The 54,825-nt window shown below is 72.0% G+C and carries 56 protein-coding genes and 1 tRNA gene (2 of these 57 running past the window's edge); 28 read left to right on the top strand and 29 right to left on the bottom strand.

Annotated elements, in window-relative coordinates; all coding sequences use genetic code 11:
* The 5 genes from ACIG47_RS05330 to ACIG47_RS05350 all read left to right on the top strand — a co-directional run.
* Positions 1-415, top strand: partial view of an ABC transporter substrate-binding protein gene (locus ACIG47_RS05330; RefSeq protein ID WP_397429924.1) — the 3' portion only. The gene continues 887 nt to the left of window position 1, outside the view; only the last 415 of its 1,302 coding nucleotides appear in the window; its start codon lies off the left edge, out of view; the stop codon is at positions 413-415.
* Complete coding sequence (locus ACIG47_RS05335) at positions 412-1,287, top strand: carbohydrate ABC transporter permease (protein WP_397429925.1); 876 nt, start codon at positions 412-414, stop codon at positions 1,285-1,287. The genes ACIG47_RS05330 and ACIG47_RS05335 overlap by 4 nt, the downstream gene beginning before the upstream one ends.
* A gap of 13 nt (positions 1,288-1,300) precedes the next feature.
* Positions 1,301-2,107 (top strand): carbohydrate ABC transporter permease, encoded by an 807-nt coding sequence (locus ACIG47_RS05340; protein WP_397409767.1) that lies wholly within the window; start codon positions 1,301-1,303, stop codon positions 2,105-2,107.
* Between the two features lie 91 nt (positions 2,108-2,198).
* Positions 2,199-5,288, top strand: a complete 3,090-nt coding sequence (locus tag ACIG47_RS05345; RefSeq protein WP_397429926.1) for a glycoside hydrolase family 38 C-terminal domain-containing protein — start codon at positions 2,199-2,201, stop codon at positions 5,286-5,288.
* Between the two features lie 55 nt (positions 5,289-5,343).
* Positions 5,344-6,744, top strand: a complete 1,401-nt coding sequence (locus tag ACIG47_RS05350) for a glycoside hydrolase family 76 protein (RefSeq protein WP_397429927.1) — start codon at positions 5,344-5,346, stop codon at positions 6,742-6,744.
* A gap of 45 nt (positions 6,745-6,789) precedes the next feature.
* Here ACIG47_RS05350 and ACIG47_RS05355 read toward each other — a convergent pair whose 3' ends face one another.
* Together ACIG47_RS05355 and ACIG47_RS05360 are read right to left on the bottom strand one after the other, a co-directional pair.
* Positions 6,790-7,884, bottom strand: coding sequence for a LacI family DNA-binding transcriptional regulator (locus tag ACIG47_RS05355; RefSeq protein WP_397429928.1), 1,095 nt, complete (start codon positions 7,882-7,884; stop codon positions 6,790-6,792).
* Between the two features lie 78 nt (positions 7,885-7,962).
* Positions 7,963-8,616, bottom strand: coding sequence for a TetR/AcrR family transcriptional regulator (locus ACIG47_RS05360; protein WP_397429929.1), 654 nt, complete (start codon positions 8,614-8,616; stop codon positions 7,963-7,965).
* Positions 8,617-8,709: 93 nt separating this feature from the next.
* Here ACIG47_RS05360 and ACIG47_RS05365 point away from each other — a divergent pair, with 93 nt between their 5' ends.
* The gene (locus ACIG47_RS05365; protein ID WP_397429930.1) at positions 8,710-9,441 is read left to right on the top strand and encodes an SDR family NAD(P)-dependent oxidoreductase; all 732 of its coding nucleotides are present in this window, start codon (positions 8,710-8,712) and stop codon (positions 9,439-9,441) included.
* Positions 9,442-9,477: 36 nt separating this feature from the next.
* Here the strand turns inward: ACIG47_RS05365 and ACIG47_RS05370 are convergent, their stop codons facing one another.
* The 3 genes from ACIG47_RS05370 to ACIG47_RS05380 all read right to left on the bottom strand — a co-directional run bounded on the left by ACIG47_RS05370 (position 9,478) and on the right by ACIG47_RS05380 (position 11,137).
* Entirely contained in the window at positions 9,478-9,708 is a 231-nt protein-coding gene (locus ACIG47_RS05370) for a hypothetical protein (protein WP_397429931.1), read from the bottom strand.
* A gap of 83 nt (positions 9,709-9,791) precedes the next feature.
* Positions 9,792-10,136, bottom strand: coding sequence for a divalent-cation tolerance protein CutA (gene cutA / locus ACIG47_RS05375; RefSeq protein WP_397429932.1), 345 nt, complete (start codon positions 10,134-10,136; stop codon positions 9,792-9,794).
* A gap of 68 nt (positions 10,137-10,204) precedes the next feature.
* Positions 10,205-11,137: an alpha/beta hydrolase family protein gene (locus tag ACIG47_RS05380; RefSeq protein ID WP_397429933.1), complete on the bottom strand. Its 933-nt coding sequence runs from the start codon at positions 11,135-11,137 to the stop codon at positions 10,205-10,207.
* Positions 11,138-11,246: 109 nt separating this feature from the next.
* Between ACIG47_RS05380 and ACIG47_RS05385 the strand changes: the two genes are divergently transcribed.
* Both ACIG47_RS05385 and ACIG47_RS05390 read left to right on the top strand, forming a co-directional pair.
* Entirely contained in the window at positions 11,247-11,837 is a 591-nt protein-coding gene (locus tag ACIG47_RS05385) for a TetR/AcrR family transcriptional regulator (protein ID WP_397429934.1), read from the top strand.
* A 182-nt stretch (positions 11,838-12,019) separates the two neighbouring features.
* Positions 12,020-13,291, top strand: a complete 1,272-nt coding sequence (locus ACIG47_RS05390; RefSeq protein WP_397429935.1) for a hemolysin family protein — start codon at positions 12,020-12,022, stop codon at positions 13,289-13,291.
* 72 nt (positions 13,292-13,363) lie between these two features.
* On the opposite strand, the gene ACIG47_RS05395 is transcribed toward ACIG47_RS05390, so the two are convergent.
* Both ACIG47_RS05395 and ACIG47_RS05400 read right to left on the bottom strand, forming a co-directional pair.
* Positions 13,364-13,612 carry a zf-HC2 domain-containing protein gene (locus ACIG47_RS05395; protein WP_397409789.1) on the bottom strand — a complete coding sequence of 83 codons (249 nt, stop codon included), beginning with the start codon at positions 13,610-13,612 and terminating at the stop codon, positions 13,364-13,366.
* 130 nt (positions 13,613-13,742) lie between these two features.
* Positions 13,743-14,639, bottom strand: coding sequence for an alpha/beta hydrolase family esterase (locus tag ACIG47_RS05400; protein ID WP_397429936.1), 897 nt, complete (start codon positions 14,637-14,639; stop codon positions 13,743-13,745).
* A 54-nt stretch (positions 14,640-14,693) separates the two neighbouring features.
* Here ACIG47_RS05400 and ACIG47_RS05405 point away from each other — a divergent pair, with 54 nt between their 5' ends.
* Positions 14,694-15,035 carry a MerR family transcriptional regulator gene (locus tag ACIG47_RS05405; protein WP_397429937.1) on the top strand — a complete coding sequence of 114 codons (342 nt, stop codon included), beginning with the start codon at positions 14,694-14,696 and terminating at the stop codon, positions 15,033-15,035.
* 9 nt (positions 15,036-15,044) lie between these two features.
* On the opposite strand, the gene ACIG47_RS05410 is transcribed toward ACIG47_RS05405, so the two are convergent.
* The 3 genes from ACIG47_RS05410 to ACIG47_RS05420 all read right to left on the bottom strand — a co-directional run bounded on the left by ACIG47_RS05410 (position 15,045) and on the right by ACIG47_RS05420 (position 17,925).
* Positions 15,045-15,641 (bottom strand): pyridoxamine 5'-phosphate oxidase family protein, encoded by a 597-nt coding sequence (locus ACIG47_RS05410; RefSeq protein ID WP_397429938.1) that lies wholly within the window; start codon positions 15,639-15,641, stop codon positions 15,045-15,047.
* Positions 15,642-15,668: 27 nt separating this feature from the next.
* Positions 15,669-17,417, bottom strand: a complete 1,749-nt coding sequence (gene argS / locus ACIG47_RS05415; RefSeq protein ID WP_397429939.1) for an arginine--tRNA ligase — start codon at positions 17,415-17,417, stop codon at positions 15,669-15,671.
* A gap of 124 nt (positions 17,418-17,541) precedes the next feature.
* Positions 17,542-17,925, bottom strand: a complete 384-nt coding sequence (locus ACIG47_RS05420) for a hypothetical protein (RefSeq protein WP_397409803.1) — start codon at positions 17,923-17,925, stop codon at positions 17,542-17,544.
* A gap of 516 nt (positions 17,926-18,441) precedes the next feature.
* Here ACIG47_RS05420 and ACIG47_RS05425 point away from each other — a divergent pair.
* The 3 genes from ACIG47_RS05425 to ACIG47_RS05435 all read left to right on the top strand — a co-directional run bounded on the left by ACIG47_RS05425 (position 18,442) and on the right by ACIG47_RS05435 (position 20,523).
* Entirely contained in the window at positions 18,442-19,485 is a 1,044-nt protein-coding gene (locus tag ACIG47_RS05425) for a glycosyltransferase family 2 protein (protein ID WP_397429940.1), read from the top strand.
* Positions 19,482-19,646, top strand: coding sequence for a hypothetical protein (locus tag ACIG47_RS05430; RefSeq protein ID WP_397409807.1), 165 nt, complete (start codon positions 19,482-19,484; stop codon positions 19,644-19,646). The genes ACIG47_RS05425 and ACIG47_RS05430 overlap by 4 nt, the downstream gene beginning before the upstream one ends.
* A 142-nt stretch (positions 19,647-19,788) precedes the next feature.
* Positions 19,789-20,523, top strand: a complete 735-nt coding sequence (locus ACIG47_RS05435) for a response regulator transcription factor (protein ID WP_397429941.1) — start codon at positions 19,789-19,791, stop codon at positions 20,521-20,523.
* Between the two features lie 13 nt (positions 20,524-20,536).
* Here ACIG47_RS05435 and ACIG47_RS05440 read toward each other — a convergent pair whose 3' ends face one another.
* From ACIG47_RS05440 to ACIG47_RS05450, 3 genes are read right to left on the bottom strand one after another with little or no spacing between them, the layout of a single operon-like run.
* Complete coding sequence (locus ACIG47_RS05440) at positions 20,537-20,914, bottom strand: GNAT family N-acetyltransferase (protein WP_397429942.1); 378 nt, start codon at positions 20,912-20,914, stop codon at positions 20,537-20,539.
* 51 nt (positions 20,915-20,965) lie between these two features.
* Positions 20,966-21,862, bottom strand: coding sequence for a VOC family protein (locus ACIG47_RS05445; protein WP_397429943.1), 897 nt, complete (start codon positions 21,860-21,862; stop codon positions 20,966-20,968).
* A gap of 25 nt (positions 21,863-21,887) precedes the next feature.
* A complete protein-coding gene (locus ACIG47_RS05450) occupies positions 21,888-22,397 on the bottom strand; it encodes a MarR family winged helix-turn-helix transcriptional regulator (protein ID WP_397409815.1) in 510 nt (169 codons plus the stop codon).
* Positions 22,398-22,486: 89 nt separating this feature from the next.
* Here ACIG47_RS05450 and ACIG47_RS05455 point away from each other — a divergent pair, with 89 nt between their 5' ends.
* The 3 genes from ACIG47_RS05455 to ACIG47_RS05465 are packed head-to-tail and all read left to right on the top strand — an operon-like array spanning position 22,487 to position 25,236.
* The gene (locus ACIG47_RS05455) at positions 22,487-23,557 is read left to right on the top strand and encodes an LLM class flavin-dependent oxidoreductase (RefSeq protein ID WP_397429944.1); all 1,071 of its coding nucleotides are present in this window, start codon (positions 22,487-22,489) and stop codon (positions 23,555-23,557) included.
* Positions 23,554-24,201, top strand: coding sequence for an NADPH-dependent F420 reductase (locus tag ACIG47_RS05460; RefSeq protein WP_397429945.1), 648 nt, complete (start codon positions 23,554-23,556; stop codon positions 24,199-24,201). The genes ACIG47_RS05455 and ACIG47_RS05460 overlap by 4 nt, the downstream gene beginning before the upstream one ends.
* A gap of 48 nt (positions 24,202-24,249) precedes the next feature.
* Entirely contained in the window at positions 24,250-25,236 is a 987-nt protein-coding gene (locus tag ACIG47_RS05465; RefSeq protein WP_397429946.1) for a pirin family protein, read from the top strand.
* Here ACIG47_RS05465 and ACIG47_RS05470 read toward each other — a convergent pair.
* Complete coding sequence (locus ACIG47_RS05470; RefSeq protein ID WP_397429947.1) at positions 25,233-27,143, bottom strand: S9 family peptidase; 1,911 nt, start codon at positions 27,141-27,143, stop codon at positions 25,233-25,235. The genes ACIG47_RS05465 and ACIG47_RS05470 overlap by 4 nt on opposite strands.
* Before the next feature lie 119 nt (positions 27,144-27,262).
* Positions 27,263-27,997 carry a MerR family transcriptional regulator gene (locus tag ACIG47_RS05475; RefSeq protein ID WP_397429948.1) on the bottom strand — a complete coding sequence of 245 codons (735 nt, stop codon included), beginning with the start codon at positions 27,995-27,997 and terminating at the stop codon, positions 27,263-27,265.
* A 174-nt stretch (positions 27,998-28,171) separates the two neighbouring features.
* On the opposite strand from ACIG47_RS05475, the gene ACIG47_RS05480 reads away from it, so the two are divergent.
* Both ACIG47_RS05480 and ACIG47_RS05485 read left to right on the top strand, forming a co-directional pair.
* Entirely contained in the window at positions 28,172-29,122 is a 951-nt protein-coding gene (locus ACIG47_RS05480) for a lysostaphin resistance A-like protein (protein WP_397429949.1), read from the top strand.
* Positions 29,123-29,144: 22 nt separating this feature from the next.
* A complete protein-coding gene (locus tag ACIG47_RS05485; RefSeq protein WP_397429950.1) occupies positions 29,145-29,882 on the top strand; it encodes a MerR family transcriptional regulator in 738 nt (245 codons plus the stop codon).
* Between the two features lie 28 nt (positions 29,883-29,910).
* On the opposite strand, the gene ACIG47_RS05490 is transcribed toward ACIG47_RS05485, so the two are convergent.
* On the bottom strand, positions 29,911-30,468 hold the full coding sequence (locus tag ACIG47_RS05490; protein WP_397429951.1) for an NAD(P)H-dependent oxidoreductase: 558 nt from the start codon (positions 30,466-30,468) through the stop codon (positions 29,911-29,913).
* Entirely contained in the window at positions 30,461-31,537 is a 1,077-nt protein-coding gene (locus ACIG47_RS05495; RefSeq protein WP_397429952.1) for an LLM class flavin-dependent oxidoreductase, read from the bottom strand. The genes ACIG47_RS05490 and ACIG47_RS05495 overlap by 8 nt, the downstream gene beginning before the upstream one ends.
* Positions 31,538-31,643: 106 nt before the next feature.
* Between ACIG47_RS05495 and ACIG47_RS05500 the strand changes: the two genes are divergently transcribed.
* From ACIG47_RS05500 to ACIG47_RS05510, 3 genes are all read left to right on the top strand, one after another.
* Positions 31,644-32,102: a MarR family winged helix-turn-helix transcriptional regulator gene (locus ACIG47_RS05500; RefSeq protein ID WP_397429953.1), complete on the top strand. Its 459-nt coding sequence runs from the start codon at positions 31,644-31,646 to the stop codon at positions 32,100-32,102.
* Positions 32,103-32,111: 9 nt separating this feature from the next.
* On the top strand, positions 32,112-32,840 hold the full coding sequence (locus tag ACIG47_RS05505) for an ATP-binding cassette domain-containing protein (protein ID WP_397409837.1): 729 nt from the start codon (positions 32,112-32,114) through the stop codon (positions 32,838-32,840).
* A gap of 83 nt (positions 32,841-32,923) precedes the next feature.
* Complete coding sequence (locus ACIG47_RS05510) at positions 32,924-33,895, top strand: MsnO8 family LLM class oxidoreductase (protein ID WP_397429954.1); 972 nt, start codon at positions 32,924-32,926, stop codon at positions 33,893-33,895.
* A 12-nt stretch (positions 33,896-33,907) separates the two neighbouring features.
* On the opposite strand, the gene ACIG47_RS05515 is transcribed toward ACIG47_RS05510, so the two are convergent.
* The 3 genes from ACIG47_RS05515 to ACIG47_RS05525 are packed head-to-tail and all read right to left on the bottom strand — an operon-like array spanning position 33,908 to position 36,983.
* Positions 33,908-34,750, bottom strand: a complete 843-nt coding sequence (locus ACIG47_RS05515; protein WP_397409841.1) for a carbohydrate ABC transporter permease — start codon at positions 34,748-34,750, stop codon at positions 33,908-33,910.
* Positions 34,750-35,685: a carbohydrate ABC transporter permease gene (locus ACIG47_RS05520; RefSeq protein ID WP_397429955.1), complete on the bottom strand. Its 936-nt coding sequence runs from the start codon at positions 35,683-35,685 to the stop codon at positions 34,750-34,752. Before ACIG47_RS05520 ends, ACIG47_RS05515 begins: the two co-directional genes overlap by 1 nt.
* Positions 35,682-36,983, bottom strand: coding sequence for an extracellular solute-binding protein (locus tag ACIG47_RS05525; protein ID WP_397429956.1), 1,302 nt, complete (start codon positions 36,981-36,983; stop codon positions 35,682-35,684). Before ACIG47_RS05525 ends, ACIG47_RS05520 begins: the two co-directional genes overlap by 4 nt.
* Positions 36,984-37,174: 191 nt before the next feature.
* Here ACIG47_RS05525 and ACIG47_RS05530 point away from each other — a divergent pair, with 191 nt between their 5' ends.
* On the top strand, positions 37,175-38,206 hold the full coding sequence (locus ACIG47_RS05530) for a LacI family DNA-binding transcriptional regulator (protein WP_397429957.1): 1,032 nt from the start codon (positions 37,175-37,177) through the stop codon (positions 38,204-38,206).
* A 42-nt stretch (positions 38,207-38,248) separates the two neighbouring features.
* On the opposite strand, the gene ACIG47_RS05535 is transcribed toward ACIG47_RS05530, so the two are convergent.
* The 5 genes from ACIG47_RS05535 to ACIG47_RS05555 form a co-directional block, all read right to left on the bottom strand.
* Complete coding sequence (locus ACIG47_RS05535) at positions 38,249-38,461, bottom strand: hypothetical protein (RefSeq protein WP_397429958.1); 213 nt, start codon at positions 38,459-38,461, stop codon at positions 38,249-38,251.
* Positions 38,462-38,532: 71 nt separating this feature from the next.
* Entirely contained in the window at positions 38,533-38,946 is a 414-nt protein-coding gene (locus tag ACIG47_RS05540; protein ID WP_397409849.1) for a hypothetical protein, read from the bottom strand.
* Between the two features lie 737 nt (positions 38,947-39,683).
* Positions 39,684-40,181: a nitroreductase family deazaflavin-dependent oxidoreductase gene (locus ACIG47_RS05545; RefSeq protein ID WP_397429959.1), complete on the bottom strand. Its 498-nt coding sequence runs from the start codon at positions 40,179-40,181 to the stop codon at positions 39,684-39,686.
* Between the two features lie 267 nt (positions 40,182-40,448).
* Entirely contained in the window at positions 40,449-40,949 is a 501-nt protein-coding gene (locus tag ACIG47_RS05550) for a nitroreductase family deazaflavin-dependent oxidoreductase (RefSeq protein WP_397429960.1), read from the bottom strand.
* Positions 40,950-41,442: 493 nt separating this feature from the next.
* Positions 41,443-41,513, bottom strand: a tRNA-Gly gene (locus ACIG47_RS05555).
* 316 nt (positions 41,514-41,829) lie between these two features.
* On the opposite strand from ACIG47_RS05555, the gene ACIG47_RS05560 reads away from it, so the two are divergent.
* From ACIG47_RS05560 to ACIG47_RS05585, 6 genes are all read left to right on the top strand, one after another.
* Positions 41,830-42,621: a DeoR/GlpR family DNA-binding transcription regulator gene (locus tag ACIG47_RS05560; protein WP_397429961.1), complete on the top strand. Its 792-nt coding sequence runs from the start codon at positions 41,830-41,832 to the stop codon at positions 42,619-42,621.
* 214 nt (positions 42,622-42,835) lie between these two features.
* Positions 42,836-44,068, top strand: coding sequence for a Gfo/Idh/MocA family protein (locus ACIG47_RS05565; RefSeq protein WP_397429962.1), 1,233 nt, complete (start codon positions 42,836-42,838; stop codon positions 44,066-44,068).
* Complete coding sequence (locus ACIG47_RS05570) at positions 44,065-45,384, top strand: ABC transporter substrate-binding protein (RefSeq protein WP_397429963.1); 1,320 nt, start codon at positions 44,065-44,067, stop codon at positions 45,382-45,384. The genes ACIG47_RS05565 and ACIG47_RS05570 overlap by 4 nt, the downstream gene beginning before the upstream one ends.
* Before the next feature lie 4 nt (positions 45,385-45,388).
* A complete protein-coding gene (locus ACIG47_RS05575; protein WP_397429964.1) occupies positions 45,389-46,342 on the top strand; it encodes a carbohydrate ABC transporter permease in 954 nt (317 codons plus the stop codon).
* On the top strand, positions 46,335-47,183 hold the full coding sequence (locus ACIG47_RS05580) for a carbohydrate ABC transporter permease (RefSeq protein WP_397429965.1): 849 nt from the start codon (positions 46,335-46,337) through the stop codon (positions 47,181-47,183). The genes ACIG47_RS05575 and ACIG47_RS05580 overlap by 8 nt, the downstream gene beginning before the upstream one ends.
* A gap of 81 nt (positions 47,184-47,264) precedes the next feature.
* On the top strand, positions 47,265-48,782 hold the full coding sequence (locus ACIG47_RS05585; protein WP_397429966.1) for a DUF4832 domain-containing protein: 1,518 nt from the start codon (positions 47,265-47,267) through the stop codon (positions 48,780-48,782).
* 77 nt (positions 48,783-48,859) lie between these two features.
* Here ACIG47_RS05585 and ACIG47_RS05590 read toward each other — a convergent pair whose 3' ends face one another.
* The 4 genes from ACIG47_RS05590 to ACIG47_RS05605 all read right to left on the bottom strand — a co-directional run bounded on the left by ACIG47_RS05590 (position 48,860) and on the right by ACIG47_RS05605 (position 54,070).
* Positions 48,860-49,777 (bottom strand): carbohydrate ABC transporter permease, encoded by a 918-nt coding sequence (locus ACIG47_RS05590; RefSeq protein ID WP_397409873.1) that lies wholly within the window; start codon positions 49,775-49,777, stop codon positions 48,860-48,862.
* Position 49,778: 1 nt separating this feature from the next.
* Positions 49,779-50,735, bottom strand: coding sequence for a carbohydrate ABC transporter permease (locus ACIG47_RS05595; protein WP_397409875.1), 957 nt, complete (start codon positions 50,733-50,735; stop codon positions 49,779-49,781).
* Entirely contained in the window at positions 50,732-52,045 is a 1,314-nt protein-coding gene (locus ACIG47_RS05600) for an ABC transporter substrate-binding protein (protein WP_397429967.1), read from the bottom strand. Before ACIG47_RS05600 ends, ACIG47_RS05595 begins: the two co-directional genes overlap by 4 nt.
* A 102-nt stretch (positions 52,046-52,147) precedes the next feature.
* Complete coding sequence (locus ACIG47_RS05605) at positions 52,148-54,070, bottom strand: glycoside hydrolase family 127 protein (protein WP_397429968.1); 1,923 nt, start codon at positions 54,068-54,070, stop codon at positions 52,148-52,150.
* A gap of 147 nt (positions 54,071-54,217) precedes the next feature.
* Between ACIG47_RS05605 and ACIG47_RS05610 the strand changes: the two genes are divergently transcribed.
* Positions 54,218-54,825, top strand: partial view of a LacI family DNA-binding transcriptional regulator gene (locus tag ACIG47_RS05610; RefSeq protein WP_397409881.1) — the 5' portion only. It continues 418 nt past the right edge of the window; 608 of the gene's 1,026 nt are visible here — the first part of the coding sequence; its start codon is at positions 54,218-54,220; its stop codon lies beyond the right edge, outside the window.

The following is a 54,825-nucleotide window of genomic DNA, read 5'->3' on the forward strand; positions in this document are numbered from 1 at the left end:
CGGGCTGTTCCTGCTGCCGCAGGTCGACCCGGCCGCCCCGGCCGCCGTCATCACGGAGAGCGGGGCCCTGGCCGTGTCGGAGAACGCCCACAAGAGGTCCGAGGCGCTGGCCGTGGCCGGCGACTGGCTCAGCACGGACGCCCAGCAGGTGTGGGTGGACTTCCTCAACGACCTGTCCGCGAACGCTGCGGCGCTGCCGCCGGTCCAGCCCGTGCGTGACCTGGCGCGCCAGGTCGCGCAGGCCGATCCCGTCCTGGCCACGCGCTACTGGGAGGCCTCCCCGCCCGCCCTCATCGAGGGCAACGTCCAGGAGCTCAGCGCGTTCATGGCCGCCCCCTCCGCCGCGAGCGCCCGCACCACCCTGGCGCGCATGCAGGAACGGGCCGACGTCGAGTGGGAGATGTGGTCGCTGTGAGCAACCGTGCCGCCCCGTGGGCCACCCGTGGCCCCGCCGCCCTGTTCATCGCGCCCGCCGTGGCGCTGGTCGGCGCCCTGCTCGTGCTGCCGTTCCTGTTCACCGTGTACCGCAGCTTCTTCAGCGACGACGGCCTGTCGCGCACCTGGGTGGGCCTGGACAACTACGCGACCCTGGTCACCGACGAGTCGTTCCTGCGGTCCCTGCTGAACACCGGCATCTGGACCCTCGGCACGCTGCTGCTGCCGGTGCTGCTGGGCCTGCTCATCGCGGTGGCGACCAACAGCTCGGGCTGGGGCCGGTTCGCGCGGTTCGCCGTGGTGCTGCCCTACGCGCTGTCGGGGTCGGTCACCGCGATCCTGTGGAACTTCATGCTCCAGACGGACGGCGGGGTCAACGCGATCCTGGGTCTGCTGGGCCTGTCGGCGCTGGAGCAGCCGTGGCTGCTGGAGTGGCCCACCAACACGGTCGCGATGATCCTGGCCACCACGTGGCAGGCCACCGGCGCGAACATGATCCTGTTCCTGGTGGGTCTGCAGGCCATCCCCGCCGAGACCATCGAGGCGGGCCGGCTCGACGGCGCCGGCGGGTTCCGGCTGCTGCGCGACGTGATCCTGCCGCAGCTCCGGCCGATCAGCATCGTCGTGATCGGCATCTCGCTGGTCGGCAGCCTCAAGACGTTCGACATCGTCTGGCTGCTGACCCGCGGCGGCCCGGGCACCGCCTCGGAGACGCTCGCGCTGACGATGTACCGGCAGACCTTCACCCTGAGCCGGTACGGCTACGGCGCCGCCGTCGCGGTGGTGCTCACCGTGATCGTGCTCGCCGCGTCCTGGATCTACCTGCGGCGCCAGCTGCGCTCCGACGACTGAGAGAAGGCCCGCGATGACCCGACGTCTGCGCAACGCGCTCCTGGTGGCCGTGGCACTGCTGTGGCTGCTGCCCACCTATCTCGTGGTGGTGAACGCCTTCACGGCGGCCGACGAGTACGTGGGACCCCGCTGGTGGTTCACCTCGTTCGCCCTGGCGGACAACATCGCCACGGCGTTCCGCACGGCCGACATCGGCCAGGCGATGTGGAACACCCTGCTGTACTCCGCCGGCTCGGCGTTCATCGCCGTGGTGGTGGCCGCCCTGGCCTCGTTCGCCGTGGTGGTCATGCCCGTGCGCCGCCCGGTGCTCTGGTTCTGGCTCATCTACGCCGGCACGCTCCTGCCGCTGCAGGTCTTCCTGTCGCCGCTGTTCAACGCATACGCCGCCACCTCCCTGTACGACACGCAGTACGGCATGGTGCTGATCTACGCGGCGCTCGCGGTGCCGTTCGCGTTCTTCGTGGTGCGCAACTACCTGACCACGGCGCCGAAGGAGATGCGGGAGGCCGCGCAGCTCGACGGCGCCGGCTGGTTCACGATGTTCCTGCGCATCCACCTGCCGCTGGCGCGCGGTGCCATGGTCGCGGCGTTCCTGTTCCAGTTCCTCGCCACGTGGAACGACCTGCTGTTCGGCATCACGCTGTCCACGAGCCCGAACGTGCGCCCGCTCATGGCGGCACTGGCCGAGCTCAACGGCCAGTACTCCGGCCTGGGCCCGCCGGTCATCCTCGCCGCCGGCCTCGTGGCCTCCGTGCCCACGGTGGTGCTGTTCCTCTCGTTCCAGCGGTTCTTCGTCAACGCGCTGCGGCTCACGCCGTAGCCCCGCCCCTTCGCTCCTGCCGTACCCGACGTGCCGTATCGACGTGCCCTACCCGACGTGCCCTACCCGACGTGAGATTGGTGTCTTCCCGATGAGCCGTGCACTGGTCAAGGACCACCCCTGGTCGCTCGATCGAGCCCGTTCCGAGATGGTCGACCGCGCCGTCGCCGCCGAGGCCGTGCTCGGCGGACGCCGGGTCCGGGTGATCCCGGAACCGCTGCTGCGCCGGGACACCGGCTCGGGCATGCTGCAGAGCGTCCGGGTCGAGGCCGACGGCGTCGCCCCGGGCCGGGTGGTGCTGCGGACGCCGTCGGGCACCGCGACCGAACCCGGCACGCTGCCCGGGCCGGCGGGGTCGGTGCGCGTGCTGCTGCCCGCGGCGAGCGTGCCGGCCGACGTCACCCTGGAGCTGCCCGACCTGGGTCCCGGCACGCTCACCTTCGAGCAGGTCCCGGTGCGGGAGTGGTCCATCCATTTGGTGCAGCACTCCCACTTCGACATCGGGTACACCGACCCGCAGGGCACGGTGCTGCGCAACCAGCTCGCGTTCCTCGACTCCTGCCTGGACCTGGCCCGCGCCACGCAGGACCGGCCGGAGGAGGCCCGGTTCCGCTGGTCGGCCGAGGCGCTGTGGCCGTTCGAGCAGTGGGCCCGGTCGCGCCCGGCCGCGCACGTCGAGGAGTTCCTCGACCACGTGCGCGGCGGGCAGCTCGAGCTCACGGCCCTGCCGTACAACCTGCACCTGGACACCTGCTCCACCGACGAGCTGCACGAGCTGCTGCGCCTGTCGCGCGACGTGCGCGACCGGTACGGCATCGAGATGCCAGTGGCCATGCAGACCGACGTGCCGGGCCAGCCCGTCGGCCTGCCCGACGCGCTCGCGCAGCAGGGCGTGCGGTACCTGTCCGTGGCGCACAACTGGGCGGGCCGTTCCGTGCCCCACCTCAAGGGCGGGCAGCACCTGCCGCGGCTGTTCCGGTGGAGCGCGCCGTCCGGCCGCAGCGTGCTGGTCTGGATGACCGACACCCCGCACGGGCTCGCCTACATGGAGGGTGCCAACCTCGGGTTCACCACGTCGTACGACCTGGTGGACGAGCTGCTGCCGGCGTACCTGACCGCGCTCGCCACGAACTCCTACCCGTACGCGCCGGGCGCCTTCGGCTGGCACGGGCCCGCCGTGACCGACCGGGAGCCCTACCCGTGGGACGTGCTGCACCTGCGGGTGCTCGGCCGGCACAGCGACAACGCGCCCGCGAGCGTGGTGCACGCCGACATCGTCCAGCGCTGGAACGAGACCTGGGCCTACCCCCGGCTGCGCACCTCCACCAACGCCGACTTCTTCCGCGCCGCCGAGGAACGCCTGGGCGACGACGTGCCCACGCTGACCGGCGACTGGGGCGACTGGTGGGTCGAGGGCGTGGGCAGCGCCGCCCGCCCGCAGGCCATGACCCGGCAGGCGCAGGCCACGCTCGCCGACGCCCAGACCGTCAGCGGCATCGAACGGCTGCTCGGCGGCACGGGGGTGCCCGCCGAGACGGAGCGCTCCGCCGCCGTCTACTCGTCGGTCTCCCTGTTCAACGAGCACACCTGGGGCGCCTCCGACCCGTGGACGCACGCCGACACGGGCCGCGAGTCCGGCAGCGAGCAGTGGCACTGGAAGTACGCCCGCGCCCTGGCGGCCCGGGACGACGCCGACCTGCTCCTGGACCACGCCTCCGCCCGCCTCGGTGCGCTGCTGCGCGAGGAGCCGGACGCCGACAGCACCTACCACGCCGTCAACACTGCCGGCTTCGCGCGGACCACCACGGTCTCGCTGTTCGTCCGGGAGAGCCGCGTGCCGCTCGACGAACCCGTCCTGGTGCGCGACAGCCGCACCGGCGCGACCCTGCCGAGCGAGACCGTGCCGCAGACCACTCCCGAGAACCGCGCCGCGGGGCGCTTCGTCCGCGTGCACGTGCCCGACGTGCCCGCGCTCGGCTCCGTACGGCTGGCCGTCCACCGCGCGGCGCCGCCGGCCGCCCTGCCCGACGTCGCCGACCCGCTGGTGCTCGAGAACGAGCACCTGCGCGTCCGCGTCGACCTCGGGCGCAGCTGCGTGGCCTCCGTCCTCGACAAGGCGACGGGCCGCGAGATCGTCGACCAGGACGCCGTCGTCGGCATGAACGGCTACGTCTATGACACGTACACCACCGCGGGCGGGTACAACCACCAGTCCAACAAGACCACGGTCTCCGACGAGCTGGAGCTGCTCGGCAGCCGCACGACGGCGGGACCGAGCCACCTCGTGGAGCGCGTCAGCACCCCGGTCGAGGAACGCCTGACCTACCAGTACGCCGCCGACGGCGTGCACCACGTCCGCGTCACACTCGTGCTGCCCCGGGGCGCCGCCCGCCTGGAGGTGGAGAACCGGCTCGCCAAGCCCGCCACCATGACCAAGGAGAGCGCCTACCTGGCCTTCCCCTTCGCCGTTCCCGAACCCCGCGTGCGCTACGAGATCACCGGTGGCCTCACCGGACCCGGGCTGCCGCAGGTTCCCGGCGCTCCCCAGCACATGCGGGCCGTGCGCGACTGGGTGTCGTTCGACGACGACGAGCTCGCCGTCGCCTGGGTGACCGCCGACGCCCCGCTGGTGCACCCGGAGGTCGTCTCCCTGCCGTACGCCCCGTTCCCCGAGAGCATGGCGCCCCGGCAGCCCGCCACCGTCTACTCCTGGGTGCACAACAACGTCTGGGACACCAACTTCCCCGCCGAGCAGGGCTTCGAGACCTCGTTCCGGTACGCGATCGGGGTGCGCCGCGCCGGGGAGGACATCAGCACCGCCGCCCTCGCGGCACGCACGGCCGCCGAGCTGACCCGCCCCGTGCTGGGGGTGCTGGCCACCGCCCGTCCCGGCACCCCCGCCGTCGACCACGCCGAGCGGTCGCTGATCCGGCTCGACGACGACCGGGTGCGGCTCGTCGCCGTGACCGCCACGGGCCGGGAGGGCGAGAGCCTCGTGCGGCTCCAGTCCTACGCCGAGGAGCCCCTCGTGGTCCGGCTGCGCCCGGGCGTCGAGGTCGCCTCCGCCGCGACGGCGACCTACCTGGGCGACCGGGTCGCGGACCTCGCGGTGACGCCCGACGGCATCGACGTGCCCATGGACCCGCAGGGAACGGTGGGCGTCGTGCTGACCACAGCCTGAACGGGCCGCCCGGCCCGCGAACCGGTTCACCACCACGAACACGAAGGAGTGCGCTGTGCCTGAACCCCGAACGCCCGTGTCTCGACCGTCCACTTCCCGACCGTCCACGCCCGGCCCGTCCACGCCCGGCCCGACCACGCCCGGCCCGACCACGCCCGGCCCCGGTCCAGCGGGGGCCGCCCGGCCCACGGGGCTCGCCCGCCCGGCCGACCCGTCCCGCTCCCCGGACCTGTCCCGCCGTGCGTTCGCCGTCGGGCTCGGCGGACTGGGGCTCGCGGCGCTCGCGGCTCCGCTGCTGGGCCCGCTGTCCGCCGTGCGGGCGGCGGCGAGCCCGGCCGCGTCGGGGGTGGCGAGCCCGGCTGCGGACCGGTGGCGTCGCCGGGCCCTCGACGGGTACGCCGCCCTCCAGCGGCACCTGTACCTGCCCGGCACGGGGCTCTACTCCGAGGGGCTCGACCCGGCACCGGGCGAGAACCCCTACTCCTTCGTCTGGCCGCTGCGCGAGGCCACGGCGGCCACCGTCGACGTCGACCGGCTCCCCGGGTCCGGGGGACGGTTCACGGGCGACGTCGCCGACCGCTTCGCGGGCCTCGAACGGTACTGGGACACGGGCCGGGGCGCGTACGCCTCCTACCCGCCCGCCCCGCTCGGCGGTGGCGGGGACCCGTTCTTCGACGACAACGCGGTGATCGGGCTGGAGCTGGTGCGCCGGTACCGCATGTCGGGCGACCGGGAGCTGCTGCGGCGGGCGCAGCGGGTCTTCGAGTTCCTGCCGCGGGCCTGGGACACCGATCCCGACGTCGAGCACCCGGGCGGCATGCACTGGGTCGAGGCCGACTGGAACCCGTACCGGGGGGCGGCGAACGTGACGAGCCTGGCGTCGGAGCTGGCCGTGCACCTGTACGAGGAGACCGGCGAGGCGCGGTACCTCGACTGGGGGCGGCGTACGTACGAGTGGGTCCGTGCCGCCCTGCATCGCGGGGACGGACGCTACGCCAACGGCATCCTGCTGGACGGCTCGGTGGAGGAGACGCTCTGGAGCTACAACTCCGGGTCGATGGTCGGAGCCGCCACGCTGCTCCACCGCGCCACGGGGGAGCGGCGGTACCTCGACCTGGCCACGGCGGACGCCGCCGGCGCCGTCGACCACTGGGTGCGCGGCGACCGGCTCTACGACCAGCCCGTGGTGTTCAACGCGATCCTGTTCGCGAACCTGCTGCTGTTCGAGTCGATCTCCGCTGCGCACGGTGCCGACGTGCTCGACGGCATGGGTCGGTACGCCGAACGGGTGTGGGCGGAGAACCGGGACCCGGCCACCGGCCTGTTCCGGTTCCAGTCCGGCGGCGGGGGAGCGCCCGCCCCGGACGCGCGGCCCCAGACGCTGCACCAGGCCGGGGCGATCCAGCTCTTCGCGCTGCTGGCCTGGCGGCGGCAGGACTACGGCGACGCCGCCTGAGCCGCGTCGCGGGGTGTCCTCCGGGCCTCCTCCGGGCTCTGCGGGCTACGCCGGCGTGGCCGGCTCCGCGCCGGGCAGGCGCTCCGGTGACCGACGCCGGGTGCGGATCGACGTCGGCAGCTCGATCGTGCGGGTCGGCCGGTCGGAGCGCTTGCCCTGCAGCCGGACGAGCAGCAGCTCCGCCGCCGTGCGGCCGAGCTCGCGCGCGTCGTGCGTGACCACGGAGAGGTCGCCCGGGACGAGCTCCTCCAGGTCGAAGGTGTCGAAGCTCGCGAGCCGCACGCGGGCGAACAGGTCGGTCCCGCGCGCCGCCGAGGCGGCGTGCAGGGCCTTGATGGCCCCGACCATGTTCCGGTTGTTGGCACCGAAGATCGCGGTGGGCGGCTCGTCCAGGGCGAGCAGCTCCTGGGCGGCGTTCTCGGCGGAGTGGATGTCCTGCTGCCCGCGCCGCACCAGCTCGGGCAGCACGGGCACCCCGGCTGCGCGGTGCGCCCGCTCGAAGCCCTCGAACCGGCGCTGACCCGTGAAGACGGAGACCGCGTTGCCGACGAACGCGATGCGCCGGTGCCCCTCCTCCAGCAGCAGCGCGGTGACCCGCTCCGCGCCGCGCACGTCGTCCACGATGACGGCGTCGACGTCCACGCCGTCCTGCCGCCGTGAGGCGAAGACCAGGGGCACGCCGTGCCGCTGGTCGGGGCGCAGGTGCTCGGAGGGTCCCCCGGCGGGCACCACGATGAGCCCCTCGGTCTGCCGCCCGACGAAGTCCGCGATGAGCCGCGCCTCCTCCTCGGGGTCCTCGTGGGACGTGCCGAAGATGACCCGGCGGTCAGCCTCGCTGAGGATCTCGCCGATGCCCTCCAGCACCTCGGCGTAGTACGGGTTGGCGAGGTTGGTGACCACCACGCCCACGAGCCCGCTGCGGTGCCCGGGCCGCAGGCTCCGCGCGTTCTCGTTGCGGCGGTAGCCCAGGGCGCGCACCGACGTCTCCACCTTGCGGCGCATCGGGGCGCTGACGTTCTGACCGCCCGAGAGCACCCGGGACACCGTCATGGGGCTGACGCCGGCGTGCCGCGCGACGTCGCTGATGGTGGGGACGGACCGCGGCTGGATCGCCCGTTCCTCGCTGCCCGGCTCAGCCATAGTCAGAACCTAAGGCACGTGCCCGGTTCGGGCGAACTGCCGGGTGGGCGACGCCGGCGTCGCCCACCCCTGCGCCGGTCAGGGCCAGGCCGGTGCCGCGTGGGCCAGCGGGTGGGCGCCGTCCGGTCGCAGGCCGTCGAAGACGACGCCCACGTAGCGCCGCCAGAGCTCCGGCGGCGGGTCGGCGACGTAGTCGACGGCGTGCACCGGTGCGCACATCAGCAGGAAGACGTCCGTCCCGGTGATGTCGGGCCGGACGGCGCCCGCCGCGCGGGCCTCGTCGGTCAGCAGCACCACCTCGTCGTGCACCTCCTGCTGGAGCCGCGCCAGCTCCGAGCCGGGCGCGGGCACGGTCATCAGGACCGCCACGCGCCGGCGCTGCAGCCGCCCTGCCGCCTCGGTCATGAACTCCAGGAGTGCGGCCCCCGCGTCGGCCGACCCGCGCAACCGCCGGGCGACCGCCGTCAGCTCCTGCGCATGCCGTGCGGCGATGGCCGTGGCGAGCTCCTCCTTGGTCGCGAAGTGCCGGAACACGGTCCCCTTGGCGACGCCGGCGCGCCGGGCGATGTCGGCGATCGAGGCGTCGAGACCCTGCGCGGCGAACTCCTCCTCGGCGGCCGTCAGCAGCGCCTCGCGGTTGCGGGCGGCGTCCGCGCGCAGGGGACGGGAGGCGTCGGTGAGGACGGCGTCCGCGTCGGCGGGCGCGGCATGGCCGGGGGTGGCGAGGGGCATGCCGCCGATCCTACCAAGTTGACCGACCGGTCATGTTCTGCCTAGGGTCTCAATCGCCAACATGACCGATCGGTCATCTTACGAGGAGGAAGCATGAACCTGCAGGGCGCCACGGCGCTGGTCACGGGGAGCAACCGGGGCCTGGGTCGTCATTTCGCGGTCGAGCTGCTCAAGCGTGGGGCCAAGGTCTACGCCACCGCCCGTCGTCCGGAGCTGGTCGACGTACCCGGGGCGGAGGTGCTCCGGCTCGACATCACCGACCCGGCGTCCGTCGAAGCGGCTGCTGCGGCCGCCGGGGACGTGGACGTGCTGGTCAACAACGCCGCGTTCATGACCGGCGGCAACCTCGTCACCGGAGACCTCACCTCGATCCGCCTCGCGATGGAGTCGAGCTACTTCGGCACGCTCGCGATGATCCGGGCGTTCGCGCCGGTGCTCGCCCGCAACGGCGGCGGCGCCGTGCTCAACGTCCTGTCCGGCGCGGCCTGGCAGACGGTCGACGGCAACACCGCCTACGCCGCTGCGAAGGCCGCGCAGTGGAGCCTGACCAACGGCGTGCGGCTGGAGCTCGCGGGCCAGGGCACGCTGGTGACCGCCCTCGTGCCCGGGATGATCGACACCGAGCCGATGCGCGAGTTCGCCGCCGCGCACGGCTACGAGCTCCCCGACGGTGCGCTGGACGACCCGGTGAACGTCGTGACCCTCGGACTGGACGGGCTGGAGGCCGGGGAGGCCGAGGTGGTGCACGGGTTCGCCGCGGACGCGAAGGCGGCGCTGTCCGGCCCGCCGCTGGCGCTCGACCCGGACGCGATCAGCGCGGCCTGAGCAGGCGCCCCGTCCCGCGGACGGCGGGGCGGGGCGTCAGTCGTGCCGGTGCGGGCCCTCGTCCGAGTCCGTCCGGCGGGCCATGGACATCGCGAAGGCCGGAACGAGGCCCGCCGCGAGCGCGACGCCGACGGGCAGGCCGGCCCACCCGAGCGACGCGACGAAGACCACGCCGAACACGAGGCCGACACCTGCTCCCAGTGCGATGCCCGCGCCCCAGTTCCACGGACGTCGCCGCGCTCCGCCTTGATCCCCGTTGTCCGCCATCGGACCAACCTAGGCAGGGCGCGGCGGTCAGGGCCTCCTCTTTCGGGGGTCGCCGAATCCGCGTCCGTGGTGGAGCGGCGCTGCTACGGCAGCGAGCGGGTCTCGTCCCGCACCCACTCCAGGTAGTCGCCGTGCCCGCCGACCACGGGCGTGACGACGACCTCCGGGACGTCGTAGGAGTGCTCGCGCACGATGTGCTCGATGAGCTGTTCGGCGAGCGCGGCGGTGGTCCTGAAGGTCACCCGCCACTCCTGCTCCGTCTGGACGGCGCCGTCCCAGCGGAACACGCTCGTGATCGGGCCGTCGGTCTGCGCGCAGGCGGCGAGCCGCGCCTCGACGACCGAGAGGGACAGTGCCTCGGCCTCCTCGGTGGCGTCGAACGTGGTGGCGATCTGCACGATGCCGGCGTGGTCCGGGGTGTTGGCCATGGGGTCGAGGCTACGGGCCGCGGTCAGGACAGCCGGCGGAGCGCCGTGACCACCTCGTGCCGGAACGACTACTTGGACTCGATCCGGCCCAGCGGGTGGCGGCTGGTGGCCAGCTCCTCCCGGACCGCTGCCCAGCTCTCCTTCTCGATACCCAGCGCGTGCCGCAGGTAGGCCCAGGTGGCTCGCTGGACCAGGGCGACCCGACCGGTGTGTTCGTCGGTCGTCTCCTTGATCTCGTACCCTCCGATGCCGCCCAGGGAGTGCTCGGCGCCGAACAGGGTGAGCAGGCTCTCGCTGCCGGGCGCGAGGGTGTACGGGTCGACGGTCCAGTCCGGCCCGCGGACGCTGAGAGGGAGTTCGTCGTGGTCACCCGTCACCACGAGAGCGGGCGTCGTCAGCTCCGCGAAGCTCGGGCTTCTGAGCCACGGAAAGTTCTCGGCAGCGAACGGCGTCAGGTCGTCTCCGCCCCGGCCGGCCGTGGCGAGCAGGACGCCGGCCGTGATGCGTGGGTCGGACAGGTCCTCGGAGTCGCCTGTCTGGGGGTCCTGTACGCGGAGGCCGAGCAGGATCCCTGCGGTCTGACCGCCGAACGAGTGTCCGGCGGCGGCGATACGGCTCGTGTCGAGGCGTCCGTCGAGACCGGGAACCGCGGCTGCCAGGACCTCGAGGTGGTCGAGTGCGCGCTTCGCGTCCTCGACGCGGGAGCGCCAGAACCGTGGCTTGCGGGGGTCGTCCTGCGCGAGGCCGAGGGTTCTGGAGTCGAGATAGGTGGGTTGGATCACCACGAAGCCGTGCGCCGCCCAGTAGTCGGTCAGTGGGCCGTAGCCGTGCAGTGAGGAACCGAAGCCGTGGGAGAAGATGACGATCGGCAGGTCGGTGCCGGTGGTCGGCGCCGAGATCTTGACCTGCAGGTCCGCGCCGCGGCCCGGTGCGGCCAGCGTCACCGGCTGGACCGAGACGACGGGTTGGGCGGGGGCGACTGGGACGTCAGCGGTCTTCATGGAAAGGGGCCCTCCGGTCTGACATGATGAAACGGGACGCTGTCCCGATTGGTGCTCTCGACGATACGGGACAGTGTCCCGTTTATGCAACGACCCGGAGGTACATGCAATGAGTCCCGGCGACCGGAGAAGGGCGCCCGCTGTCCGCCCCCAGCGGGCGGACGCCCAGCGCAACCAGGAGGCGTTGCTGGCGGCGGCCGGCGCGGTCTTCGCCACCTCGGGCGTGGAAGCTCCGATCCGTGAGATCGCAGCCGAGGCGGGCGTCGGGACGGCCACGATCTACCGCCATTTCCCGACGCGGGCCGATCTGATCGTCGCCGTGTACCGGCACCAGGTCGAGGCACTCGCCGAGGCAGGCTCCGCACTCCGGAGCGATGGTGCGACGCCCTACCTCGCGGTAGCTCGGTGGATCGACCGTTTCGTCGACTTCGTGGTGACCAAGCAAGGACTGGCCGCTGTGCTCCAGTCGGACGACTCGTGCTATGACCCCTTGCACGACTACTTCCTCGACCGCCTCGTGCCGGTGCTCTCCGACCTGCTCGAGGTGGCCACCGAGGCCGGCGAGGTGCGCCCCGGCCTGGACGCCTACGAGCTGATGCGCGGCATCGGCGGCGTCTGCGCCGCAGCCGGCACGCATCGCCGCTACGACGCGCGTCGGCTGGTCGAACTCCTCGTGGCAGGCTTGCGCCAGCCACAATGAGTTCGACGCCGTGCCCCCGGTGCCCGTGCGTTCGAGGGGTATCCGGGCGCTCCTCCTGACGTGTCGGCGTCGACCCGCCACGGTTTGACACACCTGGCCACGGCTCATGTACTCGTCGCCATGGACGACGCACACAGTACCTGCGCCCGCCGTTCGCGCCGGACCAAGGAGGTGGGCTGCTGATGGACCAGGACACGTGGGTCAACGTCGCGCTCGTCCTGGTGTTCATCCTGGTGGGTGGCGTCTTCGCGGGTACGGAGATCGCCCTGGTCTCGTTGCGGGAGAGCCAGATCGACCGGCTGGAGTCGCGGGGCGGGCGCGGGGCGCGGGTGGCCTCCGTGGCCCGGGACCCCAACCGGTTCCTCGCCGCCGTGCAGATCGGCGTGACCGTCGCGGGGTTCTTCTCCGCCGCCTACGGTGCCTCGACCCTGGCCCCGGACTTCGCACCCGTGCTGGAGGGCGTCGGGCTGCCGGCCCAGGTCGCCTCGACCGCCTCCCTGATCCTGCTGACGCTCGTCATCGCGTACCTCTCGCTCGTGCTCGGCGAGCTGGTCCCCAAGCGGTTCGCCCTCCAGCGCGCGCAGAGCGTGGCGCTCGTCGTGGGCCCGCCGCTGGATCGGTTCGCGAGCCTGATGCGGCCCGTGGTGTGGCTGCTGTCGGTGTCCACCGACGCGGTCGTGCGGCTGCTGGGCGGCGACCCGCGGGCGACGTCCGAGGGCATGACCGAGGAGGAGCTGCGTGACGTCGTGGTGGCCCACGAGGGGCTGCCCGAGGAGGAGCGCCGCATCCTGAGCGACGTCTTCGACGCCGCCGAGCGGTCGGTCAGCGAGGTGATGCGCCCGCGCGGCGAGGTCACGTTCATCGCGGGGGACCTGCTGGTGTCCGAGGTGCTGGAGTCCGTCAAGGCCAGCCCGTACTCGCGCTACCCGGTCACCGGCGCCGACTTCGACGACGTGATCGGTGTGCTGCACGTCCGGGACCTGTTCGGCGCCCCGGGCACGACGCCGGTGCGTGAGCTGACCCGTTCGATGCTCTTCCTGCCGACCACCACGCACCTGATCCCCGCGCTGTCCCTGATGCGCCGCGAGCGACGGCACCTGGCCGTGGTGGTCGACGAGTACGGCGGCACCTACGGGATCGTCACGCTCGAGGACCTGGTGGAGGAGATGATCGGCGACATCCGCGACGAGCACGACGTGCCGGACGGCCCGGAGCCGCCGTCGGCCGACGGTGCGAGGATCGTCGAGGCGGGCATCACCATCGAGGAGTTCGAGGAGCAGACCGGGGTGGCGCTGGCCGACGGCCCCTACGAGACCGTCGCCGGTTACGTGGTGAGCAGGCTGGGCCGGGTGGCCGACGTCGGTGACACCGTGCGCGTCGACGACCTCGACCTGGTGGTCACCGAGGTCCAGGGGCGCCGTCTGACGCAGGTCGAGGTGGTCCGGCGGGCCTGACCTCCGCCTGACCTGCGCCAGGCCCGGCCTTCGCCTGGCGCAGGTCGGGCCTACGCCTGGCGCAGGTCAGGCCTACGCCGGGCAGAGCGCGGCGCGCCGGGCCCAGGCGACCTCGCGGACGTCGATGAACGTGCGGATGCACTCGGCGCAGCCGTCCAGGTGGGCCTCGAAGCGCTCCTGACGCAGCGGCGGCAGGCACCGGTCGAGGTAGTCGTGCATGGCAGCACGGGTGGCACGGCACTCCGGGCTGCCGGCACCGCCGCCGGCACCCTGGAGCGCGCCGGGTAGGTGCCCGTTGTCAGCCCGTTCACTCGCGATCATCGCCGAACCTGCCCCCTGTGCGCACAGCATCCGGTTTCTACCGGCTGGCACCATTCTGTCTGTCCATGAGGATTCATCCAGATTGCTCTGTGATACGACGCCTGTGATATCGGCCCCCGCGCTTGACGCTCTAGTGACGGGTACCGGAACCGGCCGTGATGCCGAGATGCTCGGCGACGACGTCGGCCGTCGAGATGCTCCGCGCCGTCCGGCCGATGAAGAACGGCGCCCGGCCCGGCCCCGGGACGGTGTGGCCACCGCCGTGGACCGTCAGCAGGCGGACCGGCGGACGGCCGTCCTCGCGGTAGTCCGTCTGCTCGATCCGGGTCCGGTCCCGGGTCGACGCCGGCGCGGCGATCCGGGTGACGACCGGGTCCGTCGTGATCCCGTTGCGGAGAGCCAGGTAGCGCGCTGTCCCGGGAGCCGACAGGCTCACGCCGTCGACCCGGAAGACGCGTCGCGTGAAGGCCGGGAACCGGCCGCCCTGGTAGGGGACGATCGGGTCACGGGTGCCGTGCACCAGGAGCGTGGGCGTCGGGACGGGTTCGAGCTCCGCGGATGGTGCCAGGAAGCTCTCGGGTGCGGGCATGGTGGCGGCCACGACCGCCGCCCCGGCGAGCAGGCCGGGTGCCTCGTGCAGCAGGCGGAGCACCATCTGGCCGCCGTTCGAGTAGCCGACGGCGTGCACCCGGCGGGGGTCGACGTCGTGCGAGGCGACGAGGTCCGCGATCACGCGCCGCACGAAGCCGACGTCGTCGATGCCGGCGAGCCGGGCGGGGAACGCGCTCTCCGCGCGGGCGTCGTTCCAGTTGCCGCGGTAGCCGTCGAGGTAGGCGACGACGGCGCCGTGGTCGCGGGCCAGCGTGTCGAACATGTGGCCGGTGAAGCGGCGGTGCGCGGCACCGGATTGCCGCGAGCCGTGCAGGACCAGGACGAGGTCCCTCCCCGGCGCGTACGGGCCGTCGACGACGTGGAAGGTGCGACGCCGGCCGCCGACGTCGGTGCTCAGGTGGGTGAAGGAGGTCATGCCGGGAGGCTAAACTTTCACATCATGTGAAGGTCAACCGGACGGAGGCCCCTGATGATCATCGGCGAGCTCAGCGCACGCAGCGGCGTCAGCCCGCGGCTGCTGCGGTACTACGAGGAACAGGGGCTCGTCACCGCGACGCGGGCGGCCAACGGGTACCGCCAGTACGACGAGAGCGCGGTGACCACCGCCCGGATCGTGCGCATGATGTTCCAGATGGGGTTCCCGCAGGACAAGGTCCGTGCGGTGCTGGCGTGCGCGGGCGACGGGGCCGCCGAGGCCGACCACGACGCGGCACGTGTGAGCGTGGCGCAGATGCGCGACGACATCGACCAGCAGATGCAGCAGCTCGCGGCGACGCGCGAGGTGCTGACGGACTTCCTGGAGCGGCGGTGACGGCCGGCGTCAGCCCGGTAGCGGCTCCCGCGCCCAGCCGTTCGCGGTGAGGCGGTAGCGGACGCGGCGGCTGGGTCCGCGCTCCGATCCCTCCCAGAACAGCACGTCGACGGGACGCAGGGCGTAGCCGACCCACGTCGGCGGAGGGTCGAGCACCGGGTGCTCCGCGTCGAACGCGGCCCAGCGCCGTTCCCGTCGGGCCCGGTCGAGAGCGGCCAGCTCGGCGGTGTTGAGCCAGGCGAGGAGCTGCAGGTACCGCGGCAGACGGCCGAAGGCGGTCGCGCGCTCCTCCGGTGTCGTCTCCGCCGTCGTCCCGCGCAGCACGACCTGCCGCGCCTGCTCGTCCCACCGCACGACGAGGGCGGCGCGCGGACGTGCCCGCAGCTGCTCCGCCTTCCGGCTGCGGGAGTCGGTGTGGAACGTCACGGCGTCGCTGCCCACCGTGGACAGGAGCACCGTGCGCGCGTCGGGCAGGCCCGCGTCGTCCACGGTCGCCAGGGTCGAGACCGGCCGGGCGGGGTCGTCGTCCGCCGGGGCCCAGAGCCTGAGCAGGGTGAACGGGTCCGGAGGGAAGGGGCCGTCGTCCTGTACCAGTCGGTCCGTCACCCGAGCCAGGGTAGTCAGGGCGTCGTCTCACATCCTCTCGGGCGCGGGGATCCCCAGGAGGTCGAGGCCCGTGGCGAGGGTGCGGCCCGTGAGGTCGCACAGGGCGAGGCGGTTGGTGCGCACGGCGGGGTCCTCGGCGCCCAGGACCGGGCAGGCGTCGTAGAACCGGGTGAACGCCGTGGCCAGCTCGTAGAGGTACCCGCACAGGCGGTGCGGCTCCAGCGTGCCGGCCACGTCGCGCAGGGTCGCCTCCAGCCCGTCCAGGGTCAGGGCGAGCGCCTTCTCCGCCTCGTGCAGCGGCAGGGTCGTGTCCACGTGCCCGACGGCGGTCGGGGCCGCCCCGGCCGCCCGGCGCAGGATCGAGCGGACCCGGGCGTGCGCGTACTGCAGGTAGACCCCGGTGTCGCCGGTCGTGGCGACCATCTGCTCCACGTCGAACACGTAGTCCCTCGTGCGCGTGGTGGACAGGTCCGCGTACTTGATCGCCGCGATCGCCGCGGCGTGCACGACGGCGTCGAGCTCGGCGCCCGTGAAGCCGTGCGACCGGCCGGCCAGCACCGTCCGGACGGCGGCCTCGGCGTCGTCGAGCAGGTCGGCCAGCCGCACGGTCCGGCCCGAGCGGGTCTTGAACGGGCGCCCGTCGGTGCCCAGCACGGTGCCGAAGGGCACGTGCTCGGCGTCGACGGCCGCGGGGAGCCAGCCGGCGCGGCGGGCGGTGTCGAACACCATGCGGAAGTGCAGGGACTGCCGGGCGTCCACGACGTACAGGATGCGGTCGGCCCGGTAGTGCTCCACCCGCAGCCGGATCGTGGCCAGGTCGGTGGCCGCGTACCCGAACCCGCCGTCCTTCTTGCGCACGATCAAGGGCACGGAGTCACCGTCCGGTCCCGTGACCCCGTCGGTGAAGGTGACGACGGCGCCGTCGGACTCGGTGGCGACGCCGCTCGCGAGAAGGTCCGCGACGACGCCGGGCAGGGCGTCGTTGTACCGGGACTCGCCGTCGAAGTCGCCTCCGTCGAGCAGCACCCCGAGGCGGCGGTAGACGGTCTCGAACGCCCTCTCGGACTCGGCCACCAGGTCCCGCCACGCCGTCAGCGTCGCGTCGTCGCCGGACTGCAGCGCCACGACACGGGCGCGGGACCGGTCCGCGAACGCCGGGTCCGCCTCGAACGCCGCCCGCGCGGCCTTGTACAGGGAGTCCAGGGCCGACATCGTCTCGGCGCCCTGCCCCTTCCACGACACCTCGGGGTGCTCCTCCAGGTACTGGATGAGCATGCCGAACTGGGTTCCCCAGTCGCCGATGTGGTTCTGCCTGGTCACCCTCGCCCCCAGGTGTCCCAGGACGCGGACGAGGGCGTCACCGATCACGCTGGAGCGCAGGTGACCGACGTGCATCTCCTTGGCCACGTTCGGCGCCGAGTAGTCGACCACGACGCGCTCGCCGTCGTGCGGCGCCGCCAGGCCGAGCCTGGCGTCGGCCAGGCGCGCCGCGACGGCGGACCACACCGCCGCGTCGGGCACCGTGACGTTCAGGAAGCCCGGCCCGGAGACGTCCGCGGCGAACCCGTGCAGGCGAACGGCGACGTCGGCCCCGATGTCCCGGGGCGCGCGGCCCGCCTTCCTGGCCACGGCGAGCGTGCCGTTGGCCTGGAAGTCGGCGCGGTCGGATCGTCGGACCACCGGGTCGGTGCCGGCCAGCTCGGCCGGGAGCACCTCGGACAGGGCGGCCCGGACGGCCGCCTCCACCTGGTCCTTGATCGCGACGACGTCGGACACGCGCGAAACCTTCCCGTCGGGGACGTGTGAGCGCCCCGGCCGGGGTCGGGCGAGGCGCTCGCCAGTCTAGGAAGGCAGGCCCGCGCCGTCGGCCTGAATATCGGCCCGAGCGCGGGCCCGGGCATCAGGCCGGCTCGGCGCCGACCGCAGCGCTCTGCCGCTCGTGGTGCTCGAGGTAGTCGACGGCGCGAGGGACCACGTACGAGCCGGCGGCCGTCACGACGAGCGCCGTCACCAGCACACCACCGATCCAGTTCAGGACCACGCCGTCCAGGGCCCGCTCGCCGTGCGTGCGGCGCTCGCGGTGCAGGGCGACGGTGATGACCCAGGTCAGCACGGGGATCACGAAGAGCCCGATCCCGGCGACGCCGCCGGGTGGTCCTCCGGTGGTGCCGAGATCGCCCAGGCCCCCGCCCACGAGTGGGAAGAACGCGACGACGGGCAGGATCAGGTAGCCGAGGACGGCGATGACCCACACCCACGCTCGCAGGGATCTGCCGTCGTGCATCCGATGTGCCCCTTTCGCTGCGGTGGTCGGTGGCATGTCTACCAGGACTGGGCTCGTGTGCACGCGGACGGGCTGTGATGTGGCCTCGGGCGGGCCTCGACGAGCGTGCGGCAGTGGCCCGGGGGAACGGATGTTCTTCCAGTCGCCGGCGATTGAGAAAGGGGGTTCATTCACCCGCTCCGGGGCGTTGATCGTATTACCTCAAGATCCTCAAGAATCTCAAGGAAAATCTTGAGGTGCCCTTGATGAAATTCGGCTGGGCGTTGAGTTCTGGACCACACGCTGGACGTGGTCATCCAGATACTCACGAGAGGCATCGCCATGGCGGAGATGCGATCATCCTACAGGCCGGAAGAACGTCAAGAATGTCATGACGAGCCGGGCCGCCAGGTGCATTCCGGTGGTCTTTCAGAAAGCCGTTCGAAAAGCCGCGAGCAGTCCGGTGAACTCACCGCGGCGCGTGGCACGGCCGTCCTCACCGAGGCCCCGGCGACCACGTCGACCGGCAGCCGTCTCGTGGTCCTGATCCCGGCGCACAACGAGGCGGACGGGATCACCGAGACCGTCACGGCGCTGAGCCGTCAGACTCGGCCGCCCGACGAGATCCTGGTCGTCTCGGACAACTCCACCGACGACACCGTCGACCTCGCCGAGCGTGCCGGCGCCTACGTCGCCGAGACGGTCGGGAACACGCACAAGAAGGCCGGAGCCCTCAACCAGGTCCTGTCCGTCGTGCTCCCTCGGCTCCAGGACGACGACCTCGTGCTGGTCCAGGACGCCGACAGCGTCCTGGACCCGGAGTTCATCGAGAGCGCGCTCGCCCGTCTCGCCGCCGACCACCGGCTGGGCGCCGTCGGGGGCGTGTTCCGGGGGCAGGACGGCGGCGGGTTCGTCGGTCACCTGCAGCGCAACGAGTACGCGCGGTACGCCCGGGACGTCCGGCGGCTCAAGGGGAAGTGCCTGGTCGTCACCGGCACCGCCGCGGTGTTCCGCGTCTCGACGCTGCGGCACGTGCAGGCGGCGCGGCTGGCAGGCGAGATCCCGGCCGGTGACGGGCACGGCGGCGTCTACGACACGACCGTGCTGACGGAGGACAACGAGATCTCGTTCGCCCTGATGCACCTCGGCTACACGATCCTCTCGCCCAAGGGCTGCACGCTGACGACCGAGGTGATGCCCACCTGGCGGGACCTCTGGAACCAGCGCCTGCGCTGGAAGCGTGGCGCCATCGAGAACTGCGTGCAGTACGGGTTCACCCGGGTCACCGCGCCCTACTGGGGCCGGCAGATCGTGACCATGCTCGGGGTCCTGGTCACCGCGGCCTACCTGGCGACTCTGGTCTGGTCCGTCGTGGCGTACGGGGCGTTGAACATCCAGCCGTTCTGGCTGGCGCTGACCGGAGTCTTCGCCCTGGAACGTGTGATCACGCTGCGTGACCGCGGGCCGTTCCGACAGATTCTCGCCGGCACGCTCTACGAGCTGCCGTTCGACATATTCCTTCAGGTGTGCCACGGAAAGGCATATCTCGACTCCGCACTGAACCGAGAAAGGAGATGGTGACAATGTACAACGGAGCAGCACTGACCACGGTCGGCGGCGGTGGCGCGGCAGCCCTGGCCTCCACGGGCCCCGAGAACCTGCTGTGGATCGTCCTGGCGTCCTTCGCGCTGATCGCAGCCGGAGCAGCCGTGCGGCGGATCATCCCGCGCAAAGAGGGGTGACCTCGGGGCGCCGGAGGGGGGCTTGTCGTCGGCCCGGCGGCAAGCACCCCTTCGCCCGACGCCGGAGGAACCCGCAGAGGCGGGCCCCACGAGCCGCCTGCCTGGGACGGCGGCGCCGGGCCCGCGTTGTTACGTTCGGCAGATGGATGAAACCTGGGACCGGGGAGTCGCGGTCGTCGTCGAGGACGACGACGACATCCGCGCGCTCATCGAGTTCACCCTGCGGCAGGCCGGGTTCACCGTTCATGCCGCGGTCACCGGCGCGCAGGGCGTGGCGCTGGTCAAGGCACACAGTCCCGTCGTGACGACCGTCGACGTGTCGCTGCCCGACATCGACGGGTTCGAGGTCGTGCGGCGGCTGCGGACGTTCTCCGACACGGTCGTGGTCATGCTCACCGCCCGGGTCGGCGAGCCGGACACGCTCATGGGCCTGGAGGTGGGCGCCGACGAGTACGTCACCAAGCCGTTCCGCCCCCGGGAGCTGCGGGCGCGGGTCGACGCGCTCCTGCGTCGCGCCGGCCGGGTCACGGTGCCGGTCGCGGACGTGCCCGAACCCACCACGGTCGACGGCCACCTCGAGATCGACCCCGCACGCCGCACGGTGCGCCTGGACGGTGAGCTGGTCCAGCTCACCCGCACCGAGTTCGACCTCCTCGCCGTGCTGCACGGCGCGCACGGCCGCACGGTGGCCAAGGGAGACCTGGCGGCCGAGCTCTGGCCCGACCAGTACCGCTACGGGGGCCAGGTCACGGAGGCGGACCACCGCACGGTCGAGGTGCACGTGGCCAACGTGCGGCGCAAGCTCGGCGACAGCCCCACGAGCCCCCGCTTCATCCACACGGTCCGGGGGCTGGGGTACCGGTTCGAGGGTCCCTGAGGCGGACGTCCGCTCAGGCCAGGGCGCGCAGGTGCTCCCGGCGCACGTCCTCGACGGCGTCGTCGAAGTCGTGGTGCGTGGTGAGCCACTTCTTCACGTAGGGGCAGACGGCCACGATGCGGTGCCCCGCCCGGACGCTGGTGTCCAGCGCCGTGCGGGTCAGGACGGCGGCCAGGCCGCGCCCCTCGAACTGGTCGAAGACCACCGTGTGGTAGAAGATGCGCGGTCCGGCGGACGCCGTGGCGGTGCCCGCCCCCGGGTTCGCCTCTGCCTCCGGGTCCAGGTCCTTGTACATCGAGAACCCGGCGTGGGCGCCGTCGACGAGCACGTCGAAGCGGCTCTTGGCGGGGTTGTCGCGGACGGTGACCTCGGTCTGGCTCTCGTCGGTCATCGGGGTGGGTCCTCTCGGTCGGTGGGCGGCATCGGAACCGTGCCGGTCAGGTCAGGCGGTCGTCTCGGTCGGGTGGTCCGGGGTGGGCTCGGTGCTCAGGCGGACGGCGTTGGCCCAGGGGTCCTCGAAGCTGACGGTCCGGCCGTCGTCCCGCACGGCGACCCGGTGGTACCTCAGGCGTTCGGTCAGCTCGCCGACGTCGTCGGCGGAGGGTACCTGGATGTCCACGCGGCCCAGGCCGAGGGTCGGCTGGCGGCGGCCCGCGCCGCGGCTGCGCCACACGTTCATGGCCATGTGGTGGTGGTAGCCGCCGGCGCTGACGAACAGCGCCTGGTCGCCCAGGGTCAGGGTCACGTCGAAGCCCAGCCGGGTCGCGTAGAAGTCCCGCGCCGAGGCGATGTCCCCGACGGACAGGTGCACGTGGCCCACGCGTGCGTCGCCCAGCGCTTCCCCGGCCAGTCCGCGCTCGTCGAGGTGCTCGCGCAGGTAGGCGTTCGGGTCGAGGAAGATGGTGCCCATCTCCACCTGGCCGTGGACCCAGCTCCACTGCGTGCGGTCGCGGTCCCAGTAGAGCTCGACGCCGTTGCCCTCGGGGTCGTCGAAGTAGAACGCCTTGCTCACGAGGTGGTCGCTGGAGCCGCTGAACGACCCGGGGCGCAGGCGGGCGACGGAGTAGACCGCCGCGGCCAGGGCGGCCTCCGAGTCGAAGAGGATCGCGGTGTGGAACAGGCCCGCGTCGTGGGGCGAGGCGTGCCGCAGGGCCGGGGTGTGCACCAGGACGACGACGGCTCGGCCGGGGCGGCCGAGGACCACCCGGGGACCCGTCTGCTCCAGGACGGTCAGGCCGACGCCGTCGCGGTAGTAGGCCGTCATGCCGTCCAGGTCCGCGACGTTGAGGGTGACCGCGCCCATCGAGGTGTCGGCTGCGAGCCGTGCGTCTGTGCTCATGGCCACCGCCAACTCAATTGAAGCATCAACTATTCCGGGCGGTGTCGCGCCGCCGGGCCAGGCCGGTGTCCTCTGGGTCGAGGTGCCGGCGCAGCGCCGTCGTGGCGTCGTCGAGCGCCGCGAGCTGCTCGGGGGAGAGGGCGTCGAGGAAGAGCTCGTGCACGTCCTGCAGGTGGGGCACCGAGCTGTGCCGGAACGACTCGGCACCCAGGTCGGTCAGCCGCACGTCGATGCCGTGCACGTCGTCGGGGCACGGTGCCCGGTGCACCAGCCCGCGCTTCTCCATCCGCCCCAGGTGGTGCGACAGGCGGCTGCGCTGCCAGCCGATCAGCTCGGCCAGCTCGGAGGAGCGCAGGGTCCTGCGGTCCGCCTCGCTCAGCGCCAGCAGCACACGGTAGTCGGCGGACGACAGCGACGACTCGCTCTGCAGGCGCCCCTCCAGGCGCGAGCGCAGCGTCTCGGCGGTCTCGATGTAGCTGCGCCAGATGCGCAGCTGCTCGCGCGTGGGCATCGCGCGGCGCGTGCTCTGTGCCACGGCACCTCCCGGGATTGACACGTCAACTTTGCACGTTACAGGATTGACACGTCAATCCCGACGTGGTCGGAGCCCCTGCAAGGAGAAACATGACCGACAGCCAGACCGTCCAGTTCGGTATCGACAGCTTCGGCGACCTGCCCCGCGACGACCAGGGCCGCGTCGTCTCCCACGCCCAGGCGATCCGCGCGACCGTCCAGGAGGCGGTGCTCGCCGACCAGACCGGGGTGGACGTCGTCGCCCTGGGCGAGCACCACCGCCCCGAGTACTCGATCTCCACGCCCGAGACCGTGCTGGCGGGCATCGCGACCAGCACCGAGCGCATCCACCTGGCCTCCGGTGTGACCGTCCTGTCCTCCGACGACCCGGTGCGCGTCTTCCAGCGGTTCGCCACCCTCGACGCGCTGTCGGACGGGCGCGCCGAGGTGATCCTCGGCCGGGGCTCGTTCACCGAGTCCTTCCCGCTGTTCGGCTACGACCTGGCCGACTACGAGATCCTCTTCGAGGAGAAGATCGACCTGTTCCACAAGCTGCTGGACGAGGGACCCGTCACCTGGGAGGGCACCACGCGTGCGGCGCTCAAGGACGCGGAGGTCTTCCCCAAGACCGACTCCGGCCGGCTGACCACGTGGGTCGGCGTCGGCGGCTCCCCGCAGTCGGTCATCCGCACCGCGCAGTACGGGTTCCGCCTCATGCTCGCGATCATCGGCGGTGCGCCCGACCGGTTCGCCCCCTACGTCGACCTCTACCGGCGTGCCACGCAGCAGCTCGGCACCACCGCCTACCCGGTCGGGATGCACTCCCCGGGCTTCGTCGCCGAGACCGACGAGGAGGCCAAGCGCCTGTTCTACCCCGGCTACAAGGTGATCCGCGACCGGATCGGCGCACTGCGCGGCTGGCCGCCCCTGCGGCGCGAGGAGTTCGACGCCGACGTGGAGCACGGCTCGCTCTACATCGGCTCGCCCGAGACCGTCGCCCGCAAGATGGCCCACGCCATCCGCGCGCTCGACGTCGGGCGCTTCGACCTGATCTACTCCGCCGCCGGCGCGGTCTCGGCGAGCGCCCGCCTGCGCGCCGTCGAGCTGTACGGCACGAAGGTGATCCCCATGGTGCGCGAGCTGCTCGCGGAGAAGGCCGACACCCTGGAGGTGGCCCGATGACGGCTCGCACCGTCGGCATCCTCGGGGCCGGCAAGGTGGGCACGGTCCTGGCCCGGCTGGCGCTCGCCGCCGGGTACCGGGTCCTGGTCGCGGGGTCGGGGGAGCCGGACAAGATCGCCCTCACGGTCGACGTCCTGACCCCGGGCGCCACCGCGGTGCGGGCCGCCGACGCCGCCCGGGAGGCCGACGTCGTGCTCCTCGCGCTCCCGCTCGGCAAGTACCGTGCGCTGCCCGTCGACGAGCTGCGCGGCAGGCTCGTCGTCGACACGATGAACCACTGGTGGGAGGTCGACGGGCCGCGCGACCGGTTCCTTGCGCCGGGCGTCTCGTCGAGCGAGCACGTGCAGGAGTTCCTCGACGGCGCGCGCGTCGTCAAGGCCTTCAACCACATGGGCTACCACGACCTGGAGGACGGGGCCCGGCCCGCCGGGGCGCCGGGCCGCAAGGCGATCGCGGTCGCCGGGGACGCGGAGGCGGACGTCGCCGAGGTCGCGGCCCTGGTCGACGACCTCGGCTTCGACCCCGTGCTGATCGGGCCGCTCGCCGAGGGCGTCCGGCTCGAGCCGGGCACGCCGGCCTTCGGGGCCAACGTCCAGGCCACCGAGCTCCGCCGGCTCACCGGGGTGGCCGTACCGACGCCGTAGGCGAGCACGACCAGAGTCCCATCGACGACACGACAGGAAGTGGCCCAGGTGAGCAATCAGGAAGCGGTCTCGGAAGCGGTGCGCTGCGGGGCGGACGCCCGGAGCACGGACAGGGTCGAGGTGCTCTCGGCGCGCGAGGTGCCCCTGGGCGGGACGCGGGCCCTGCAGGTACGGCGCACCATCCCGCAGCGGGCCCGGACGCTGATCGGCGCGTGGTGCTTCGCCGACCACTACGGCCCGGTCGAGGTCACGGCGGGCGGCATGGACATGCCGCCGCACCCGCACACTGGTCTGCAGACGGTGAGCTGGCTGTTCAGCGGCACGATCGAGCACCGGGACAGCCTGGGCACCCACTCGTACATCCGGCCGGGGGAGCTGAACCTCATGACGGGCGGCCGTGGCATCGCCCACTCCGAGGTCTCCACGGCGGACACCACGCGCCTGCACGGCGTGCAGCTCTGGGTGGCCCTGCCCGACGCCGACCGGGACGCCGCACGCAACTTCCAGCACCACGTGCCGGAGCCGGTGCGGATCGAGGGGGCCGAGCTGCGGGTCTTCCTCGGGTCGCTGCACGGCGAGACGTCGCCGGTGCGCACGTTCACGCCCCTGCTGGGCGCACAGGTCGACGTCGAGCCGCACGCCACGGTGACGCTGCGCGTCGATCCCGGGTTCGAGCACGGCCTGCTCGTCGACGCCGGTGACGTGCGGCTGGAGGGCACCCCGGTCCCGGCGGCGGAGCTCGGCTACGTGGCGCCCGGCGTCGGCACCCTGACCGTGACGAACCACGCGGACACCCCGGCCCGCACGATCCTGCTCGGCGGCCCGCCGTTCGAGGAGGAGATCGTCATGTGGTGGAACTTCGTCGTGCGGGACCACGCGGAGATCCTGCAGGCCCGCCAGGACTGGGAGGCCGCGTCCGGCCGGTTCGGGAGCGTCGAGGGTTACCACGGGCAGCCCCTGCCCGCACCGCCGGTGCCGGACGCGATCATGACGCCACGACGCAACCCGCCGGTGCGGACCGGGCGCCCGTCCTAGCCGGCCCGCCCGCCCAGGTGCCGGGCGAGGAACCGGTCGAGCGTGCGGTACAGCTCGATGTTGCTGTCCGGGTTGATGAACCAGTGACCTTCGTTCCCGTTGAGCAGGTACTCCACCTCGGCGCCGCGGGCGCGCAGCGCCTCGGCCACGCGGTCGGAGTGGCTGCGGGCCACGCGGACGTCGTTGGCGCCGTGGATCAGCAGCACCGGCGCGGTGATGTCGTCGACCCGGCTGATCGGTGAGCGGGCGAGCATGTCGGCGCGCTGGTCCGGGTCGTCCGGGTCGCCGATGTACCGCAGATAGCTGTTCTCGACGGCGCGGCGGGCGAACGGCACCACGGACTCCACGAGGTCCACGAGGTCCGACATGCCGGTGTAGCTCACCGCTGCGGCGAACCGGTCCGGGGTGAACGCGGCACCCACGAGCGCGGCGTATCCCCCGTAGGAGGAACCGTAGACCGCCACCCGGTCCGGGTCCGCCCAGCCCTGTCCGGCCGCCCAGTCGACGGCGTCGATCAGGTCGTCGTGCATCCGGCCCGCGAACTGGCCGATCCCTGCCTGCATGTGGGCCTTGCCGTACCCGGTGGAGCCCCGGAAGTCGACCTGCAGCACCGCGTAGCCGCGGTTGGCCAGGAGCTGCACCTCCGGGTCGTAGGTCCAGCTGTCGCGGTACCACGGCCCGCCGTGGACCAGCAGCACGGTCGGCAGCCGGTGCGGCTCCACCCCGACCGGCAGGGTGACGTGGCAGGGCAGGTCGATGCCGTCGCGAGCGGTGACGGTGACCGGTGCGACCGGGGCGAGCCGCTCGGGGTCGAGGTGGGGGAAGGGGCGGAACAGGCGGCGCGACCGTCCCGTGGCATGGTCGTAGAACCAGGTGACGCCGGGGTCCCGGTCGTGCGTGAAGTCCACCACCCAGCGCCGTGCCGTGGTGTCGCAGGACACATGGGCCAGGTCGCCGTCGGACAGCTCGGCCAGCCGGGGCAGGACCTCGGCGAAGTGCTCGTCCAGCGCGTGGATCTCCTGCCGTGCGCCGAGGTAGCGGGCGCCGAGCAGGTCACCGGTGCCCGGGTGCAGGATCAGCGAGGACGGGTAGCGGGGGTCGGCCTCGGGGCGGGGCGTGTCCAGGTCGAAGGAGGGGTGGCCGTCCACGCCGGTCTGCTCCCCGGTGGCCAGGTCGAGCCGGACCAGGCGGGTGCGGTCCGTCCCGCGCGTCGAACCGGTCCACAGACCCGTCCCGTCCGGTGTGGGCACCGCCGGCTGGAACCCGAACGGGTGGTCGACGCCGGAGAGCCGCGCGATCGGTCGCCGCTCGTCGCGGTCCCACCACGAGAGCACGTGGTCACCGCCCTCCTCCATGGTGTGGGCCAGCAGCCCGCCGGAGGTGGGCAGCCAGCCGACGACGTCGCCGGGGTTCTCCGCGACGGTGGTGAGCTCCGCGGTCACCAGGTCGAGCGCGAAGACGTCGATCAGGTCGGGGCGGCGCAGGTTGAGCTGCACGAGCGCGGTACCGGGCAGGTCCGGCGGGAGCTGGGCGTGGAGCAGCCGCACGCCCGCGTAGGGGGTCAGGTCGGCGGCGGGCTCGTCGGGACGGTCCGCGTCGGCGCGGTGCAGGTGCCAGTTCTCGTCGCCGTCGGTGTCCTGCAGGAACAGGAGGTAGCGGCCGTCGGCGGACCAGAAGAAGCTGTCGATGTTCCGCCGCGTGTCGGACGTGACCCGGCGCGCGGCGCCGTCGCCCTCGTCGTCGGGGGTGGCCCAGTCGGAGTCGACGTCCCGGAGGAAGACGTTGAGCCGGTCGCGCCACGGCGCGAGGTAGGCGACCCTCGTGCCGTCGGGGGACAGCACGGCCCGGCTGCGGACGGGCAGGCCGAAGAGGTCTTCGACGGGGATCAGGGGCGGCGGTGCGGTCATGGCGGGGTCCTCGCTCTCGGTCGGTGCGTGCACCCCCGAGTCCAGACCCCGACGTCGCGTCGGGCTCAACCCCCGGCCGCGTGACGCCGGTCACACGGCGCCGGCCCGCCGCGCCCTGGTCAGGCCTCGCCGAGCCGGGCCAGCCGCCTCTGGACCCGGCGCAGGACGTCGCGCTGCACGGGGCGCAGCGTCTGCTCCGACAGCTCGTCCAGCAGGGCGGCGGACCGCGCGTCGACGCCGGGCGGGTCGGTCAGTCGCGCCAGCGCCCGCCCGAGGTGCGTCGTCAGCTCGCCGACGAGCGCCGCGACCTCGTCGTGGGGGGTGGCGTCGTCCAGGGCGTAGAACCGTGCCGTCAGGTCAGCGGGCACGACCGGCTCCCCGGGCGTACCGAGCAGCGCGGCCAGGCCCGCGAGGTCGGCCGCGCCGAGCAGGTGCGCGGCCAGGACGAGCTGTTCGTGCTCGTAGCGCGCCATGTCCGCCGGAAGGCCGTCCGCGGGGGACCGCCAGCCGGAGACCTCGGGAGGAAGGTCGGGCGGCACGCCCGCGCGGCGCAGCGCGGCGATGTCGGCCCGGCGCGCGGTCAGCCGCTCGATCTCCCCGGCCGCCCGGCGATCCAGCTCGTCCAGCAGCTCCCCGGCGGCCGCCGGATCGTCCAGGACCGACGGCAGGTCCGACAACGGGACGCCGAGCGCCGCCGTCCTCGTGATGCGCAGGAGCCGGACCAGGTGGCCGACGTCGTAGCTCCGGTAGCCCCCAGCCGTGCGCGGGGGTTCGGGCAGCAGTCCGATCTGGTGGTAGTGGCGCAACGTCCGGACGGTGACGCCGGCCAGCGCGGCGAGCTCACTGGTGAGCACAGGGGCCCTCCTCTCCGTTGTCGGCGGCTCGACGAGCCGCGGTCCCAGCCGGTCCAGCGTGACGTACGGCCCCCGTACCGGCCTCCCCGCCGAGCACTTGCCTCTGCCCCGAGGGCACAGTGTCCACTCAGGGGTGGATCCATCGATCCGCCACCGAGAAGAGGAAGACCGATCGTGAGTACCTCAGAGTCCGGCGCCCCCTGGGCCCCGGTGACCCGACCTGCCGGCCGCGTCCCGGACGGGACGGACGCCCCGCCCCCGGGCCTCGACGGCTCGCGGCCGTTCGGCGCGCACCTGCGCATGAGCTGGTGGAAGCCGTTGGTCGTCATCATCGTGCCCGCCCTGGTGATGGTGGTGCTCCAGGTGGTCTTCTACCAGATCGTCGCCGTCATCGAGGGATCCGACGACCCGTTGTCGCCCACCTTCACACCGCTGAAGCTCCTCGCGATCAACCTGAGCGTGGGCCTGTCGGGCCTGCTCGCGATCGTGCTGCTGGCCGCGCTGGCCAAGGTGCCGTGGCGCAGCCTGATCAGCTCGCCGCGCGCGTTCGACGGCCGCCGGCTGGGGCAGTACCTGCTCGGCGCGGCCGTGCTGGTGGCCGTGGGCATCGGCGTCGTGGCGCTCGTCGCGCCCGAGTCCCCGGGCTGGGTCGCGTTCGGGTTCACCGGCACGACGATCTTCATGCTGGTAGTCACGCTCGTGAGCACCCCGATCCAGTCGGTCGGCGAGGAGCTGATGTTCCGCAGCGCCGTGCTGCCCGCCGCGGCCTCCTGGGTACGCGCGGTCCGCCCGGCGCTCGCCGTCGGGATCGTCGTCTCGGCCGTGGGCTTCGCGATGCTGCACGGGTCCAGCGACCCCTGGCTGTTCGGCTACTACACCTTCATCGGCCTGGCCACGGGCCTGATGGCGATCATCAGCCGCGGCATCGAGGCACCCGCTGCGTTCCACATCGCCAACAACGTGCTGTTCTCGTCCGTCAACACCCTGATGTCCGACGGCAAGGGCTACACCATCGACCGATCGACCGACACCGGCGACGCGGCCCTGCTCATCCTCGCCGCCGTCAACATCGCCATGGTCGTGCTGGTCTGGATGCGCGAACGCCGCGCACGCGTTAGGAAGTAGACCACCGAGAGAGTGAGGCACCATGGCGTGGAGCACCCGTCAGATCGCCGAGCTGTCGGGCACGACGGTCAAGACGGTGCGCTACTACCACGCCATCGGCCTGCTCGACGAGCCCGACCGTGCGCCGAACGGCTACAACAAGCGCTACGAGGTACGCCACCTGACCCGGCTGCTGCAGATCAAGCGGCTGACGAGCCTGGGCCTCTCGCTCGCGCAGGTGGCCGAGCTGGGAACCACGGCGGGCGGCGACCCGTCCGTCTTCCAGGAGATCGACGCCGAGCTCGCGGCCACGGTCGAACGGATCCAGGGCGTCCGCCAGGAGCTGGCCGCACTGTCCCGTCCCGGTGCGACGCCGGACGTGCCCGCCACGTTCCACGACGTGGCGCGGCCCCTGCGTGACAACGACCGGGCGCTCCTGACGATCTACGCCCAGCTCTTCACCGAGGAGTCGATGGCCGCGTTGCGCGAGCTGCTCGCGGCCAACCCCCACGAGGCCCTCGACGAGGAGTTCCGCGACCTGCCGACGGATGCGGACGAGGCCACGCGGCAGGCGCTGGCCGAACGGATGGCACCGTTCGTCGGCGCCAACGGGTCGGTGACGATGGAACCCAGGGCCGCGTCGCCTCGGCAGGCGGAGGCGACGCGGCAGGCCGTGGGGCAGGCACTGCAGGCGCTGTACAGCTCGGCGCAGCTGGACGTGCTGCGGCGGGCGCACGCGCTGAGCTCGGCCTCGGGGGCGGTGGGAGGGAAGAGCGCTTGACCCCCGGACCTGGCGTTCGGACGGTGGCTCAGACGGCGACCGACCGGCGGCGCAGCAGGTCCGCTGCGTCGTCGAACGCCGTCTGGATGCGGCCGTAGACGCGCGGGTTGAGGAGGGCGGTCCCGTCGAAGTCGCCGGAGGACGCGTAGACGGCCACGGGCAGGGTGAGTGCCTGGAAGAACGCGAACAGCGGCCGCAGCGCGTGGTCGAGGACGAGCGCGTGGTGGTCGCCGCCACCGGTCGCCAGCAGGAGCACCGGCCTGTTGGCCAGGGCGTACTGCTCGACCAGGTCGAAGAAGTGCTTGAACAGGCCGGTGTAGGAGCCGCGGAAGATCGGGGTCGCCGCGATGAGCAGGTCGGCGTGCTCGGCGGCGCGCAGCTCGGCCTCGACCTCCGCCGTGACGCTCTCCCGGTCGAGGGCGCCGGTGAAGCCGGCGCCGAGCCGGTAGACGTCGACGCGGTGCACCTCGACCGGCGTCATCCGTTCCAGAGTGCGGACGGCGACGTCGGCGAGCGCCGCCGTCCTGGACCTCTCGCTGGGGCTCCCGTTGACGACGACGACACGCAGCGGCGCGGGCTCAGGCATCGCCGGGCTCCTCGTCCGTGGTGTGCTGCTCGCCGAGCGCCTTGCGGACGGCCGGGGCGACCTCGGTGCCGAGGCGCTCGACGGCGTCCAGGAGCTCGCGCTGCGGCATGCTCCCGGCCCCCATCTGGATGATGATGCGGGTCAGGCCGTACAGCTCCTGGAAGCGGAGGATCTTGTCGGTGACCTCGTCCGGGTCGCCGACGATGTAGCTGCCGCCGTGCGACGCCCCGGCGTCGAAGGCGTCGCGTGGCAGCAGCATCCCGCGGCCGCGCTGGTGGTTGTGCTCCATCATGAACCGGGCGAAGGAGGGGTACATGGTGTCGCGCGCCTGCCGCGCGCTGCTGCCCACGTAGCCGCCGACGCTCATGCTCACGGGCAGGGTCGACGGGTCGTGCCCGGCCTGCTCGGCGGCCGCGCGGTACAGCTCGACCGACTCGCGGTGCAGGTCCATCGGGCCGAACAGGATGGCGAGGGCGAGCGGGAGGCCGAGCGTGCCCGTGCTCATCGCCGACGCGGGGGAGCCCCCGACGCCGACCCAGACCGGGATGGTGTCCCCGTACGCGCGCGGCCCGATGTCGGCGTTCACGAGGGGCGGCCGCAGTGTCCCGGACCAGGTGACCGGGTTCTCCTGGCGGATGCGGAGCAGCAGGTCGAGCTTCTCGCGGAACAGCTCGGAGTAGTCCGCCAGGTCGTACCCGAACAGCGGGAACGACTCGGTGTAGGAGCCCCTGCCCGCGATGATCTCCGCGCGGCCGGCGGAGATCAGGTCGATGGTGGCGAACTGTTCCCAGACGCGCACCGGGTCCTCGGAGCCCAGCACCGTGACGGCGCTGGTGAGCCTGATGCGCCGGGTCGCCTCGGCCGCCGCCGCCAGCACGATGGTGGGGGCGGAGCCGACGAAGTCGGTGCGGTGGTGCTCGCCCATGCCGAAGACGTCCAGCCCGACCTCGTCGGCCACCCGGGCCAGCTCGATGGTCTCCCGGGCTCGCTGGTGAGGGGTGCGGACGGCGCCGCTCACCGGGTCGGGTGTGACCTCGCCGAAGGTCATGATGCCGATCTCGAATGCCATCGCCTGCGTCCTCTCCGTGGTGCCACGACCTGTGACTACCCGGAACAACCTTCCTGCGCAAGCAACTATTCCGTCAACCGCGTCGCGTGTGGACTAGGTTTTGTCCATGGCGACCGAACGGCTGACCGAGCTCGAGGACGAGGCGTGGCGCGGCTTCCTGGTCACCCACGAGCGCATCTGGCGCGAGATGGAGGCGGGTCTGGTCCCGCTCGGGGTCAGCATGGCCGAGTACAGCGTGCTGGGGCTGCTGGGGGAGGCCGGACGGGACGGGATGCGGCTGACGGAGCTGGCCGAGCTGCGGATGATGTCGACCGGAGGGTTCTCCCGGCTCGCGGACCGCCTGGAGAAGCGTGGCCTGATCGAGCGCCGCCGCGTCCCCACCGACGGCCGGGGGTACGAGATCGCGCTGACCCGAGCGGGACGGTCGTTGCTGCGCGCGGCCTGGAAGCAGCAGCACGCCGACATCCAGAGGCTCTTCCTCGGCAGGCTGAGCGACGAGCAGCTCCGGGCGCTGGCCGGCGTCTGGGCGAGCCTTGCGGACCAGGAGGGCGACCGGCGTCGCTAGCCTGGTGCGGTGCTGATCGAGAACGTTCGTGTTCCCGCAGGGGCGGTCGAGGACCGCGCGACCTGGCCGTGGACGGTGCCGGCGATCGGTGAGCTGCTCACCCGTGGCGTGGCGTTCACCAGCGACATCGTGGTCCTGGTGGGGGCGAACGGGTCGGGCAAGTCCACCCTGCTCGAAGCCATCGCCGAGGGGTACGGGCTGGACGTGCGTGGCGGGCACGGCGGCCGGAGGTACGCCAGCGGTCAGGACGTGAGCCCGCTGGGCGAGGTGATCGCCCTGGACCGGTCGGCGGTGGGGGCCCGGATGACGCGTCGTCAGGCGAAGGGGTTCTACCTGCGGGCCGAGACCGCGTTCGGGATGCTCGCCTACATGACCGAGGCCGGGGTGCAGGGGTACGGGGACCGGCTGTCGACGGAGGTCAGCCACGGTGAGTCCTACCTCCAGGCGATCGCCGGCCGGTTCGACGGCCCCGGCCTGTACCTGCTCGACGAGGCCGAGGGGCCGCTGTCGTTCGAGTCGACCCTGCAGCTGCTCTACCGGTTGCAGGACCTCGTGGCCGACCATGCCGCGCAGGTGATCTACGCGACGCACTCGCCGCTGGTCGCGGCGATCCCCGGGGCGCAGATCCTGGAGATGACCGAGCAGGGCATCGCGGAGCGCACGTGGTCCGAGCTGGAGTCGGTGGCGCTGTGGAAGAGGTTCCTGGGGCGGCCGGGGACGTTCTTCGACGGGGCGTGAGCGGTCGGGCGGTCCGGGGAATGTTCCGGCCCGGCCGCCAGGTTCGCCAGAAGGGACCAGCCCCCGAACCGAGAGGACCCGCCGTGCGCATCTCGCTCCTGGACCGCACCCGAACCCGCCTGGGGGAGTCGGACGCCGACGCGGTCACCGGGACCGTCGAGCGCGCCGTCCGGGCCGAACGCCTCGGCCTGCACCGGTTCTGGGTGGCCGAGCACCACTCCGTGCCCGGCATCGCGAGCGCCGCGCCCACCGTGCTGCTGGCCGCGATCGGCGCGCGGACCCGGACGATCCGCCTCGGCACCGGGGGCATCATGCTCCCGAACCACACCCCGCTCGTGGCGGCCGAGCAGGTGCGGCTGCTCGAGGCGCTCCACCCGGGACGGATCGACGTGGGCATCGGTGCGTCGCTGGCGTTCACGTCCGCGATCCGCCGTGCGCTCGGTCGCACCACCCTGGATCCGGAGGAGCACGCGCGGGCCGTCGAGGAGCTTCGCTCCTACCTGCACGGCGGGCCCGACGACGCCGTCGTGGCCCGGCCGCACGTCGCGCCGCCGCCGCTGTTCCTGCTGGCGATCAAGAACGGCCTGGAGCTGGCGGCGCGACTCGGGCTGCCGGCCGTCATCGGCGGGCCGCTGCTGCGGGACACGGACGCGACCAGCGCCTACGTCCGCGACTTCCGCCCCAGCCCGGCGGTGCCCGAGCCGTACCTGGTGGCGAGCGTCGACGTCGCCGTGGCCGGCTCCGAGGAGCGGGCGCGAGACCTGCTGCTGCCCGAGATCTGGGCGCTGGCCAGCTCACGGGAGACCGGCGGGTTCACCGCCCTGCGTCCGCTCGACGACGTCCGCCGCCTCCTCGACACGGCCAGCCCCAAGGTCCGGGCGGCGGTGGACCGGGGGTACGGCGGCGTGATCGCCGGCACCGCGGAGCAGGTGGCGGCGGAACTCGCGGCGCTGACGGCGCGGACCGGTGCGGCCGAGGTGCTGGCGACGACCAGCACCTACGACCGGCACGAGCTCGCCGAGGCCGACGAGGCGCTCGCCGCGCTCGGCCGGTGAGTCCTGGCGGGGTCACCTGCCGAACCCGGCCGTCAGGCCGGACACGAGCTGGCGGCGGCCGATCACGTAGGCAGCCAGGATGGGCAGCACGGACAGCACCACGGCGGCGAGCACGGCGGGCACGTTGAGCGAGAACTCGCCCTGGAACGCCCACAGGGACAGCGGCAGCACGCGGGTCTCGGCGCTCTGGGTGAGCACCAGGGGGAAGAGGAACCCGTTCCAGACGTGCAGCGCGTTGTAGACCCCGACCGTGACGATCGCGGGGCGGGTCAGCGGTACCGCCAGGCTCCACAGGGTGCGCCACTCGCCCGCGCCGTCGACCTTCATCGACTCGAACAGCTCGCCCGGCACGTCGCGCAGGAAGTTGGTCAGGATCAGCACCGACAGCGGGATCGCGAAGGCGATCGAGGGCAGGATCAGCGCCCACAACGTGTCGTACAGGCCGAGCTGGACGATCAGGTAGTAGACGGGGACGATCGTCGCCTGGATGGGGATGGCGATCCCCAGCAGGAACACCTGGAAGATCCGTGCCGTGGAGCGGCGTCGCGACCGGACCACGACGTAGGACGCCATGAGCGAGACGGCGAGGATCACCGCCACGGAGACGACGGTGACGACCACGGAGTTGCCGAAGTACCGCAGGAAGTCGTTCGCCAGCACCTCGCCGTAGGCGTCCAGCGTGGGGCGGGACGGCCACGACAGGGTGTTCTCGGAGTGGTAGTCCTCCTGCGGTCGCAGGCTCGTGACCAGGATGTAGTAGATCGGCACGATGATGACGGCCAGCCAGAGCCAGCCGGCCAGCCCGCCCAGGACGTTGGGCGTGGTGCGCGCGGCGCGCGCGGTGGGTGCGGACATCAGACGCCCTCCATCTGGGACTCCATGCGGTGGGCGCCCGAGAGCCGGTTCAGCGCCAGCGACACGGCCAGCCCGACGACGACGAGGATGACCGCGATCACGCTGGCCCGCCCCATGTCGTAGCTGCGGAACCCGGTCAGGTACATGTCCAGCGGCAGGATGCGGGTCGCGTTGCCCGGGCCGCCCCCGGTCAGCACGAAGATCAGGTCGAAGTACGTCAGGGAGCCCACGATCATCAGCGTCGAGGACGTGATGATCGTGTACTTGAGCTGCGGCAGCGTGATGTGGAAGAACTGCTGCACCCGCCCGGCGCCGTCCAGGAGCGCCGCCTCGTACAGGGACACGGGGATCTGCCGTACCCCGCCCTGGTAGAGCAGCGAGTGGAACGGCACGAAGCACCAGCCGATGACGAACAGCACGACCCACAGCGCCAGGTCGGGGTTCCCGATCCAGTCCTGCGCCAGCCACGGCACGCCCAGAGCCGGCCCGAGGCCGAAGTTCGGGTCCAGCAGGGCGCGAAAGGCGATCGCGACGGCCGCCGCGGAGAACAGCAGCGGCAGGAAGTACAGCACCGACAGCACCGCCCGGTATCGCTGCCGGCCGGCCATGAAGACGCCGAGCAGCAACGACACCGGGGCCTGGAACAGCCACGACACGATCGTGACGACGGCGGTCAGCCGCATCGCGTTGAGCGTCACCGGGTCCGACAGGGTGCGCCCCCAGTTGTCGGTCCCGGTCCAGGCCGGGTCGCCCAGCCCGTCCCAGCTCATGAAGGACAGCACGAGCACCCCGACGAGCGGGACCACCGCGAAGAGCCCGAACAGCGCGAGGGCCGGCGTGGCCATCCAGACCGACGGGCCCTGCGCGCGGCCCGTTCCCGGGCGGCGGTCCGGACGGGAACGGGCGGGGCTCGCGGAGGGGGCCGCCACCGTCACAGCGTCGCGTCCATGGCGTCGGAGAACTGCTGCGGGTCGATCTGCCCGAGGAAGAGCTGGCTCAGGTTGTCCAGCAGCGCCTGCGACTGGGCGGGCGGCAGCGCCTGGTCCCAGGAGAGCTGGAAGTGCGGCGCGTCGCTGACCAGGCCGTAGACGAACGACAGGTAGTCGGCGTCGTCCTGCTCGGCGATCTTGTCCTCGATGCCGACGATCGGCGGCACGGTGCCGATGGCGAGGAGGTCGTCGACCGCGGCGTCGTTCAGCACCTCGGTCTCGATGAACTTCTTCGCCGTCGCCTGCGCCTCCTCCGAGGCGTCGGCGGACACCGACCAGAAGTTCGACGGGTTGCCCACGATGTTGGCCGGGTCGCCGGCGCCGCCGTCGACGAGCGGGAACGACGTGTAGCCGAGCCCGCCGGACTCGACGAGCTCCGGGGCGCCCGCGGCGAAGTCCGGGTAGACCCAGCTGCCCTGCAGGATGAACGCCGCCTTGCCGGTCTGGACCAGGGCGGTGTCGCCGTTCTGGTCGGCGTTGACCGACCCGAACGTGTCGCCGAACGCGCCGGCGTCGACCAGCTCGCGGATCTTGGTCGTGGCCTCGACGATCGCCGGGTCCGACCACGCGCCCTCCTCGCCGTCGAGCACGGCCTGGAAGACCTCCGGGCCGCCGATGCGGTCGGTCAGGTACTGGATCCACATCAGCTCGGGCCACACGCTCTGGCCCGCCAGCGCGATCGGGATCACGTCGTGGTCCTGGAGCGTGCCCACGGCGTCGAGCAGCTCGTCGTAGGTGGTCGGGACCTCGACGCCGGCGGCGTCGAGGACCTCCTGGTTGTAGTACAGGACGACCGGCTGGCTGTGCGTGGTGGGGACGGCGTACGACGTGCCGTCGACCTGGCCGTTGGCGGCGACCGAGGGGATGAGCTCCTCCTCGAGCCGCGCCGTGCTGTCGCCCAGGTCGACGACGTTGCCGTTCGCGACGTAGTCCTCCAGGGTGCCGCCGGCCCACGAGTAGATGAGGGTCGGCGCGTTCCCCGCGCCGACGGCGGTGCGGATCTTCTCCTTGTAGGCGTCGTTGGCGAAGTACTCGACGGCGAACTGCTCGTCCGGGTTCGCCTCGTTCCACGCGTCGAATCGGGCGCCGAGCACGTCGCCGCTCTCTCCGGTCAGAGCCCATGCGCTCGCTCCGCCCTGAGGGGCCCCGCCGGGCTGCCTGCCACCTCCGCACGCCGCCAGCACAGCCGCCGCGGTCACGACCGCCACCACGGCACCCGTGCGTCGTCCGATCCTCAGCCTCATTGTCCGAGTCCTCTCCTGCCGACAGCGTCGTCGACCGTTCTGAAATAGTTTCGACTGTTTCAAAAACGTTCTCGACCGTAGGGAGGCTGATCGGACACTGTCAAGACTTCACCCGCGTCGAAGGTTGCTCGGCCTCGCGAAACTTTTTCCTTCGCGTAGCCTGGGGCGTGCCATCGCCCGAGGAGGCCCCCGTGACCGCTGCACGCCCCACGCTGGAACAGGTCGCCCGCGCAGCCGGCGTCTCGAAGGCGACGGCCTCGAAGGTGCTCAACCGCCGGCCGAACATCTCCACCGAGACGCGCCGCCGGGTGCAGCAGGCGATCGACGAGCTCGGCTACGTCCCCACGACCGGCCCCCGTGAGCGCGCACCGCTGCAGAAGGTGAACGTCGTCTTCCACACCCTCGTGAACCTCTACGCGATGCACGTGCTGGAGGGGATCCTCGCGGCGGCGCACGACCAGCGGGTCGAGGTGCTCGTCGACCTCACCGACCCGGAGCTCGGGGACGACGACGGTCCGCTCTCCCCGGCCTGGACCCGTCGCCTGGCGGCGCACGGCAGCACGGGCGTGATCCTCGTGACCCTGGAGCTCACCGCCGACCAGCGGGACCTGATGCGCGCGCTCGGGCTCAGCGTCGTGCTGATCGACCCCATCGACCCGCTCGACGACGAGGTGGTCTCGGTGGGGTCCACGAACTTCACCGGCGGCATGCAGGCGACCCGGCACCTGCTGGACCTCGGGCACCGGCGGATCGCGTTCGCCGGGGGTCATCCGGGCTCGATGGCCTCCCGCGAACGGCTGCAGGGCTACCTCAGCGCAATGAGCGCCGTCGGAGCGCCGGTCGATCCCGCGCTGATCCTCGAGCAGGAGTTCAGCGTTGCGGCCGGCCTCGAGATGGCCGCCCAGCTCCTCGCCGAGCCCGAGCCGCCCACGGCGATCTTCGCGGGGTGCGACGCGTCTGCCCTCGGGGTCTTCGAGGCCGCGCGGCGGCGTGGGCTGCGGGTGCCGGAGGACCTGTCCGTCGTCGGGTTCGACGACACCTACATGGCCGTGTCGTCCGCGCCGCCGCTCACGACGGTGCGCCAGCCCATCAAGGACATGGGGCGGGTCGCGCTCCGGACCGTGCTCCAGCAGGTGCGGGGGGAGCGGGTGGACTCGCACCATGTTCAGCTTGCGACGCAGCTTGTGGTGCGGGGGTCGACGGCGGCGGTGGGTGCGGGTTAGTTCTTGTCGTCTGGCGGCCCGTTCGTTTCGGGTTGCGGATCGTCAGGGCTTCGGCCCGGTCTTGCCTTGCCGGCCCGCCGTCAGGTCGTGGGCGACCACGGTGATGGTGCCGCCGGTGAACGCCAGCTCGTGGCGCACGCCGTCGGGGTGGGGGAGCAGCTCGTCGACGAGCAGACCCGAACGGGCTCGTCGGTCGCGGTCGACGTCGCCACCGCCCCCACCCGGCCCCGCACGCGAGGCATGGCTGGCCGCCATGCGGCAGGTCCTGGCTCCCGTGCGTCCGTTCGTTCGTCCGTTCGGTCCGCGGGGAGGCGCGGTCGTCCGCCTCAGCAGCGTACGGTCGTCCGGATCTGAAGCTCACCGCTGCCGCTGGACGGTCCGACCCACCGGTACGCTGCATTGGCCGTCACGGTCGAACCGCACCGTACGGGCTCGGCAACTGTCGCCTCGACGTCGTCCACGGTTTCGAGCCCACCGCTTCCAGGCCTCACCGTCACATACCCATTACCCGACGGGTCGGTGAATTTCATCGAGACCCAGTAGATCTCGACGCTGTAGTTCGCCGACAACGCCTGGTCGTCCGTGACCGTGGCCCGTGCGTAGACCGTGCCGTTCGAGTTCTGCCGGATCGACAGGCAGCGGTCGACCTGCACGCCCTCGCACTTGCCCGCGAGTCGCGTCCATGCCGACGCCGGTGCGGCGGTGAGCAGCGTCGTTGCGGTCGCGAGTGCGACCACCATCGCCGACACACCAAATGCCCTTTTCCGTGTTCTCATCGCTACCCCCTGATACTCGAACGAGCATGCCTTGGCCCCTGAAGAGTAAACAGCAGGTCCCGCCATCGCATACCGGAGCGCGGCGAGGTGCATCGTGGAGGGCCTGGTCCGCGGGTCGGTCGTCGAACGTGGCCATGAGTCCGAGGTGGAGATCGGCGCGGACCTCGTAGCGGGTGCGGAGGCCGCCTGGGTGATCCATGAAGCTGCCGAGGCAGCCTCGCCAGGGGATCGGATGGTCGACCGGCGAGTCTGACAAGGCCGCAAGAAATCGTCCGGAGACAGGTTGCCGGCCATCGCGTCGGGCGCCATAGACCGAGGGGCTCTTGCAGGGACTTTCATCTCACCGCTCTCGACCGCACAGGTCCAGAGGGACAAACGGGAAGGGAGGTCAATGGTCGTGACCCTCGCTTCCCCGGCGATTCGGCCACCCCTGGTGCGAGATCTGCCCTCTGGCTATGGTCGCGTTCGTTTACGCGACCTACTCAGTTCCTGGGCAGCTCTGGTCTGCGCAGCGTTGGCGGCCCGCGCCAGACCCGTGCCCAGGCGGGACAGCCGCGGCCGGCCCAGCAGGTGATTGAGTCCGCCATGTTCAGCGAGGCGCTCCTGACCTGGACGACCACCTCGCCGGGACCAGGAGCTGGGGTTCGACCGTGGCGACCCGCAGGACGCCGACCGGGCTGCACTCGTCCGCAGCACCGACCTCACAGAGGGCCGCCCGAAGTGACCGGTACACGTCGCAACGCGAGGAAGTCGGTGATGCCGAACAGCCGCGTAGACCGGCGTTCCCGCGCCGACAGGTAGGCCAGCGCCTCGGTTGGTTCGACCATCCGCGGGGACACAGTATGGGTGATCCCGTCGACCCGGAGTTCCGCAGACCCCGCAGCACGGAGGTTCCGCAGCCAGTCGACCTCGGGTCCGTACGGGAGGTAGACGAGGAACTCGCCGTCCATCGGAAGCACTCCGATCGGCGTCACGTACGGCGCTCCCGACCGGCGCCCGACGTGGCGGATCAGCGCCGTGGACGACCCGGGTTCCCCTGCGCTTCGCGCCATCCCGTGGTTGGTGCCCCACCGGCCGAGTCTGCGGATCATCAGCAGCGCGCGCCGGTTCTTGGTGCGCATGGCCATCAAGAGCGTGGTGAACGCGCCGAGCGCCACCACCAGCAGTCCCACGACCACCCAGAGGATCCACACCCACATGACGTCCTGCCCTGCCCTTCCGAGGATCTACGATGCATGCCTGAGGTGGACTGGCTGCCCGAGGCCGGCAAGGGTTTGGGCGGCGCAAGATCGCGACGCCATGACTTCACTCCGCACGGCAGACACCGAACCACGGGGTGCCCTCACACGGCCCGAGTGCTCGCGTCTGCGGTCGCCCTGGTCGACCGGGACGGCCTCGGGGCTGGGAGCCACGCATCGGTAGCGATCACCACGGCGTGGACGTCCCGGACGACGGCCCTCATGTCCTCACCGGCCGTCGCTCGACGTTACCGGGACGCGCTGCAGCACGAGGAACTCGGTGACGCCGAGGAGGCGCACGAGAAAGGTGTGCCTCGGGAACAGGTGGGGCGTCGCCTCGGTCAGCCCGATGACGCGCGCGGCCGATACCTGGTGCGACTGGCCGTCGACCACCAGTTCCGCGGTGCCCGCCGCGCGGATGTTGCGCAGCCAGTCCGTCTCCTGCCCGTACGACAGGTTGACGAGATAGCCCTCCTCCAGCGGGTACACCCCGATGGGCGTCTCGTAGGGCTTGCCCGAGCTCCGTCCCACATGCCGGAGCACGCTGAGCTCCGCGCCGGGCCGGCCGGCCCGGCGCAGTGCCCGGGGGTTGTTCAGCCGCCGGTTGAACCCGCGGACGACGACGAGGGCCCGCGGGTGCTTGGTGCGCATGGTGAGCACGAGCGCGAGGGCCACGCTCAGCACCAGTGCGACCAGGCTGACGATCGTCCAGAGGACCCAGCTCCACATATATTCCCGCTTCCGTGACGTCGTTTCCCGGAGTGCAGCTGAGGGTCGGACTGACCTCCGGCAAGCGTGATCGACTGAATGGGCCTCGGGTATGCCGGAAAGTGTCAGCACCCACCCAAACGACAGCAGCGCGGGCGCATCAGACCTTCCATGCCCGCCTTGCAGCCTTTTCGCCCCGCACTGCCGACTTGCCGAACTTAAGGCAGACGCCGCCCGGACGGGCAAATCCTTCAGGATCGTAAGAAATCGGATCTTCCCGATGGGCCAGTGCCGTGGCGTTGACCGGCCCTGCTCCCACAGCAGGTCAGGGACCAGATCCTCGATCACGAGCCCGCAGCCTGCCCCGAACCCGCAGGTCAGGCATAGCGGACACACCGACCATTCTGAAACGAGGTCTTCGGGCCCACTAGGGCCCGCGCAGCACCGCTTCCAGCCCTCGGAACGCACGAAGCCCAGGTCAGAAACACTCCCTGACCTGGGCTTCCGCACTCTGAGCGGGCGACGGGAATCGAACCCGCGTAATTAGTTTGGAAGACTAAGGCTCTACCATTGAGCTACGCCCGCAAGCCCGTGCCGTGGAGCACGGTGCGGGCCATACCTTAGCAAACCTCGCGTGCCCGTCTCTCCGTCACGTGTGTGCGGCCCCGTACCGTCCACCGACGTCACGCCCGCGACCGGCCGCCCAGGCGGCATGCTCCCACTGGTCCCATGACGGCTCTTCCGGGCCGCGCGACCAGTTCTCAGACCTCACGACGAACGCGACCAACACGACCCGCCCCCGTGAACAGTTGTGCTCGTTCTTCCCCCACCTGAGCAGTATTGGTCACCCCACCCGCCCCACCCCGTGCGAAGATGCTGCCGTGAACGACAGGCCACCCCGATGACGCAGCAGCAGCGACTCAACCTCGTGCTCGAGCTCGTGAGCGAGCGGGGCAGCGTGTCGATCACGGAGATCAGCGAGAAGCTCGACGTGTCGACGGCCACGGTCCGGCGCGACCTCAACACCCTCGCCGAGCAGCGCCTGGTCACCCGCACGCACGGCGGTGCCACGTCGCTCGGTTCGGGGTACGAGCTGCCGTTGCAGTACAAGATCGCGCGCCAGGCGGAGGCCAAGAAGGCCATCGCGCGCGCGGTGGCCGACCTGATCGGCCCGGGGGAGTCGGTGGGGCTCAACGGCGGCACCACCACCACCGAGGTCGCCCGCGAGCTGGGGCGCAGCGAGCGGCTGCGCCGCGCGGAGGCGCCCGGGGTCACCATCGTGACCAACGCGCTGAACATCGCCTACGAGCTCTCCGTGCGTGACCACGTGAAGATCGTGGTGACCGGTGGCGTGCCGCGTCGCCAGTCGTACGAGCTCGTCGGCCCGCTGGTCGGCGCGTCCCTGCAGGAGTTCAGCCTGGACACCGCGGTGCTCGGCGTCGACGGGCTCAGTGCCGCGTTCGGTGCCACCACCGTGCACGAGGGTGAGGCGGAGGTCAGCCGCCACCTCGGCGCGGTCTCGCGCCGGGTCGTGGTGGCCGCCGACGCGACGAAGCTCGGCCGCTCCACCTTCGCGCGGATCTGCCCGCTCGCCGACATCGACGTGCTGGTGACCGACCAGCCCGTGTCCGAGGAGATCGCGGCCGAGTTCGCGACCGCCGGCGTGCAGATCGTGGTCGCCACCTCGGCCTGAGCGGCCGCTGCGGGTCCTCTCGCCGGGTGCTGCGCCCGGGGGAGGCGGGTTCGGCGCATGTTACGGCGCCGTAAAAGGTCTTGACGCCCCTACTTGCGCGCGCCCGGAACCTCTACTGTCTGAACATGCTCAATTCAGAGTCAAAAGTTGCAAGTTCGAGCACGCACCCGCTGATCGCAGGCACGACGTCGTGCCCGACCGGATGCGGCTCGGCATGAGCGCGTCAGACCCGGCATCGGCCGAGCAGGGAATCCGCGTCGCCGTCGTCGGCTACGGGGCTCGCTCACCGATCGCCGCGCACGTGCCGAACGCCCGGCCCGGTGCGTACGTCAGCGCCGTCGTCGACACCACGCCGGCAGGCCGCGAACGCGGCCGTGCCGCCCACCCTGACGCCGCCGTGCACGCGAGCGTCGACGAGCTGGTCGCCGCCGGCACCGCCGACGCCGCACTCGTGCTCACCCCGGACGACACGCACGAGGAGATCGCCGTCGCGCTGCTGCGGGCCGGCGTCGCCGTCTACCTGGAGAAGCCGCTCGCCATCACCGTCGAGGGCGCCGACCACGTTCTGGCCACCGCCGCGGAGACCGGGACACCGCTCTACGTGGGGCACAACTTCCGGCACTCCGGGGTCGTGCGCACCATGCGCGGCGTGATCGAGCGCGGCGAGATCGGCGAGGTCCGCGCCGTCTGGGTGCGGCACTTCGTCGGCAACGGCGGCGACTACTACTTCAAGGACTGGCACGCCGACCGCTCCCGGACCAACACCCTGCTGCTGCAGAAGGCCAGCCACGACATCGACGTCGTGCACTACCTCGCCTCCGGGTACACCCGCCGGGTGGTGGGCATGGGCGACCTGATGGTCTACGGCGGTATCGAGGACCGCCGCGACCGCACCGGCGAGACCATGCCCGACTGGTTCTCCTTCGACAACTGGCCGCCCGCGTCGCAGACCGGCCTGAACCCCGTGGTCGACGTCGAGGACGTCTCGATGATGCTGATGCGCCTCGACAACGGAGTGCAGGCCAGCTACCAGCAGTGCCACTTCACGCCCGACTACTGGCGCAACTACACGGTCATCGGCACCGAGGGCCGGCTGGAGAACGTCGGCGACACCGGCGGCGGCGTGGTCAAGGTCTGGAACCGCCGCCACGAGTGGCAGGTCGCGGGCGACGTCGAGCACCCCATCGACGGTGTCGCCAGCGGTCACGCCGACGCCGACCTGCTGACCATGACCGAGTTCCTCGACCACGTGCTGGACGGGGCGCCCACCGTGGTCTCGCCCGTCGCCGCACGCGAGGCCGTGGCCGCCGGGGCGCTGGCCGCCGAGTCGCTGCGCGACGGCTCCCGGCCCCGTGACGTCCCCGACCTGCCCGAGCACGTGCTCGCGCACTTCGCCCGCCGAACAGCGGTTCCCGCACCCCCCGCCCCCGGAAGGACCACCCCATGAGAGCGACACCCCGAACCTCACCCACCACGTCATCCACTGTGCGCCGCACCGCGGGCGCGGCCGTCGCGCTCGCCGTCGCGACGGCCCTCGCGTCCTGCGGCTCCACCCCGCAGGACGAGGCCGCCGGCGCGTATGCGGCGCCCGACGCCGACCTCGCCGCCTCGATCACCTACGGCGTCTGGGACCAGAACCAGGTGCCCGCGATCGAGGAGAACATCGCCGCGTTCAACGAGGTCTACCCGGACATCGACGTCACGGTGAACGTCACGCCGTTCGCCGAGTACTGGACCAAGCTGCAGACCCAGGCCTCCAGCGAGACGCTGCCCGACCTGTTCTGGATGAACGGGCCCAACATCGGCCTGTACGCGTCCAACGGCATGCTCGAACCGATCACGGGCGCCGTCGACGCCGGTGACATCGACCCCGCGAACTACCCGGAGGCGCTCGTCGACCTCTACACGATCGACGACGTGTCCTACGGCGTGCCCAAGGACTTCGACACCATCGGCATCTGGGTCAACACCGCGCTCGTCGAGCAGGCCGGGGTGGAGCTCCCCGAGGACGGCTGGACCTGGGACGAGTTCCAGCAGACCGCCGTCGAGATCTCCGACGCGCTCGCCGACGAGGGCGTCTACGGCGCGGCGGGTGGCATGGACGGCCAGACCACGTACTACAACACCATCTTCCAGGCCGGCGGGACCGTCGTCGAGGACGGCACCTCCGGCTACGCGTCCCCCGAGGCACAGGCCGGTCTGCAGTTCTGGACGGACCTCATCGAGTCCGGCGGCTCGCCGTCGGTCCAGCAGCTCACCGACACCACCGCCGACCAGTGGTTCACCTCGGGCAAGCTCGCGATGTACTGGGGCGGCAGCTGGTTCCGGTCCGCGCTCACCGACACCGACCTGGCCGAGGACGTCACGGTGCTGCCGCTGCCCTCGGGCCAGGAGCAGGCGACGGTCATCCACGGTGTGGCCAACGTGGTGTCGGCGACCTCGAAGGAGAAGCAGGCCGCGCAGGCGCTCCAGGTCTTCCTCGCCGGCGAGGAGGCACAGCAGCAGCAGGGCGACGCCGGCGCCGTGATCCCCGCCTTCACCGGCACACAAGGCGCCTTCACGGCCTCCATGCCCGACGCCGACCTCCAGGTCTTCCTCGACGCCGTCGACTACTCCCGTCCGCTGCCGGTCAGCCTCAACTCCGCCGAGTGGAACGCGCTGGAGACCGAGCTGCTGCCCCAGGCCTTCTCGGGCGAACGGCCCGTCGCCGACGTCGCCACCGAGCTGGCGGACCAGATGAACGCGGCGCTGGCCGAGGAGTGATCGTATGACCACCTCCCTGCAGGCCCCGCCCGCGCCGTCCCTCGTGGGGCGGCGCGGGCGGGGCGGCCGGCCCCCGCGCGGGCCCCGTCCCGGCGGGACCGTGTGGCCCTGGCTCTTCGTCGCGCCGCTCGTGGCCGGGATCGCCGTGTTCTACCTGTGGCCGATCGTCCAGACGGCCTGGTACTCCCTGACCGAGACCGGCCCCTTCGGGGGCTCGACCTTCGCGGGCGTCGCCAACTACGTGGCACTGTTCCAGGACGCCGAGCTGTACCTGTCGCTCGGCAACACCCTGCTCTACACCGCCGTGGTGCTGCTCGGCATCCCGATCGCTGTGGGCCTGGCCAGCCTCCTGAACCTGCCCGGCCTGCGGCTCGCCGCGCTCTACCGGGTGCTCTTCTTCCTGCCGTACGTAGCGATGCCCACCGCGGTCGCCATGGTCTGGCGGGTCATCTTCAACGGCGACTTCGGCATCCTCAACCGGGCCCTGGCCGTGGTCGGCATCGAGGGGCCGTACTGGATCTCCACGCCCGGCGCCGCGACCGTCGCCGTCGCCGTCGTGGGCCTGTGGTCGTCGCTCGGGTTCAACATGATCGTGCTCGCCGCGGGGCTCAAGAGCATCCCGCCGGAGCTCTACGAGGCCGCCGAGCTGGACGGCGCCACCCGGTGGCGGCAGTTCCGGTCGGTGACCGTGCCGCTGCTGACCCCGAGCATCTTCTTCGTGCTGATCATCACGGTGATCGCGAGCTTCCAGGTGTTCGACCTGCTCTACGCGATCCTCGGCAGCAGCAACCCGGTGCTGCCGCGCAGCATGTCGCTCGTCTACTTCTTCTACCGCGAGGGGTTCGTGGCCAACGACAAGGGGTACGCGGCCGCCGTCGCCATGATCATCTTCCTGCTCATCGGCCTGCTGACCGCCCTGCAGTTCCGGCTCCAGAGGCGGTGGGTGCACAGTGACTGACGTCGCCGCACGCCAGACCCTCCGCCGCCGCGGGGGGTCCCACGCCGTCGCGCACGTCGTGCTCGGGCTGGGCAGCCTGGTTATGGCCTTCCCGTTCGTCTGGCAGATCATCATGTCGCTGTCGACCAACGCCGAGGTGCAGAGCGTCACGCCCGTGTTCTGGCCCGCCGAGCTCCAGTGGGACAACTACGCCCAGGTCTTCGACCGGATGCCGTTCCTCCAGCAGCTCGGCAACTCCGTGCTCGTCACCGTGCTGCGCACCCTCGCGCAGATCCTGTTCTGCACGCTGGCCGGCTACGCGTTCGCCCGGATGCGGTTCCGGGGGCGCGGCGTGCTGCTGGCCCTGGTGCTGTCCATCCTCATGGTGCCGTCACAGGTCTACCTGCTGTCGCAGTACCAGATCATCCAGGGGTTCGGCCTGCTCGACAGCGTGGGCGGCCTCGTGCTGCCCGGCCTGTTCAGCGCGTTCGGCACCTTCCTGATGCGGACGGCGTTCCTGGCGCTGCCGAACGAGCTGGAGGAGGCCGCACGCCTCGACGGCGCCAACCCCTTCCAGATCTTCTGGAAGATCATGCTGCCGCTCGCCCGGCCCACCGTCGCCGTGCTGGCGATCACCACGGTCCTGTGGTCGTGGAACGAGCTGCTCTGGCCCCTGGTGGTCACCACCTACAGCGAACGGATGCCGCTCTCGGCGGGGCTCGCCACGCTCATCGGCGACCGCACCACCGACTACCCGGTCGTCATGGCGGCGAGCCTGCTCGCCATGGCCCCCGTGCTCGTCCTGTTCGTGCTGCTGCAGCGCCGGGTCATCGACGGCCTGGCCTCCAGCGGCCTCAAGTGAGACCTCACGTGAGACCCGGTGCGCCGCCCGGCGCACCGGCGCAGGCACCACCAGGCACCACCAGGCACCACGAGGAGGAACATGCGCACCGTTCACGGCACCAGACAGCACTCCCCGCGCACCGCTCACCCGTCCGCCACCCCCCGCAGGGCCGCCGGCGTCGTCGCGGCGCTCGCGGCCGCGGCCCTGCTCGGGTCCGCGGCACTTCCTGCCGCCTACGCCCAGGTGCCCGGGCACGGGCGGCACCACCCCCGGCCGCACCCGCAGGTGAGCACGGCGACGTACACGCCGAGCGACGAGAACATCGCCAACCCGCAGCGCGGCTTCTACCACCACACCGAGACGCACTACCGCGCCGACGGGTCCGGGTACACCCCGCTGGACCAGGCCACGCTGGCCGGCTACCGCGCGGAGGGGATCACCCAGATCCTGCGCGTCTTCTACCTGGAGAAGTTCGCAGGCACGCCGCAGCTCGACCAGGCGTTCCTCGACCTCGTGCAGGCCGACTACGACACCGCCCGCGCCGCCGGCGTCTCGGTCATCACCCGGTTCGCCTACGCGCAGGGCGGGGAGTGGCCCTACAGCCCGCCCTACGGTGACGCGCCGCTGAGCACGGTCCTGGCGCACATCGAACAGCTCGGTCCGCTGCTGCGCGCCAACGCCGACGTCGTCCCCGTGGTGCAGAACGGGTTCGTCGGGCTGTGGGGCGAGGGCTACTACACCGACCACTTCGTGGCCGACCCGGCCGACCCCGGCGTCGTCACCGACGCCGACTGGGCCAACAGGTCGGCCGTCACGCAGGCCCTGCTCGACGAGCTGCCCGAGAGCCGTTCCGTGCAGGCGCGCACCATGCTCTCCAAGCAGCGCCTGCTGGGCGTGCCCTCCGGAGCGGGCAGCGCGGTGGGCCCCGACGAGGCCTGGACCGGGGCGACGATCGCACGCGTGGGCCACCACAACGACTGCCTGCTCGCCTCGCCCGACGACTTCGGCACGTTCCTGTCCGACCCGATCACCCTCGACCAGGAGTACCTCGAGGCCGACAGCCGGTACGTGCCCGTGGGCGGCGAGACCTGCGCCGTCAACGCGCCCCGCTCCGAGTGGGCGAGCGCGTCGGCGGAGCTGGCGCGCTACCACTACAGCTATCTCAACCGCGACTACAACCAGGACGTCCTGAACTCCTGGGGGCAGGCCGGGATCGCCGAGACCGCCCGCCGGCTCGGCTACCGGTTCGTGCTGGAGTCGAGCTCGGTCTCCACGCAGGGCAGCGCCCCGACCGTGAGCGTGACGGTCCGCAACGACGGCTGGGCCGCGCCCTACACGCCGCGCCCGGCCACGCTCGTGCTGACCCGGGCCGACGGGACCGAGGTCACGGTGCCGTTCGGCTCCGACGCCCGGACGTGGCAGCCCGGCACGACGACGACGCTGACCGCGGCGCTCGCCGACGTCCCGGCCGGGACCTACACGCTCGCGCTCGGGCTGCCGTCCGCCGACGCGGGGACGAGCGGGGACCCGCGCTTCGCGATCCGCACGGCGAACGTCGGCACCTGGGACGCGACGCGCGGCGTGAACGTGCTGGAGGGGACGGTGACGGTCGGGTAAGACGTTCCCGGCAAGCCGACGGAGCCCGGGTCAGGACCGTCCCTGACCCGGGCTCCGTCAACGGCGCGGCGACGTCGTCACCCCTTCACCGACCCCGAGGCCAGCCCGGCCACGTAGTACCGCTGCAACGCCACGTACAGCAGCACGCAGGGGATCATCGCGATCACCGACCCCGCGGCCAGCAGCCCGAAGTTGACCTGCCCGTACGCTCCCTGCTGCAGGTTCACCAGCGACACCGGCAGCGTGTACAGGGTGGAGTCGGTCAGGAACGTCAGCGCCCCGAGGAACTCGGTCCACGACGCGAGGAACGCGTACAGCGCGGCGGTGGCGGTGCCCGGCACCACCAGGGGCCGCAGCACCGACACGAGGATCCGCATCGTCCCCGCCCCGTCCACGTGCGCGGAGTCCTCCAGCTCCGCGGGCACGGCGGCGAACGTGTTGCGCATGACGAAGATGCCGAACGGCAGGTTCACCGTCGTGTAGAACAGCACGAGCCCGAACAGGCTGTCCGTGAGGCCCATGACGTTCATCTGCAGGTACAGCGGCGTGAGGATGGCCTGGAACGGGATCATCAGCGTGACGAGCACCAGCCCGAACAGGATCCCGCGGCCCCGGAACGGGAACCGGGCGAACCCGTATCCCGCCAGCGTCGCGAGCGCGGCGGTGAGCACCGCCGTCGAGACCGACACGATCGCCGAGTTGAGGATGCCGCGCCACACCTCCGGCTGGTCGATCACCGCCCGGAAGTTGACCCAGGAGAGGTCGAAGAACCGGTCGTCCGGGGCCGCCACGATCACGTCGCCCGGCTGTCCGGCCCGCACGAACGCGACCGCGAGCGGCACCAGGAACACCAGCGCGGCGAGCGTGCCGCCCACCAGGTAGAGCGTCCGCTTGACCCGCGTGTCCCGCTCGGGCCCCGAGGGGCGGGACGCCGCGGCCGAGCCTGCGGAACGTCCCACGGCGGCACCCCGCGGCGCCGAAGTCACAGCAGTCATGTCAGCTCCTCTCCCGCAGCAGCCAGAACTGGGCCGCGGTGACCAGACCGGTGATGACCACCAGCACGAGCGACATCGCCGTGGCCGCCCCGAGCTGGAGCTGCACGAACGCGCGCCGGTAGATGGCCATGACGATCGTCGTGGTGTCCGACCCGGGCCCGCCCTGGGTCAGGATGTAGAACTGGGTGAACGCGAGGAACGAGCCGATCACCGACAGGATCACGGTCATCGCGATGGTCCGGCGCAGCATCGGCACCGTGATCTGCACCTCGCGCTGCCACCACGAGGCGCCGTCGATCTCCGCCGACTCGTAGACCTCGCGCGGGATGCCCTGCATGCCGGACATGAGCAGCACCATCGTCAGCCCCGACACGCCCCAGATCACCATGACGCACAGCAGCCCCGTGGCGAGCGGGCCGTCCACGAGCCACGCCGTCGTCCCGTCCGTGAGGCCCAGGAACCGCAGCGCCACGTTGACCATGCCGCTGTTCGGCTGGGCCTCCAGCAGCATGAGAAAGCTCAGCGTCGTCAGCCCGATGACGAACGGGACGAAGAAGATGGTGCGCAGCAGCGTCGCACCCCGCCGGTTGGACCGCACCAGCACGGCCAGCCCGTACCCGAGCAGCAGGATCGGCAGCGTCACGATCGCCGTGTACAGCAGCGTGTAGCCCAGTGCGCTCCAGAACGTGGGGTCCGTGAGCACCGAGGCGTAGTTGTCGAGCCCGATGAACCGGTACGGGCCGATCAGCGGGAAGTTGGTCAGCGAGATGTACACCGCCACGACCAGCGGCACGAACACGAAGACGACCACCAGTGCCACGGCGGGCGTCACCAGGGCCAGCCCGGTCCGGTGGGGGTGCGTCAGGGTCCCGCTCCTGCGGCGGCGCGGGGGCTGCGGGGCCGACGGCGTCGCCGGGCCCGACGTCGGCGGGCGGCCCGCCACGGTGGGCGCGCTCATGCCTGCGCCTGCCTCAGGATGCGGTCGTACGTGGTCTGGGCCTCGTCCATGGCGGCATCGACCTCCCCGTCGAAGACGGCAGAGCGGAACATGCGCAGCCATGGTCCGTCCTGCTGGTTGTAGATGAGGTTGTAGGCGAGCGTGGTGGGCGCGTAGCCGCGGTCGATCGCCTCCAGCGGCGGCAGCACGAACGGGTTCTCCCGCGCGAACTGCGGCGTGACGACGTCGGACCGGACGGGCGAGTAGAAGCCCTCCGGCATGCGCGACTGCTGCTCCACCGAGACGGCGAACTTCATGAACTCCCACGCCGCCGACGGGTTCCTGGCCCCGTTGGGCATGCACAGGTTGTCGCCGCCGTCGAAGAAGGCACGCCCGCCGTCGGGTCCGGGCAGCATGACGACCCGCGTGCGCTCCAGGAGCGCGGGGTCCGCGTTCGGCACGACGACGCCGTACCCCGCCGGGAACATCCCCAGCCGGCCTGCGGTGTAGTCGGCGGACCAGCGCGACGCGTCGTCGGAGAAGCTGCCGGGCGGTACGAGCCGCTCCGCCCACAGCGTGCGCTCCAGGTCGAGCGTGCGCCGCAGGGCCTCGTTGCCGGCGACGTCGCCGCGCTGGCTGCCCACGTCGCCCGCGATGAGGTCGCGGTCGGTGGCCCACACGTGCGGCTGCACCGTGAACCCCAGCGCGCCCGAGGCGTTGCCGGGGAAGGACCAGCCGTAGACGTCGTCGTCCAGGGCGGTGATGGCGCGGGCCGCCTCGAGGATGCCGTCGAAGTCCGCGGTGTGCTCGTCGACGTCCAGGCCCGCGCGGTCGAACAGCTCGGTGTTGCAGAACAGCACCGAGAAGTCGCCGATGAACGGCAGGCCGTAGTGCCGCCCGTCCTTGGTGCTCAGGGCGAGGTGCCCGGGGCTGAGCGCATCGCCGATGCCCAGGTCCTCGATGAGCGGCGTGAGGTCGGTGAACGCGTCGCGGTAGGCGAACAGGGTCGAGTAGATGTCGTCGATGTCGATCACGTCGGGCACCCGCCCGCCGCGGATCGCGGTGGCGAGCTTGGTCACGTACTGCCCGTTCTGGATGGGCGTGACCTGTACCCGGATGCGGTCCTGGGCCCGGTGGAACGCGTCCACCACGGCCTGGGTGCCGTTCACGGTGTCGGATCGGCACCACAGGTTGAGGGTGCCGCTCGCGTTCTCGCCGAAGCCCGGGGCCTCGACGTCCGCCGGCCGCAGCGTGCCGCCGCAGCCGGCCAGCGCGGCGGCGACCGTCGCCGAGCCGGCCAGCGTGAGGAGCTGGCGTCTGGTGAGCTCCATTGCTCTCCTTCCGTACGCGTCGTCGCGTGGGGGGTTACGGGCCGGAGCCCGGGGTGCGGGACCGGCCGGGTGCGGCCGGCCCCGCGTGGGACAGCGGGTGGGTCAGCGGGTGGGCACCCAGACCCGCATCGGCTGCGGGCCGCGGTTGGCCCACGCGTAGTAGGGGATGGCGGTCAGGGTCACCTCGCGGGCCGGGCCCTCGGCCGACGGCGCGGCCGAGTACGGCGTCGTCGCCTCCGCGTCCGGCCCGGGGACGACGGCGCCGCGTGCCCGCACGACCGTGACGCCGCCCAGCAGGTCGGGCCGGAACTCGTCGGACAGCGTGGCACCGGCGTCGATCCGCAGGTCGTCGACGACGGCGCCGTCCTCCTGGTCGGGCTGCTCCAGGGCGTAGACCAGCGGGCCGCGCTCGACGGCGACGCAGCCGCGGACGGCGTCGACCCGCGGGTCGGCGACCGTGAGGCGCGGCGTGAGCGGCAGGTCGAGCACCACCGTGTCGCCCGCGGCGAACCGGCGCGTCACGCGGGCGTACGTCCCCGCAGCGGCGGGGGAGCCGTCCAGCGTAGCGCCGTCGGCCCAGGCGGGGACGCGCAGGGCGAGCGTGGCCTCGCCGTCCGGCGCTTCCTCGACGTGCAGGGCGATGCGGCCCTCGTCGGGGTAGCGGGTCTCGACGCGCAGGCGCAGCGTGCCGCCGTCCAGGGGTGCGGTGACCGTGCCCGGCGCGTACTGGTGGAGCTGCAGGCCGGAGCCGTCCGCCGTGGCGAGGTAGCCGGTCAGGCTGGAGACCGTGCGCATGATGTTGGGCGGGCAGCACGCGCAGCTGAACCACGAGCGGCGGCCGTGGGCCGGGCTGCGGTCCTCCTCGGCGTGCGCGTCGCTGCGCAGCTGGAGCGGGTTCACGTAGAAGTACTCGGTGCCGCTCAGCGACACCCCGGCCAGGAAGCCGTTGAGCAGCATGCGCTCGATCTGGTCGGCGTACCGGGGCTCGCCCGTGGCCAGGAGCATGCGCCACGCCCACTGCACGCCGCCGATCGCCGCGCACGTCTCGGCGTAGCCGCGGTCGGTGGGCAGCTCGTACGGATCGCCGAACGACTCGCCCTCCCAGCGGGCCCCGAGGCCGCCGGTCACGTACTGCTTGCCGCGCTCCATCGCGCGGTACTGGGTGTCGAGGGCGGCCAGGAGCTGGGCGTCGCCGGTCTCGATGGCCACGTCGGCGGCACCCGCCCCGAGGTACACCGCGCGGACGGCGTGCCCCTCGACCGTGGTGGCGTCGCGCACCCGCACGCGGTCCGAGAAGTAGGTCGGCGCCTTGCCGTGGCCCTCGATGATGCCGGTGCCGCGCGCCTCCACGAACCAGCTCGCGAGGTCCAGGTAGGCCCGCGTACCGGTCTCGCGGTACAGCTCCACCAGGCCCATCTCGACCACCGGGTGGCCGTCCACGTCGCGGAGCTGCCCCTCACCGTCGCCGAACGTGGCCACGAGGTGATCGGCGAGCCGGACCGCGACGTCGAGCAGCTCGGTGTGGCCCGTGCCGCGCACCTGCGCGACCGCGGCCTGGAACAGGTGGCCCGCGCAGTACAGCTCGTGGCTCCACGGCAGGTCGCTGTACCGGGGCACGTTGCGCAGCGCCGGCACGGAGTCGAGGTAGCCGTCGTCGGCCTGGGCTGCCGCAAGGAGCGCGGTGACGCGGAGCTGGTCGGCCAGGAGCTGCTCGTCGGGTTCGCGGGCGTACTCCCAGGCGGCGGCCTCCAGCCACTTGTGCACGTCCGAGTCGGCGAAGATCGGGCCGATCGCCTCGCCCTCGGCCTGGCCCGCGGCGATCTCCAGGTTGCGCAGGTTGCCGGCCTTGCCGAGCTGGTCGAGGCCCTCGGGGATGGCGGCCGCCCGGTTGACGTCGGCGGTGCGGCGCCACAGACCGCCGTCGATGGTGACGTGCCCAGGGGCGAGGGGCCGGAGCAGCACGCGGGCGTCGGCGGAGGGTTCGGCGGGGCCGCGGGTGGTGCCGCTGGGCGTGAGGGTCGTCATCGGTCGCTCCTTCGGGACGGGAATCTCGGAAACAAGGAATCCGATTTCCTGATCGTAGAGAGTCCGGCTCGTGCACGTCAAAGGTCTGGGGAGGATCTACGATGACGGTCTGGACGGAAACAGCGGAAACAAGAAGGTGGGTGCGGGATGGAGCGGGGACGGGTGGTGCGGATCACCGACGTGGCCGCCCTGGCGGGCGTGGCGCCCGGCACGGCGTCGAAGGCGCTGAACGGGACGGGGTCGCTGCGCGAGAGCACCCGGGAACGGGTCCGCGAGGCGGCGGAACGCCTGGGCTTCGTCCCGGACGTGACCGCGCGGTCACTCTCGGCGCGGCGCAGCTTCACCGTCGGGCTGCTCAGCACCGACTCGGCCGGCCGGTTCTCGCTGCCCGTGGTGCTCGGCGCGGAGAACGCGCTCGTCGGCGGCGAGCTGTCGGCGCTGCTGGCCACCGCCCGGCACGACCCGGTGCGCGAGCAGCACCACGTGCGTGCCCTGGTGGCCCGGCGGGTCGACGGCATCATCGTCACCGGCCGCACCACCGAACCGCGCGAACCCATCCGCGTGCCGATGCCGGTGGTGTACGCGTTCGCGCCGTCCGCCGACCCGGACGACGTCTCCGTGGTGCCCGACGACGCCCTCGGCATGCGACTGCTCGTGGAACACCTCGTGGGACTCGGCCGGCGCCGCATCGCCTACGTCGGAGGGCGGGCCGAGCAGGCGGCGTCGGTGGTGCGGCACGACGCCCTGGCCGCCGA

It is taken from the genome of Promicromonospora sp. NPDC052451, assembly GCF_044547525.1.
GTDB lineage: Bacteria > Actinomycetota > Actinomycetes > Actinomycetales > Cellulomonadaceae > Promicromonospora.

Coding starts and splice junctions, on each gene's coding strand:
- ACIG47_RS05340 (WP_397409767.1), top strand. CDS start 1,301: ATGACCCGACGTCTGCGCAACGCGCTCCTGGTGGCCGTGGCACTGCTG.
- ACIG47_RS05345 (WP_397429926.1), top strand. CDS start 2,199: ATGAGCCGTGCACTGGTCAAGGACCACCCCTGGTCGCTCGATCGAGCC.
- ACIG47_RS05355 (WP_397429928.1), bottom strand. CDS start 7,884: ATGGCTGAGCCGGGCAGCGAGGAACGGGCGATCCAGCCGCGGTCCGTC.
- ACIG47_RS05360 (WP_397429929.1), bottom strand. CDS start 8,616: ATGCCCCTCGCCACCCCCGGCCATGCCGCGCCCGCCGACGCGGACGCC.
- ACIG47_RS05365 (WP_397429930.1), top strand. CDS start 8,710: ATGAACCTGCAGGGCGCCACGGCGCTGGTCACGGGGAGCAACCGGGGC.
- ACIG47_RS05370 (WP_397429931.1), bottom strand. CDS start 9,708: ATGGCGGACAACGGGGATCAAGGCGGAGCGCGGCGACGTCCGTGGAAC.
- cutA (WP_397429932.1), bottom strand. CDS start 10,136: ATGGCCAACACCCCGGACCACGCCGGCATCGTGCAGATCGCCACCACG.
- ACIG47_RS05380 (WP_397429933.1), bottom strand. CDS start 11,137: ATGAAGACCGCTGACGTCCCAGTCGCCCCCGCCCAACCCGTCGTCTCG.
- ACIG47_RS05385 (WP_397429934.1), top strand. CDS start 11,247: ATGAGTCCCGGCGACCGGAGAAGGGCGCCCGCTGTCCGCCCCCAGCGG.
- ACIG47_RS05390 (WP_397429935.1), top strand. CDS start 12,020: ATGGACCAGGACACGTGGGTCAACGTCGCGCTCGTCCTGGTGTTCATC.
- ACIG47_RS05395 (WP_397409789.1), bottom strand. CDS start 13,612: ATGATCGCGAGTGAACGGGCTGACAACGGGCACCTACCCGGCGCGCTC.
- ACIG47_RS05400 (WP_397429936.1), bottom strand. CDS start 14,639: ATGACCTCCTTCACCCACCTGAGCACCGACGTCGGCGGCCGGCGTCGC.
- ACIG47_RS05405 (WP_397429937.1), top strand. CDS start 14,694: ATGATCATCGGCGAGCTCAGCGCACGCAGCGGCGTCAGCCCGCGGCTG.
- ACIG47_RS05420 (WP_397409803.1), bottom strand. CDS start 17,925: ATGCACGACGGCAGATCCCTGCGAGCGTGGGTGTGGGTCATCGCCGTC.
- ACIG47_RS05435 (WP_397429941.1), top strand. CDS start 19,789: ATGGATGAAACCTGGGACCGGGGAGTCGCGGTCGTCGTCGAGGACGAC.
- ACIG47_RS05440 (WP_397429942.1), bottom strand. CDS start 20,914: ATGACCGACGAGAGCCAGACCGAGGTCACCGTCCGCGACAACCCCGCC.
- ACIG47_RS05445 (WP_397429943.1), bottom strand. CDS start 21,862: ATGAGCACAGACGCACGGCTCGCAGCCGACACCTCGATGGGCGCGGTC.
- ACIG47_RS05455 (WP_397429944.1), top strand. CDS start 22,487: ATGACCGACAGCCAGACCGTCCAGTTCGGTATCGACAGCTTCGGCGAC.
- ACIG47_RS05460 (WP_397429945.1), top strand. CDS start 23,554: ATGACGGCTCGCACCGTCGGCATCCTCGGGGCCGGCAAGGTGGGCACG.
- ACIG47_RS05470 (WP_397429947.1), bottom strand. CDS start 27,143: ATGACCGCACCGCCGCCCCTGATCCCCGTCGAAGACCTCTTCGGCCTG.
- ACIG47_RS05485 (WP_397429950.1), top strand. CDS start 29,145: ATGGCGTGGAGCACCCGTCAGATCGCCGAGCTGTCGGGCACGACGGTC.
- ACIG47_RS05490 (WP_397429951.1), bottom strand. CDS start 30,468: ATGCCTGAGCCCGCGCCGCTGCGTGTCGTCGTCGTCAACGGGAGCCCC.
- ACIG47_RS05495 (WP_397429952.1), bottom strand. CDS start 31,537: ATGGCATTCGAGATCGGCATCATGACCTTCGGCGAGGTCACACCCGAC.
- ACIG47_RS05500 (WP_397429953.1), top strand. CDS start 31,644: ATGGCGACCGAACGGCTGACCGAGCTCGAGGACGAGGCGTGGCGCGGC.
- ACIG47_RS05515 (WP_397409841.1), bottom strand. CDS start 34,750: ATGTCCGCACCCACCGCGCGCGCCGCGCGCACCACGCCCAACGTCCTG.
- ACIG47_RS05525 (WP_397429956.1), bottom strand. CDS start 36,983: ATGAGGCTGAGGATCGGACGACGCACGGGTGCCGTGGTGGCGGTCGTG.
- ACIG47_RS05535 (WP_397429958.1), bottom strand. CDS start 38,461: ATGGCGGCCAGCCATGCCTCGCGTGCGGGGCCGGGTGGGGGCGGTGGC.
- ACIG47_RS05540 (WP_397409849.1), bottom strand. CDS start 38,946: ATGGTGGTCGCACTCGCGACCGCAACGACGCTGCTCACCGCCGCACCG.
- ACIG47_RS05545 (WP_397429959.1), bottom strand. CDS start 40,181: ATGTGGGTGTGGATCCTCTGGGTGGTCGTGGGACTGCTGGTGGTGGCG.
- ACIG47_RS05550 (WP_397429960.1), bottom strand. CDS start 40,949: ATGTGGAGCTGGGTCCTCTGGACGATCGTCAGCCTGGTCGCACTGGTG.
- ACIG47_RS05560 (WP_397429961.1), top strand. CDS start 41,830: ATGACGCAGCAGCAGCGACTCAACCTCGTGCTCGAGCTCGTGAGCGAG.
- ACIG47_RS05565 (WP_397429962.1), top strand. CDS start 42,836: ATGAGCGCGTCAGACCCGGCATCGGCCGAGCAGGGAATCCGCGTCGCC.
- ACIG47_RS05570 (WP_397429963.1), top strand. CDS start 44,065: ATGAGAGCGACACCCCGAACCTCACCCACCACGTCATCCACTGTGCGC.
- ACIG47_RS05575 (WP_397429964.1), top strand. CDS start 45,389: ATGACCACCTCCCTGCAGGCCCCGCCCGCGCCGTCCCTCGTGGGGCGG.
- ACIG47_RS05585 (WP_397429966.1), top strand. CDS start 47,265: ATGCGCACCGTTCACGGCACCAGACAGCACTCCCCGCGCACCGCTCAC.
- ACIG47_RS05590 (WP_397409873.1), bottom strand. CDS start 49,777: ATGACTGCTGTGACTTCGGCGCCGCGGGGTGCCGCCGTGGGACGTTCC.
- ACIG47_RS05595 (WP_397409875.1), bottom strand. CDS start 50,735: ATGAGCGCGCCCACCGTGGCGGGCCGCCCGCCGACGTCGGGCCCGGCG.
- ACIG47_RS05600 (WP_397429967.1), bottom strand. CDS start 52,045: ATGGAGCTCACCAGACGCCAGCTCCTCACGCTGGCCGGCTCGGCGACG.
- ACIG47_RS05605 (WP_397429968.1), bottom strand. CDS start 54,070: ATGACGACCCTCACGCCCAGCGGCACCACCCGCGGCCCCGCCGAACCC.